The sequence below is a fragment of the Sphingomonas sp. GW821-FHT10F11 genome, assembly GCF_058809095.1.
The window spans coordinates 282,922-337,606 of sequence record NZ_JBXASH010000004.1 but is presented as its reverse complement, the minus strand read 5'-3'; the positions used below and the strand labels follow the sequence as shown (position 1 = coordinate 337,606).

General features: G+C 65.2%; 59 protein-coding genes and 1 riboswitch (2 of these 60 running past the window's edge). Of the genes, 34 read left to right on the top strand and 25 right to left on the bottom strand.

The window, feature by feature from the left end; translation table 11 throughout:
- Window positions 1-568 carry the 3' portion of a hypothetical protein gene (locus tag AC1RT8_RS14885; protein WP_493076433.1) on the top strand. 215 nt of this gene lie to the left of the window's left edge, so only the last 568 of its 783 coding nucleotides appear in the window; the start codon falls outside the window, past its left edge; it ends in the stop codon at window positions 566-568.
- Window positions 569-584: 16 nt separating this feature from the next.
- Here the strand turns inward: AC1RT8_RS14885 and AC1RT8_RS14880 are convergent, their stop codons facing one another.
- Window positions 585-1,199, bottom strand: a complete 615-nt coding sequence (locus AC1RT8_RS14880) for a glutathione binding-like protein (RefSeq protein WP_493076432.1) — start codon at window positions 1,197-1,199, stop codon at window positions 585-587.
- 87 nt (window positions 1,200-1,286) lie between these two features.
- Here AC1RT8_RS14880 and AC1RT8_RS14875 point away from each other — a divergent pair, with 87 nt between their 5' ends.
- The 9 genes from AC1RT8_RS14875 to AC1RT8_RS14835 all read left to right on the top strand — a co-directional run bounded on the left by AC1RT8_RS14875 (window position 1,287) and on the right by AC1RT8_RS14835 (window position 10,372).
- The gene (locus tag AC1RT8_RS14875; RefSeq protein ID WP_493076431.1) at window positions 1,287-1,865 is read left to right on the top strand and encodes a TetR/AcrR family transcriptional regulator; all 579 of its coding nucleotides are present in this window, start codon (window positions 1,287-1,289) and stop codon (window positions 1,863-1,865) included.
- A 29-nt stretch (window positions 1,866-1,894) separates the two neighbouring features.
- Window positions 1,895-2,701 carry a sterol desaturase family protein gene (locus AC1RT8_RS14870; protein ID WP_493076430.1) on the top strand — a complete coding sequence of 269 codons (807 nt, stop codon included), beginning with the start codon at window positions 1,895-1,897 and terminating at the stop codon, window positions 2,699-2,701.
- The gene (locus AC1RT8_RS14865; protein WP_493076429.1) at window positions 2,688-3,062 is read left to right on the top strand and encodes a DUF2141 domain-containing protein; all 375 of its coding nucleotides are present in this window, start codon (window positions 2,688-2,690) and stop codon (window positions 3,060-3,062) included. Before AC1RT8_RS14870 ends, AC1RT8_RS14865 begins: the two co-directional genes overlap by 14 nt.
- A gap of 68 nt (window positions 3,063-3,130) precedes the next feature.
- Window positions 3,131-3,985 carry a MipA/OmpV family protein gene (locus AC1RT8_RS14860; RefSeq protein WP_493076428.1) on the top strand — a complete coding sequence of 285 codons (855 nt, stop codon included), beginning with the start codon at window positions 3,131-3,133 and terminating at the stop codon, window positions 3,983-3,985.
- Window positions 3,986-4,172: 187 nt separating this feature from the next.
- Window positions 4,173-5,150, top strand: a complete 978-nt coding sequence (locus tag AC1RT8_RS14855) for a ferritin-like domain-containing protein (protein WP_493076427.1) — start codon at window positions 4,173-4,175, stop codon at window positions 5,148-5,150.
- 34 nt (window positions 5,151-5,184) lie between these two features.
- On the top strand, window positions 5,185-6,228 hold the full coding sequence (locus AC1RT8_RS14850; RefSeq protein ID WP_493076426.1) for a ferritin-like domain-containing protein: 1,044 nt from the start codon (window positions 5,185-5,187) through the stop codon (window positions 6,226-6,228).
- A gap of 158 nt (window positions 6,229-6,386) precedes the next feature.
- Window positions 6,387-6,495, top strand: a riboswitch (TPP riboswitch).
- A 37-nt stretch (window positions 6,496-6,532) separates the two neighbouring features.
- Complete coding sequence (gene thiC, locus AC1RT8_RS14845; RefSeq protein ID WP_493076425.1) at window positions 6,533-8,479, top strand: phosphomethylpyrimidine synthase ThiC; 1,947 nt, start codon at window positions 6,533-6,535, stop codon at window positions 8,477-8,479.
- Between the two features lie 375 nt (window positions 8,480-8,854).
- Window positions 8,855-9,703 carry a hypothetical protein gene (locus AC1RT8_RS14840; RefSeq protein WP_493076424.1) on the top strand — a complete coding sequence of 283 codons (849 nt, stop codon included), beginning with the start codon at window positions 8,855-8,857 and terminating at the stop codon, window positions 9,701-9,703.
- Window positions 9,704-9,706: 3 nt separating this feature from the next.
- Window positions 9,707-10,372, top strand: a complete 666-nt coding sequence (locus AC1RT8_RS14835) for an alpha-ketoglutarate-dependent dioxygenase AlkB family protein (RefSeq protein ID WP_493076423.1) — start codon at window positions 9,707-9,709, stop codon at window positions 10,370-10,372.
- 30 nt (window positions 10,373-10,402) lie between these two features.
- On the opposite strand, the gene AC1RT8_RS14830 is transcribed toward AC1RT8_RS14835, so the two are convergent.
- Entirely contained in the window at window positions 10,403-11,056 is a 654-nt protein-coding gene (locus AC1RT8_RS14830; protein WP_493076422.1) for a DUF6891 domain-containing protein, read from the bottom strand.
- Between the two features lie 281 nt (window positions 11,057-11,337).
- On the opposite strand from AC1RT8_RS14830, the gene AC1RT8_RS14825 reads away from it, so the two are divergent.
- From AC1RT8_RS14825 to AC1RT8_RS14815, 3 genes are all read left to right on the top strand, one after another.
- Entirely contained in the window at window positions 11,338-12,009 is a 672-nt protein-coding gene (locus AC1RT8_RS14825) for a hypothetical protein (protein ID WP_493076421.1), read from the top strand.
- Between the two features lie 135 nt (window positions 12,010-12,144).
- A complete protein-coding gene (locus AC1RT8_RS14820) occupies window positions 12,145-12,789 on the top strand; it encodes a hypothetical protein (protein ID WP_493076420.1) in 645 nt (214 codons plus the stop codon).
- 231 nt (window positions 12,790-13,020) lie between these two features.
- Window positions 13,021-13,758 (top strand): matrixin family metalloprotease, encoded by a 738-nt coding sequence (locus AC1RT8_RS14815; RefSeq protein ID WP_493076419.1) that lies wholly within the window; start codon window positions 13,021-13,023, stop codon window positions 13,756-13,758.
- A gap of 85 nt (window positions 13,759-13,843) precedes the next feature.
- On the opposite strand, the gene AC1RT8_RS14810 is transcribed toward AC1RT8_RS14815, so the two are convergent.
- The 3 genes from AC1RT8_RS14810 to AC1RT8_RS14800 form a co-directional block, all read right to left on the bottom strand.
- Window positions 13,844-14,230 carry a hypothetical protein gene (locus AC1RT8_RS14810; RefSeq protein WP_493076418.1) on the bottom strand — a complete coding sequence of 129 codons (387 nt, stop codon included), beginning with the start codon at window positions 14,228-14,230 and terminating at the stop codon, window positions 13,844-13,846.
- Between the two features lie 517 nt (window positions 14,231-14,747).
- Entirely contained in the window at window positions 14,748-14,909 is a 162-nt protein-coding gene (locus tag AC1RT8_RS14805; protein ID WP_493076417.1) for a hypothetical protein, read from the bottom strand.
- Between the two features lie 501 nt (window positions 14,910-15,410).
- Window positions 15,411-16,922, bottom strand: coding sequence for an alpha/beta hydrolase (locus AC1RT8_RS14800; RefSeq protein WP_493076416.1), 1,512 nt, complete (start codon window positions 16,920-16,922; stop codon window positions 15,411-15,413).
- Window positions 16,923-17,024: 102 nt separating this feature from the next.
- Between AC1RT8_RS14800 and AC1RT8_RS14795 the strand changes: the two genes are divergently transcribed.
- The 3 genes from AC1RT8_RS14795 to AC1RT8_RS14785 all read left to right on the top strand — a co-directional run bounded on the left by AC1RT8_RS14795 (window position 17,025) and on the right by AC1RT8_RS14785 (window position 19,787).
- Window positions 17,025-17,540, top strand: coding sequence for a MarR family winged helix-turn-helix transcriptional regulator (locus tag AC1RT8_RS14795; protein WP_493076415.1), 516 nt, complete (start codon window positions 17,025-17,027; stop codon window positions 17,538-17,540).
- 150 nt (window positions 17,541-17,690) lie between these two features.
- On the top strand, window positions 17,691-18,146 hold the full coding sequence (locus tag AC1RT8_RS14790) for a D-Ala-D-Ala carboxypeptidase family metallohydrolase (protein ID WP_493076414.1): 456 nt from the start codon (window positions 17,691-17,693) through the stop codon (window positions 18,144-18,146).
- Between the two features lie 144 nt (window positions 18,147-18,290).
- Window positions 18,291-19,787 carry a tyrosinase family protein gene (locus AC1RT8_RS14785; RefSeq protein ID WP_493076413.1) on the top strand — a complete coding sequence of 499 codons (1,497 nt, stop codon included), beginning with the start codon at window positions 18,291-18,293 and terminating at the stop codon, window positions 19,785-19,787.
- Between the two features lie 61 nt (window positions 19,788-19,848).
- Here AC1RT8_RS14785 and AC1RT8_RS14780 read toward each other — a convergent pair whose 3' ends face one another.
- Window positions 19,849-20,433 (bottom strand): outer membrane beta-barrel protein, encoded by a 585-nt coding sequence (locus AC1RT8_RS14780; protein ID WP_493076412.1) that lies wholly within the window; start codon window positions 20,431-20,433, stop codon window positions 19,849-19,851.
- 199 nt (window positions 20,434-20,632) lie between these two features.
- Between AC1RT8_RS14780 and AC1RT8_RS14775 the strand changes: the two genes are divergently transcribed.
- Together AC1RT8_RS14775 and AC1RT8_RS14770 are read left to right on the top strand one after the other, a co-directional pair.
- Window positions 20,633-21,040 (top strand): VOC family protein, encoded by a 408-nt coding sequence (locus tag AC1RT8_RS14775; protein WP_493076411.1) that lies wholly within the window; start codon window positions 20,633-20,635, stop codon window positions 21,038-21,040.
- An 86-nt stretch (window positions 21,041-21,126) separates the two neighbouring features.
- Window positions 21,127-21,549 carry a nuclear transport factor 2 family protein gene (locus AC1RT8_RS14770; protein ID WP_493076410.1) on the top strand — a complete coding sequence of 141 codons (423 nt, stop codon included), beginning with the start codon at window positions 21,127-21,129 and terminating at the stop codon, window positions 21,547-21,549.
- Window positions 21,550-21,555: 6 nt separating this feature from the next.
- Here AC1RT8_RS14770 and AC1RT8_RS14765 read toward each other — a convergent pair whose 3' ends face one another.
- Window positions 21,556-21,984, bottom strand: a complete 429-nt coding sequence (locus AC1RT8_RS14765) for a VOC family protein (protein ID WP_493076409.1) — start codon at window positions 21,982-21,984, stop codon at window positions 21,556-21,558.
- 63 nt (window positions 21,985-22,047) lie between these two features.
- Window positions 22,048-22,740, bottom strand: coding sequence for a glycoside hydrolase family 19 protein (locus AC1RT8_RS14760; protein WP_493076408.1), 693 nt, complete (start codon window positions 22,738-22,740; stop codon window positions 22,048-22,050).
- Window positions 22,741-22,866: 126 nt separating this feature from the next.
- Here AC1RT8_RS14760 and AC1RT8_RS14755 point away from each other — a divergent pair, with 126 nt between their 5' ends.
- On the top strand, window positions 22,867-23,499 hold the full coding sequence (locus AC1RT8_RS14755) for a 2'-5' RNA ligase family protein (RefSeq protein ID WP_493076407.1): 633 nt from the start codon (window positions 22,867-22,869) through the stop codon (window positions 23,497-23,499).
- On the opposite strand, the gene ung is transcribed toward AC1RT8_RS14755, so the two are convergent.
- From ung to AC1RT8_RS14725, 6 genes are all read right to left on the bottom strand, one after another.
- Window positions 23,389-24,090 carry a uracil-DNA glycosylase gene (gene ung, locus AC1RT8_RS14750; RefSeq protein ID WP_493076406.1) on the bottom strand — a complete coding sequence of 234 codons (702 nt, stop codon included), beginning with the start codon at window positions 24,088-24,090 and terminating at the stop codon, window positions 23,389-23,391. The genes AC1RT8_RS14755 and ung overlap by 111 nt on opposite strands.
- A 32-nt stretch (window positions 24,091-24,122) precedes the next feature.
- On the bottom strand, window positions 24,123-24,806 hold the full coding sequence (locus AC1RT8_RS14745) for an endonuclease III domain-containing protein (protein WP_493076405.1): 684 nt from the start codon (window positions 24,804-24,806) through the stop codon (window positions 24,123-24,125).
- 58 nt (window positions 24,807-24,864) lie between these two features.
- Window positions 24,865-25,173 (bottom strand): alkylphosphonate utilization protein, encoded by a 309-nt coding sequence (locus AC1RT8_RS14740; RefSeq protein ID WP_493076404.1) that lies wholly within the window; start codon window positions 25,171-25,173, stop codon window positions 24,865-24,867.
- Window positions 25,174-25,176: 3 nt separating this feature from the next.
- Window positions 25,177-25,305: a hypothetical protein gene (locus tag AC1RT8_RS14735; RefSeq protein ID WP_372856315.1), complete on the bottom strand. Its 129-nt coding sequence runs from the start codon at window positions 25,303-25,305 to the stop codon at window positions 25,177-25,179.
- Between the two features lie 506 nt (window positions 25,306-25,811).
- Entirely contained in the window at window positions 25,812-26,852 is a 1,041-nt protein-coding gene (locus AC1RT8_RS14730) for a GGDEF domain-containing protein (RefSeq protein ID WP_493076403.1), read from the bottom strand.
- A 129-nt stretch (window positions 26,853-26,981) separates the two neighbouring features.
- On the bottom strand, window positions 26,982-28,067 hold the full coding sequence (locus AC1RT8_RS14725) for a phospholipase A (protein ID WP_493076402.1): 1,086 nt from the start codon (window positions 28,065-28,067) through the stop codon (window positions 26,982-26,984).
- Between the two features lie 88 nt (window positions 28,068-28,155).
- Here AC1RT8_RS14725 and hisN point away from each other — a divergent pair, with 88 nt between their 5' ends.
- A complete protein-coding gene (hisN, locus tag AC1RT8_RS14720; RefSeq protein WP_493076401.1) occupies window positions 28,156-28,938 on the top strand; it encodes a histidinol-phosphatase in 783 nt (260 codons plus the stop codon).
- Window positions 28,939-28,947: 9 nt separating this feature from the next.
- Here the strand turns inward: hisN and AC1RT8_RS14715 are convergent, their stop codons facing one another.
- Complete coding sequence (locus tag AC1RT8_RS14715; protein WP_493076400.1) at window positions 28,948-31,125, bottom strand: AsmA family protein; 2,178 nt, start codon at window positions 31,123-31,125, stop codon at window positions 28,948-28,950.
- A gap of 157 nt (window positions 31,126-31,282) precedes the next feature.
- Here AC1RT8_RS14715 and rpmI point away from each other — a divergent pair, with 157 nt between their 5' ends.
- The 7 genes from rpmI to AC1RT8_RS14680 all read left to right on the top strand — a co-directional run bounded on the left by rpmI (window position 31,283) and on the right by AC1RT8_RS14680 (window position 38,478).
- The gene (gene rpmI, locus AC1RT8_RS14710; RefSeq protein ID WP_272623764.1) at window positions 31,283-31,486 is read left to right on the top strand and encodes a 50S ribosomal protein L35; all 204 of its coding nucleotides are present in this window, start codon (window positions 31,283-31,285) and stop codon (window positions 31,484-31,486) included.
- Window positions 31,487-31,503: 17 nt separating this feature from the next.
- Entirely contained in the window at window positions 31,504-31,869 is a 366-nt protein-coding gene (gene rplT, locus AC1RT8_RS14705; protein ID WP_493076399.1) for a 50S ribosomal protein L20, read from the top strand.
- Window positions 31,870-31,941: 72 nt separating this feature from the next.
- Window positions 31,942-32,433, top strand: a complete 492-nt coding sequence (locus AC1RT8_RS14700) for a GNAT family N-acetyltransferase (protein WP_493076398.1) — start codon at window positions 31,942-31,944, stop codon at window positions 32,431-32,433.
- Window positions 32,430-33,512 (top strand): phenylalanine--tRNA ligase subunit alpha, encoded by a 1,083-nt coding sequence (gene pheS / locus AC1RT8_RS14695; protein WP_493076397.1) that lies wholly within the window; start codon window positions 32,430-32,432, stop codon window positions 33,510-33,512. The genes AC1RT8_RS14700 and pheS overlap by 4 nt, the downstream gene beginning before the upstream one ends.
- Window positions 33,509-35,884, top strand: a complete 2,376-nt coding sequence (gene pheT, locus AC1RT8_RS14690; protein ID WP_493076396.1) for a phenylalanine--tRNA ligase subunit beta — start codon at window positions 33,509-33,511, stop codon at window positions 35,882-35,884. Before pheS ends, pheT begins: the two co-directional genes overlap by 4 nt.
- 129 nt (window positions 35,885-36,013) lie before the next feature.
- Entirely contained in the window at window positions 36,014-36,889 is an 876-nt protein-coding gene (locus tag AC1RT8_RS14685) for an aldose 1-epimerase family protein (protein ID WP_493076395.1), read from the top strand.
- A gap of 17 nt (window positions 36,890-36,906) precedes the next feature.
- Window positions 36,907-38,478, top strand: a complete 1,572-nt coding sequence (locus AC1RT8_RS14680; protein ID WP_493076394.1) for a peptide chain release factor 3 — start codon at window positions 36,907-36,909, stop codon at window positions 38,476-38,478.
- A gap of 155 nt (window positions 38,479-38,633) precedes the next feature.
- Here AC1RT8_RS14680 and AC1RT8_RS14675 read toward each other — a convergent pair whose 3' ends face one another.
- Both AC1RT8_RS14675 and AC1RT8_RS14670 read right to left on the bottom strand, forming a co-directional pair.
- Window positions 38,634-39,878, bottom strand: coding sequence for a spinster family MFS transporter (locus AC1RT8_RS14675; protein WP_493076393.1), 1,245 nt, complete (start codon window positions 39,876-39,878; stop codon window positions 38,634-38,636).
- A 92-nt stretch (window positions 39,879-39,970) separates the two neighbouring features.
- Entirely contained in the window at window positions 39,971-42,319 is a 2,349-nt protein-coding gene (locus tag AC1RT8_RS14670; RefSeq protein ID WP_493076392.1) for a TonB-dependent receptor, read from the bottom strand.
- 124 nt (window positions 42,320-42,443) lie between these two features.
- Between AC1RT8_RS14670 and AC1RT8_RS14665 the strand changes: the two genes are divergently transcribed.
- Entirely contained in the window at window positions 42,444-43,103 is a 660-nt protein-coding gene (locus AC1RT8_RS14665) for a TetR/AcrR family transcriptional regulator (RefSeq protein ID WP_493076391.1), read from the top strand.
- Between the two features lie 332 nt (window positions 43,104-43,435).
- Here AC1RT8_RS14665 and AC1RT8_RS14660 read toward each other — a convergent pair whose 3' ends face one another.
- The 5 genes from AC1RT8_RS14660 to rpmF form a co-directional block, all read right to left on the bottom strand.
- Entirely contained in the window at window positions 43,436-43,807 is a 372-nt protein-coding gene (locus tag AC1RT8_RS14660; RefSeq protein WP_493076390.1) for a MerR family transcriptional regulator, read from the bottom strand.
- A 7-nt stretch (window positions 43,808-43,814) separates the two neighbouring features.
- On the bottom strand, window positions 43,815-44,114 hold the full coding sequence (locus AC1RT8_RS14655) for an integration host factor subunit alpha (protein ID WP_493076389.1): 300 nt from the start codon (window positions 44,112-44,114) through the stop codon (window positions 43,815-43,817).
- 112 nt (window positions 44,115-44,226) lie between these two features.
- Window positions 44,227-45,189 (bottom strand): beta-ketoacyl-ACP synthase III, encoded by a 963-nt coding sequence (locus AC1RT8_RS14650; RefSeq protein ID WP_493076388.1) that lies wholly within the window; start codon window positions 45,187-45,189, stop codon window positions 44,227-44,229.
- Complete coding sequence (gene plsX / locus AC1RT8_RS14645; RefSeq protein WP_493076387.1) at window positions 45,186-46,217, bottom strand: phosphate acyltransferase PlsX; 1,032 nt, start codon at window positions 46,215-46,217, stop codon at window positions 45,186-45,188. Before plsX ends, AC1RT8_RS14650 begins: the two co-directional genes overlap by 4 nt.
- 29 nt (window positions 46,218-46,246) lie before the next feature.
- Window positions 46,247-46,426, bottom strand: coding sequence for a 50S ribosomal protein L32 (gene rpmF / locus AC1RT8_RS14640; RefSeq protein WP_493076386.1), 180 nt, complete (start codon window positions 46,424-46,426; stop codon window positions 46,247-46,249).
- A gap of 201 nt (window positions 46,427-46,627) precedes the next feature.
- Here rpmF and AC1RT8_RS14635 point away from each other — a divergent pair, with 201 nt between their 5' ends.
- The gene (locus tag AC1RT8_RS14635; protein ID WP_493076385.1) at window positions 46,628-47,068 is read left to right on the top strand and encodes an MAPEG family protein; all 441 of its coding nucleotides are present in this window, start codon (window positions 46,628-46,630) and stop codon (window positions 47,066-47,068) included.
- Window positions 47,069-47,110: 42 nt separating this feature from the next.
- Here AC1RT8_RS14635 and AC1RT8_RS14630 read toward each other — a convergent pair whose 3' ends face one another.
- Window positions 47,111-47,770 (bottom strand): MBL fold metallo-hydrolase, encoded by a 660-nt coding sequence (locus AC1RT8_RS14630; RefSeq protein ID WP_493076384.1) that lies wholly within the window; start codon window positions 47,768-47,770, stop codon window positions 47,111-47,113.
- A gap of 137 nt (window positions 47,771-47,907) precedes the next feature.
- On the opposite strand from AC1RT8_RS14630, the gene pabB reads away from it, so the two are divergent.
- From pabB to msrA, 4 genes are all read left to right on the top strand, one after another.
- On the top strand, window positions 47,908-49,701 hold the full coding sequence (gene pabB, locus AC1RT8_RS14625) for an aminodeoxychorismate synthase component I (RefSeq protein ID WP_493076383.1): 1,794 nt from the start codon (window positions 47,908-47,910) through the stop codon (window positions 49,699-49,701).
- Window positions 49,702-49,733: 32 nt separating this feature from the next.
- Window positions 49,734-50,933 (top strand): pyridoxal phosphate-dependent aminotransferase, encoded by a 1,200-nt coding sequence (locus AC1RT8_RS14620; RefSeq protein ID WP_493076382.1) that lies wholly within the window; start codon window positions 49,734-49,736, stop codon window positions 50,931-50,933.
- Window positions 50,934-51,027: 94 nt separating this feature from the next.
- Complete coding sequence (locus AC1RT8_RS14615) at window positions 51,028-51,177, top strand: hypothetical protein (RefSeq protein ID WP_493076381.1); 150 nt, start codon at window positions 51,028-51,030, stop codon at window positions 51,175-51,177.
- Between the two features lie 64 nt (window positions 51,178-51,241).
- Window positions 51,242-51,907 carry a peptide-methionine (S)-S-oxide reductase MsrA gene (msrA, locus tag AC1RT8_RS14610; protein ID WP_493076380.1) on the top strand — a complete coding sequence of 222 codons (666 nt, stop codon included), beginning with the start codon at window positions 51,242-51,244 and terminating at the stop codon, window positions 51,905-51,907.
- Here msrA and pdeM read toward each other — a convergent pair.
- Window positions 51,904-52,563 (bottom strand): ligase-associated DNA damage response endonuclease PdeM, encoded by a 660-nt coding sequence (gene pdeM, locus AC1RT8_RS14605; protein WP_493076379.1) that lies wholly within the window; start codon window positions 52,561-52,563, stop codon window positions 51,904-51,906. The two genes, msrA and pdeM, sit on opposite strands and share 4 nt — an antisense overlap.
- Window positions 52,564-52,734: 171 nt before the next feature.
- Between pdeM and AC1RT8_RS14600 the strand changes: the two genes are divergently transcribed.
- Window positions 52,735-54,618, top strand: a complete 1,884-nt coding sequence (locus AC1RT8_RS14600) for a potassium transporter Kup (protein ID WP_493076378.1) — start codon at window positions 52,735-52,737, stop codon at window positions 54,616-54,618.
- A 3-nt stretch (window positions 54,619-54,621) separates the two neighbouring features.
- On the opposite strand, the gene AC1RT8_RS14595 is transcribed toward AC1RT8_RS14600, so the two are convergent.
- A protein-coding gene (locus AC1RT8_RS14595) for a M20/M25/M40 family metallo-hydrolase (RefSeq protein WP_493076377.1) crosses the window boundary here: on the bottom strand, window positions 54,622-54,685 show its 3' end. Its footprint extends 1,322 nt past the window's final position; only the last 64 of its 1,386 coding nucleotides appear in the window; the start codon falls outside the window, past its right edge — the gene reads right to left on this strand; it ends in the stop codon at window positions 54,622-54,624.

Here is a 54,685-nt window from a genome sequence, read left to right as displayed (position 1 = left end):
GCATGGCGACGCCCTGACCGTCACTTATTACGGGTTCGAGGGCACGAAACCCTATGCGATCTATGCCGCCGACTATGCGGACGGCAAGGTTGCCGCCGAACGCATCCCCGCCGTCAGGGAGCCGCTTTCGGCCCAGGGCGAGCGCATGGCCGCAGCGCTCGAAGTCGCGCGGGATTTGGAACTCAAGGGCTGCGTCGACCGGCCCTACAACAGCGTGGTCCTGCCGCCCCAGTCGGACGGCACCATCCCGGTATATCTTCTCACGCCGATGGTCACGCAGGACGCCTATCCGTTCGGCGGCCATCACGAGGTGGATATCGGGCTGGACGGAAAGGTCGCCGCCATGCGCGATTTCACCAATAGCTGCCTCGTCGTGGCGCAGCCCAAGGATGCGGTCATGGGCTTCGTCACGCACCTGCTCGATCCGCATCCGACCGAGATCCATGTCTATCTGTCGCTATGGATGGGCAAGCCCATCGCGGTCGGGACCGGAAAGGACGTCGCCTGGATGGTGGAAGGGACGAAAGTCTCGCCCCTCAGCCCGAAGGACGGCGCCAAAAAGCGCTGACGCCGTCCCGCCCCGCTCAGGCTGCCTGAAGCAGCGGCATCTCCGCCCCCATTGCCCGCGCGATCGAAGGGCGCTTGCGCATCGTTGTTCGCCAGCCGAGCAGCACCGGCCAGTCGGCGATCGGCACCCCGGCATGTTCGCACCAGTTGAGCACGCTCAGCAGATAGGCATCGGCCACGCTGAAGCTGTCGAGCAGATAATCGGCGCCGTCGAGATGAGTCGACAGCAGGTCCAGCCGCTTTGTCGCCAGCTCGCGTGCCCAGGCCTTGGCGCCTTCGGGTGGCGCCTTGCTCATCAGCGGCGTGAACACCGATTTGTGCAGCTCGGTCGAGATGAAATTGAGCCAGCGCATCATCTGATAGCGCTCCTCGGTATAGGGCGCCGGCGCCAGCACGCCTTCCGCCGCAAGATCGGCGATATAGGTCAGCACCGCCGGCCCCTCGGTCAGCGCAAGGCCGCCCATCGTCTCCATCGCCGGGACATAGCCCATCGGGCTGATCGCGGTGAACGGGCGCCCGTCGGGCAGGCGTCCGCCCGGCGGGACCTGGACGAACTCGGCATCGAGCTCTGCCTCCTCGATCGCGATCCGCGTTGCGAGCGAGCAGGCGAAGGGAATGAAATAGAGCTTCATGGGGACCTCCCTGGGCCTTGGTTGATTTCCGTACCGTTTCGCATAATATATGCCCAAGTCAACGATTCATTGCGAAACGGTACAGATTTGTCACAACGCCCCCGCGGCCGCCCGCGCAGCTTCGATGCCAATGTCGCGCTCAAGGCGGCGTCGGAGCGCTTCCGCACGCACGGCTTTGCCGGTACCTCGCTCGACGAGCTGGCCGAAGCGACCGGCCTCGCTCGCCCCAGCCTCTATGCGGCGTTCGGAGACAAGCGTGCGTTGTATCTCGCCGCGCTCGCCCGGCTGACCGACCGGGCCGAGCGCAGCTTCGCCTCGCTCGGCAGCCTGGGTCTGCCCTTGCGCGAGATGGTCGAGCGGATGCTGATCGGCGCGCTCGACGGCTATATGTCGGGCGAGAAGGGGCCGTCGGGCTGCCTCTTGATCGGCACCGCCACCGCTGAAGCCGCCGCCGACCCGGAGGTCCGCGCCGCGCTCGGCAGGTTCCTCGCCATGGAGGATCGCTGCATCGAGGAACTGCTCATCGCCGCGGGCAGCGCGCGTCCAGAGCCCTCGACGGCGATCGTCGCCTCGGTGCTCCACTCGCTGAGCGTCCGCGCCCGAGCCGGCGAATCGCGCGAGTCGATGGAACGCATCGCGCGGGATTGCGCCGCGATGGTGGTCTAGCCGGGGCATTGCCGTGTAAGGCGGTGGCGATGACCGCCCTGCTCGCCATCCTGCTCTCCGCCGTCGCGATGACTCTGATCGTCGGTATCCGCTACCTGATCGTCAGCGGCGCCTTCGCCGTGGCGACCCGGGCGAAGCATCCCGGCCTCTATGCCGGGCTCGATCCGCAGATCCGGCGCGAGATCTGGTGGAGCCTCGCCTCCGCCGCGATCTACGGCGTTCCCGCCGGCATCATCGCCTGGGGGTGGCAGAATCGCGGCTGGACGCTGATCTACAGCGACATCCACGTCTTCCCGCTCTGGTACCTGCCCGTCTCGGTGCTGCTCTATCTGATCGCGCACGACGGCTGGTTCTACTGGACTCATCGCTGGATGCACCTGCCGCGCCCGTTCCGCATTGCGCACGCCGTCCATCACGCCAGCCGCCCGCCCACCGCCTGGGCGGCGATGGCGTTCCACCCGATCGAGGCGATCACCGGCGCTGTGGCAATTCCGCTACTGGTGTTCGTGATTCCGATCCATCCGTACGCGCTCGGAGTGGTGCTCACCGTCATGACCGTTATGGGGGTTACCAACCATATGGGGTGGGAGGTTTTCCCTGCGTTCATGTGGCGGGGGCGAATGGGGGGCTGGCTCATCACCGCGAGCCATCATCAGCGGCACCATGAGCAATATGGGGGGAATTATGGGCTTTATTTCCGATTCTGGGATCGCCTCTGCGGTACCGATCGCGGCATCGGGGATTTTGTCCGCGATCATGAACGCGCGCGTCGTAAAGCGGCCGGGCTTGGCGATCGTCGCGATGGCGCTGCTGCCGGGGGCGATGCCGGTCTCTGACCTGTCGCTCGACGTGGCGAAGCTGCGCTCGACGCGCGGCCTGATCCGCGTCTGCCTCACCGCCGATCCGTCGAACTTCCCCAAATGCACCGACGACAAGCGCGCGGTGACCCGGTCGGTGTCGGCGACCCGCCACGACATCAGCTTCGACGGCCTGCCGCGCGGCGATTATGCCATCGCGGTGATCCATGACGAGAACGGGAACGGCAAGCTCGATACCTTTGCCGGCATTCCGAAAGAGGGCTTCGGCTTCTCGCGCAACCCGATCATCACCTTCGGCCCGCCCAGCTTCAAGGCGGCGCGTTTCACCGTCTCGGGTGATGCGGATGCGCAACAGGTGAAAATGCTTTATCTGCTCTAGGCGGTGACGATGGACCCAAAGCGACAATGGACGCGTTGCGATGCGAAACCCGTTCCTGGAGTAGCCATGTGATCACGGAAAACCGTACCGCTCTTCTCGCCGCGACCTTGCTGTGCTGCACCGCCACCGCCGCCTTCGCCCAGGAAGCCCCCCCGCCGGACGCGCCTGACAAGGATCGCAACAGCCTCACCATCGGCGGCGGCGCGGCTTATATGCCCAGCTATGAAGGCTCCAACGATTATATCCTCGCCCCCGCCGTGGCGGCGCGCGGCAAGATCGGCGGCTTCGCCTTCTCGACCCACAACACCCAGCTTTATGTCGATCTGATCCCGAATCCGTCGGGCCCGTCCTTCGATTTCCAGCTCGGCCCGATCGTCGGGCTCAATTTCAACCGGGTCGCCCGCATCAAGGATCCTCAGGTCCAGGCGCTCGGCACCCGCAAGATCGCGCTCGAGGCGGGCGGCTTCATCGGCATCGGCAAGACCGGCCTGATCACCAGCGACTATGACAATCTCACGATCAAGCTCGCTTATGTCCATGACGTCAGCAAGGTCTATCGCAGCTATGTGATCACCCCTTCGATCGAATATAGCACGCCGCTCAGCCGCACGGCGTTTGTCGGCCTCTCGGCCTCCGCCGATTATGCCGGCGCCGGCTATTCCCGCGCCTATTTCGATGTCGACGCCGCCGGCTCGTTGCGCAGCGGCCTGCCGGTATACACCGGCGGCAAGGGCTGGAAGGATCTGACCTTCGGCACGGTGGTCGGTCATTCCCTCACCGGGGATCTGCTCCACGGCCTCGGCATCTATGCCATGGGTTCCTACACCCGGATGCAGGACAGTTATGCCGCCAGCCCGGTGGTGAGCATCGCCGGCAGCCGCAACCAATGGTTCGGCGCATTGGGGCTGGGCTATACTTTCTGATCCCTTTTTTGAGATGGACCGAAGGATGTGCGACGGATCGGGACGAACGCCTGTTGCTGTCGCCCCCGCACATCGGCTACCCGGATACGGAAACCGGTCGGAATCGACATGCCCGGCATGCAAATGACGGGAAACGGTGGCTGAATCCGTCCTGTCGCATGGGACACCATCTCAAGGAGAGGTCGCTTTGACCGAAGACCAGCAGCTGATCGAGGGTGGCGAATCGGCCCTCCAGCCGGAAACGACGCTGCGTAATGAGCGCCGCGAATTCTTCAGGGCAGCGCTCGGTGCCGCCGCGGCGACCGCCGCGGGCGCCGGCGCGCTGTCGATCGCGACCTCGGCCTCGGCTGCGACGATCGCCGACAACGACATGGGCAATTTCCTGCTCCAGATCGAATATCTGGCGGCGCAATATTACAGCTTCGCCGTTACCGGCACCGGCCTTCCCGCCGCGCTGCTCACCGGGGTCGGCACCGCCGGCGCCGCCACCGGCGCGCGTCAGGTGACCTTCACCGATCCGCTCGTCGCGCAATATGCCAGCGAGATCCAGCAGGACCTGGCAGCGCATGTCGCCTTCCTGCGCGCCACGCTCGGCACGGATGGCGCGACGGCCCAGCCGGCGATCGACCTGGGCTTTGCCGCGGGCAGCGGCTTCAGCAAGGCGGCCGTCGGCGCCGGCATCGCCGCCGCCGGGGCGTTCGATCCTTATGCCAGCGACGAGAATTTCCTGCTCGGCGCCTATATCTTCGAGGACGTCATCGTCACCGCCTTTGCCGGCGCCGCCGCGTCGATCTCCGACAAGACCTTCCTCGGCAAGGTCCTCGGCCTGCTCTCGGCCCATTCGCACCATACCGCGGTGATCCGCTCGCTGCTCTACTCGAAGGGCGTCGCGACGCCGGTGCTCAGGACGAATGCCGACAAGATCTCGGATCAGCTCCGCGACCTGCTCGACGGCACCACCGATCTCGATCAGGGCATCTCGCCCGTCGGGACCGGCGCCACTATCCAGTCGAACGTCGTGCCCAACGGGGCGGACGGCCTCATCGCCGGCCGCTCGACCGGCCAGGTGCTGAACATCTTCTATCTGAACAGCCTGGCCGTCTCGTCGGGCGGCTTCTTCACCGCGGGCCTCAACGGCACGGTGAAGGTCAGCTCGGCGAACTGATCGCGCACCTGCTCCCCAAAGGGAAGATTTCACGATGATCGATACCGATACCCCGATCCTGGCGCCGAACATGACCGGCGCCGACGACGACCGCAGCGTCGGGCAGCGCCGGCGCTTCCTGCTGCTCGCCGGCAGCGCCACCATGGCGATGGGCCTCGCGGCCTGCGGCGGCAGCAGCGACAGCACGCCGACGCCCACCCCCACCTCGACCGCCACGCCCACGCCGTCGCCGACCGCGACGTCCACGGTCGCGCTCGACGTGGATTACCTCAATTTCGCGCTTCAGCTGCAATATCTCGTCGCGCAATATTTCGTCCGCGCCACCACGGGCTCGGGCATCGAGGCGATCCCCGCCTCCAGCACCCTGCCCGGCGGCGGCGCTGCGCTGCTCACCGGCACCGGCACGCAGGGCGCGGTGACGGGCGGCGCTCAGGTGACCTTCACCGATGTCGTGCTCGGCCAATATGCGCGCGAGATCGCGGCGGGCGAACTCGCCCTGCTCGGCTTCCTGCGCTCGGCGATCGGCTCGGCCGCCGTCTCGGCCCAGCCGGCGATCGACATCTCCAACAGTATCACCGGCGGCTTCACCCGGCTGGCGCGCGCCGGCGGTTATATCGGCCCGGCCGATCAGTTCGATCCCTATGCGAGCGAGTTCAATTTCCTGCTCGGCGCGTTCCTGCTGCAGGATGTGATCGTCAGCGCCTATATCGGCGCGACGCCGTCGATCGCGAACCTGGTCTATGTCAACGCGGCGGCCGATGCCCTGGCGACCAAGTCGTTCCACGCGGCGATGATCCGTTCGCAGCTCTATGCCCGCGGCGCCGCCGCACGCACCGCGACCGATCAGCTCAGCAACGCCCGGGATTCGTTCGACGGCGCCAGCGACAATGATCAGGGGGTCACCGGCAACGCCTCGACCGCCAACGTCACGCCGACCAATATCGACGGCATCGTCTTCGGCCGCACGCCGGGGCAGGTGCTCAACGTGCTCTACACCACCTCTTCGGCGGTGACGGGCGGGGGCTTCTACCCCAACGGCGTGATCAGCACCTATTTCAAGACCAGCGCCGCGAGCTGATCGTGCGATAAGACGGTGCCGGCCCGCTCCCCCACCCGGCCTCCCATTCAGTATATTCTGTGGGAGGCCGGGTGGGGGAGCGGGCCGGCACCGTTTCGCGAAGCGCGAACAAGAACGCCGCGCGGCCTTTTCTTTGTGCGCCGACGCGCCTAGACCGGTCCCTTCCCCGGGGGGGCGCTGATGCGCGCCTGAGAGGGGGGCTGCAGCCCCCGACCCGCCGAACCTGATCCGGTTGAGACCGGCGGAGGGAGGGAGTGGTTTTCACCCGGAAACCGTCCTCGCTCCGCATCATTGGAGTGAAGACATGGCCGACATCCCCGCCCGCACCGAAATCGGCGTCACCACTGGCCCGATCCGCGGCTCCAGGAAAATCCATGTCGGTGAATGGCGCGTGGCGATGCGCGAGATCATGCTCGAGCCGTCGAGCGGCGAGGCGCCCTTGCGGGTCTACGACACCTCGGGCCCCTATACCGATCCCAGGGCGATCATCGACATCAACGCCGGCCTGCCGTCGCTCCGCCGCGACTGGATCGTCGGCCGCGGCGACGTCGAAAGCTATGACGCGCGGGAGATCAGGCCCGAGGACAACGGCCTGTCCGGCCCGGATCGCTCAGCCGGCGTGCCCCAATTCCCCAATGTCGTGAAGCGCCCCTTGCGCGCAAAGGCCGGCCACAATGTCAGCCAGATGCACTATGCCCGCAAAGGCATCATCACGCCCGAAATGGAATATGTCGCGATCCGCGAGAATATGGGCCGCGCCGCCGCGAAGGAGAAGCTGATCCGCGACGGCCAGGATTGGGGTGCCTCGATCCCCGATCACGTCACGCCCGAATTCGTCCGGGACGAGGTCGCCCGCGGCCGCGCGATCATCCCCAACAACATCAACCACCCCGAATCCGAGCCGATGGCGATCGGCCGCAACTTCCTCGTCAAGATCAACGCCAATATCGGCAACAGCGCCGTCGCTTCCAACGTCGCGGCGGAAGTCGACAAGATGGTCTGGTCGATCCGCTGGGGCGCGGACACGGTGATGGACCTCTCCACCGGCCGCAACATCCACGACACGCGCGAATGGATCCTGCGCAACGCACCCGTGCCGATCGGCACCGTGCCGATCTACCAGGCGCTGGAAAAGGTCGGCGGCGTCGCCGAGGACCTCACCTGGGACATTTTCCGCGACACGCTCATCGAGCAGGCCGAACAGGGCGTCGACTATTTCACCATCCATGCTGGCGTGCGCCTGGCGTACGTCCCGATGACCGCGAAGCGCGTCACCGGCATCGTCAGCCGCGGCGGCTCGATCATGGCGAAATGGTGCCTCGCGCACCACAAGGAGAGCTTCCTCTACGAGCGCTTCGACGAGATCACCGAGATCATGAAGGCCTATGACATCGCCTATTCGCTCGGCGATGGTCTGCGCCCCGGCAGCATCGCGGATGCCAATGACGAAGCGCAGTTCAGCGAGCTCTACACGCTCGGCGAACTCACCCACCGCGCCTGGAAGCAGGACGTCCAGGTCATGATCGAAGGCCCCGGCCATGTGCCGATGCACAAGATCAAGGAGAATATGGACAAGCAGCTCGAGGTTTGCGGGGAAGCGCCCTTCTACACGCTCGGGCCGCTTACGACGGACATCGCGCCGGGCTACGACCATATCACCAGCGGCATCGGCGCCGCGATGATCGGTTGGTACGGCACGGCGATGCTTTGCTACGTCACGCCCAAGGAGCATCTCGGCCTCCCTGACCGCGACGATGTGAAGGTAGGTGTCGTCACCTACAAGCTCGCCGCCCACGCCGCCGATCTCGCCAAGGGCCACCCGGCCGCGAAGCTCCGCGACGACGCCCTGTCACGCGCCCGCTTCGAATTCCGCTGGCGCGACCAGTTCAACCTGTCGCTCGATCCCGACACGGCGGAGCAATATCACGACCAGACCCTCCCCGCCGAAGGCGCCAAGACCGCGCATTTCTGCTCGATGTGCGGCCCCAAATTCTGCTCGATGAAGATCACCCAGGAAGTCCGCGACTTCGCGGCGAAGCAGAACAGCGGCGTGGATAGCTTCCTGGCTGCCAATCCTCCCCGGAACGGGGAGGGGGACCATGCGCAGCATGGTGAAGGGGGGCTCGCCCCAAGCGCCGACGATGCGGCGCGTGCGCGCTTCGCGAATGGCGACGCGGAGAGGGGCATGAACGAGATGAGCGAAAAGTTTCGTGAGAAGGGTGGGGAGATTTACCTGCCGGCGGCGGAGTAGGGCCTTCTAAAAGGCCTCCCTCGGCTCTGCCGGGGGAGGGGACCATTCGCTCATCGCGAATGGTGGAGGGGGCGTCGCCGTCAGCGGTCGGTCATCACCTTGACGAACGAGGAGCACGATCTTGCCCGGGCGCAGGCGGAAGGCATTACGCCGGAGCGGGTGCTGGAGTTATATGCGACTTATGGGCATGTTGCTGGCTGAGGTTCTTGTCCGCTCGACTCGTGCGGGAAAATTCAGTGCGCTGCCACGGCGATTCGGAGATGCGTGATTTTTTTCGATTGAAGGTTCTAATGTCTTAGAGCCGATAAGAGTTAAAGATCGCGTTCCGCCGTTTTGTCTCTTAGTCACGAGGGCCTTCTACTGAGGGGCGACGCAATGAGCGACTACCAGCTAACTAGGTCTGCAGTTTCGCATTTTGAGGCAATCGCAAGGGCAGCGTCCGGGCAAAAGTTTGTATCACATGCGACAGCTCAATTTGACGATCTTCACGCCAAATACTATTCTAATAGCGATAACCCGGATTATGGTGCCGATATAAAGAAATTTTGCTACCTCTATAAATACTCGGTCGCACACGGATACTATATTTACTCAACCCTTAGAAAATTAAATCCGAAGGTACGCCCGCCGATATTTTCTCGCCCCTTGACTCGGGTGGCTTGCATTGGCGGCGGCCCAGGTACGGAGTTGATCGGAGTGTCGCGATTTATTCGTCACTCGGAGAAGGAGTTCGGGGGAAAGAAGGTTGAAGTAACCATATTTGATAAGGAACCTTCTTGGAAGAGCGCCTGCCAAAAGGTCCTAGATTGCGTTAAAGGGAACATAGATATTTCTTTTAAATTTGTTGTCTTTGATGCGTCGGATCCGACGACCTATAAAGCGTTGGATTTTTCGAAGTTTCATCTTGTCATGTCTAATTTCTTTATGTCCGAAATACGGAAGTCCAAAATAGTTGGGCAATCCGCTTCGTTTTGGAAGCATTTATTTAGCTCGATGGGTGCAGGCAAAATATTCGTCGCTGTAGATTTCGCCGACAATGACGGGCTTGGTTGGAAATACGCAAACGGCATTTTACCTAAGAACTCTATAGAAGTCCTCTCGGATAGTAGTGTTTCAATGTCATGTCCGGACGATAAGGCAAGTATAGCTGCGCTGGCTGTGGAGTTAGATCATAGGCCAAAAAAGAATGCTACGAATTTTGTCCTAGCGATTATCACGGGTTGATTTGTGAAAGATCTATTTTCATCAGAGCAGAGATTTGAACCAATTCCGATGGTGGATGCGGATGTATCAATTCTTCGTGATCTTGATACTCACGCTCCCCACCTGGTAATTTTTGAAAGATTGATATCAGAGACGAAGTGGCAACAAAGAGAGATGAACATTTACGGAAAGAAGATTCTGCAGCCAAGGTTGACCGCTTGGTACGGCGATCCGGATCGCACGTACCTTTATTCAGGCATAAAAAATACTCCACTGCCATGGACAGACCTTCTTAGAGAACTAAAGAGAAGAATAGAAGATTGCACCGAAGCGAGATTTAACAGCGTTCTTTTGAATTTCTATAGAGACAATAGTGACAGCATGGGTTTTCACAGTGACGATGAGAGGGAGTTGGGGCGAGAGCCGGTCATTGCGTCTCTTAGTTTTGGGGATACGAGGAACTTTCTATTTAAGCACAAGCTTAGAAAGGATCTCCAGACGGTCTCTGTTCCGCTGACTGATGGAAGTGTGATGTTGATGAAGGGGGCGACTCAACGATTTTGGAAACATGCAATTAATCGCGAATCCAGACCGTGTGGTCCGAGAGTAAATTTAACTTTTAGAAGGATTTACAATGCGCAGGAGTTGGACGCCTTGGCAAATGAAGAGCGCAAAGCGCGATATCAATGAATACGCAAGTTTGCTAAATAGGGAGACTCTCTAACGCCGCCGCTTCCAATCCAGCGAAACCCCAATCCGCTGACCCCAACTCCCATCCCATTCCGTCCGAAGCCCATGCGCTTCGAGGTGCGTGACGATATCCTTCGCCACCCCCAGCGCAGCCTCCTCACCCTCCTCGCAGGCACCATAGTTCAGATACAGCCCGCCCCCCTCCGCGGCGCGTTCCGTGTCCTGCATATGATAGAAAGCATAGCCGCGCGTCGGCCGGCCGGCTTTCTGCACCGCGTCGATCTCATCCCATATCTCGCTCGAGCCGCAGGTGCCGCAGCAGGTGAAGTGCTGGCGCGAGATGACGCCTCTGGCTTCCAGCGCAACAAAGGCGTCGTCCAGTCTGTCGCAGTCCGTCCGCGCCGGCCAGCCGCGCTGCGCTTCCCTCTGCTCGGCCAGTGCCTCGCGCAGCAGCCGCTGCGCGTTGCGGCGCAGCTCGGCCGGCTCGAACTCCTCTTCGAAGGAGTCGGTCGCATGAGTCAGGATCGCATCCTCGTCGTAGAAGCCGGTCGCGACATCGCGCCGGATGGAATCGCGCAGCCAGTCGACCTTCTCGTTCGGATCGGCTTCGGCAGCCATCGGCGTTTCGGCGGGTGGCGTCTCGGCGTTGCGACGGCCAAGGATACGATCGAACAGGGATTTCATGCGGTCCTTCCCGACAGCCTACTCGATAGCGGTTCTAGCAGCCCGGCAATGGCGCCGAAACCGGCTCGCCACCAAATTTGACTCCGCCATTCCACGCCCCTCATATCGGAACAGGGACGCTGCACTTTTGGCAGCCTTGGGCGCAAAGTTCCGGCAGGCCGGCGGGGAGATTCAGCCGCGGGCAGCGGGATGAAGCGACAAAAGAGGGGAGTGGAATGGGGATCATCGTTCGAGGCCGATGGCTGACCGCCGCATCTTGCGTTTTCGTCATCGGAACGCCCGTGATCGCGCAGGAGGTGCCGACGCCCGTAGCGACCGAGCTTCCTCCGCCCCCGCGCGACCGCACTGCCGTGCTCGCCCCGGATGCGCCGGCTCCGGGTGCGGAGGCCTGCCAGATCCATGTCTGGTCGACCGGCAAGATCAAATCCTATGTGACCGGCTTCGCCGAGGCGATGGGCGGCGGCGTGCTTGGGCCGGCGCTCGACGGCAATCGCGCCAGGCCCGAAACCGTGGAAGGCATGTTGCGGCGGAGCATGGAGGGCAGGCGCCAGGCAGCGCTTCTTGCCCGGCTCGATCTGGCGGCCTTGTTCGCCATGCCGGCTGTGGTGATCGTGCCCAACGCGCAGCCGACCGAGACGAGTCAGTGGAAATCGGCCAAGGGCCGGATGACCGCTGCAACCGGTGCCTGTTACGGCGAGATCATCGTGCGGGACATGTACTTCCTGAAGACGGCTCTTTTTCCGCCGACGCTCCGCGTGAACTTCACCTTTCGCGATTTCCGTGGTGGCCAGGCAACGCCCACCCTCGTGCAGGGGCGCGGCGGGGTTAAGCTCAACTTCTATCCGACCGTGTCGACCACCGACATCACCGTGATCACCCGCGGGTTCGAGGACGCCTATGTCGGCGCCTTCGAGGAGTTCGTGACGGAGCAGAAAACCAAGGGGTTGAAGTGAGAACGGGCCGAAGGGCGCTTGCTCCCGATTGCGCCCAACACCGTCCGAATATGACGTTGCGGGTGTAATAACCATCTGTCATGCTTCCCGAAATCGCGCTTCCTTTCGAAGTGCGGCACGCGGAGGGGGCTCGGCATGTTCTTTATTTCCTGGGGGTCGAAGGGCGCGATCGCCGATGTCGGATCGGCCGGCACCCTGCATTGCAATCGGTGCGATCACGATGCGCCCTTCTCGAAGATGATCGCCTATCGCATTCGGCACATCTACTGGCTGTTCCGCTGGATCACCGACAAGACGCCCTATCTGCTGTGCGGCAATTGCGGTGCGGAGCATCTCGCCGATCATGGGAGCTTCGACGACAAGGAAGTCCGCGCCGCCATTCCGTTCTGGGACCGGCGCGGCTGGACGGTCGGCCTTGGCGCGATCGGCAGCGTCTTCGCGCTCGGCTCGATCGCGGCGGCGGCGGATAGCGCCGCGGACAGCGGCTATGTCCAGGCGCCGCATGTCGGCGACGTCTACGAAACCGATATTGCGAAGCTGCTCAAGAGCCCGGAAGCACCCGAGATGCTGAGCGCGATGCGAGTCACCGGCGTAAAGGGCGGCGCGGTCGAGATGGAAGTGGCGACGACCTATTATACCGATTGGCGCGGGGTGGATCGCGACATCAACAACGGCAAGGCCGCATCCCACGACTATTACGCGCCCGACCGGCTGGTGATCCCGATCGCCGACCTGAAGAAGATGCATGACGAAGGCGTGGTGCACGACATCCGTCGCTGATTCCCCAGGCAACTGACCGACGAAACTCGGGGACACTATATTAATTTCTAGCCGGCGTGGCGCTCTTCGCCCCGGTCCGGCGGCAAACGGGCCGTACCGCCCTATCGCGCCGGTTCCCCAGCCCCGCCAATCGCCCCGGGGCACGCTCCCGGCGGCGTGACGGCGGTCACGGGTACCGCTCCTCCCGCCCGCTAGATTCCGATCGCCATGCAGGTCATCGGGAGACACACCATGAAGAAAGCCGCTCCGTTCGAGTTCGCCGAGACACAGCGCCCGGACCCCGAGGTTCATATTTTCGGCACCGGGCATGTGTGCAAGACCGACCGGCGGGGCCATGCGACCCCCAAGGGGCGGTCGCTCTTCGACCTCCGGGTCGACGCGTCCGGCGGTTTCATTCCTCTCTGGGCGCCCAATGGAATGCTGCGCTATCGCTTCCAGGAGCAATCGATGCGGCAGTTTCGCGATCCGGAGGGAACGAAGGCCGCGATACGAGCGCTGATGGGCGAGGCGCTTGCCGCGTGGGGGGACGCGGCGCCGATCCGTTTCGCGGAGCGGCAGGATGCGTGGGACTTCGAGATCACCGTGCGCAATGCCGACGATTGCGACATCAACGGCTGCGTCCTCGCCAGCGCCTTTTTTCCCGATCACGGGCAGCACGAGCTGGTGCTGTACCCGAAGATGTTCGGGCAGCCCAGGAAGGAGCAGGTCGAAACGCTCGTGCATGAAATCGGCCATATCTTCGGGCTGCGGCACTTCTTCGCGAATGTCAGCGAGCAGGCCTGGCCATCCGAACTCTATGGCGAGGACAATCGGTTCTCGATCATGAACTATGGCGCCGACAGCTATTTGACCGCTGACGACACCGCCGATCTCAAAAAGCTGTACCAGGCCGTCTGGGCCGGGCGGCTGACCGATATCAACGGGACGCCGATTCGGCAGATGAAGCCGTTCAGCTCGGATCGGCCCTGATTGCGCCGGGGCGCGGGAGGCTGCTGGTCGGAAGCAATCGGTCGTGAAAAGGCCGGGCCCGCATCTCCGCCCCGCCCGGCCGGGATCAGCCCGGCGCGCCCTCGCTCATGCCGAACGACCGCGCCTGCCGCACGCCGCGCAGGCCATGGCCCGGCAGGCGCGTCGCCGGCCCGGCGTCATTGGCGGCCGGCGCCATGAACACGCTCTCCAGCGCGGCGCGGTTGATCCCGTCGGGCGCCGAGCTGCACGGGAATTTCGTCCGCAGCCCCTGCACGGTGGCGGCCTGGGCCAGCGCCCGGTCCTTCAGCCGCTGGGCGACCGATTTGCGCACCGGCAACCCGGCGACGATCTTGATCCAGCTGTTCCAGCTGATCCCCAGCCGCTGCATCACCTCGGCCTGCGATCCGACCAGGGGCTCCAGATCCTCCACCAGCTCTCGGTTGACGATGCACATTTCCGGTCGTCGCTGCATGATCTGCTTCCTCGAAGAGCATTGTCGGCCCGGCGCAGGGCGAACTCCATCGCCGTCCAGCAAGCGGCCGCGCCGCCGCATCGCTGGAAGACACGATGCCTTTGTCGAGGAGCACGAGTCTCCTCTGGCAAACCTCTCCGAACATACCGCAATGACCGCGGCTTATCTACAAACTATCGCTGGAGCTATTCCGAAGACATTCCAGACAAGTCCGCCCCATCGCGACGAACTGATCGGAATATACTATAGGATGTATCTATTCTTTGGCGACGCGTTGTTGTAATTTTATGTATCTTGTTTGTTCGAGTCTCGACACGCCGCTGGAGCGTGCCGAGGCCCCCTGGTTGATATCAGATCGCCCACGGCGTTTCTCATCAAAGGAGCGCGACTTTAGCGTTGGGCGCTTCAAATTCATGCACAAACACCGGAATCGCGCAGGATTCCGGCGCAGTGGAGCGTCGGGTTGCGAGAAAGCGATTCAAACGGGGCGACGATTCGTCTCGCCGTCTCGATTCAATCATGCACCGAATCCGCGCATGCCGTCGGCATGGCCCGTCCCTCGCACTACCAGCCCGGCCTTGCGCGTCGGGCACGTCTCGCCTGCGGTCTCGGCATGGACAATGCCGCCCTTGCCGACTTCCTCACGGTCAGCCCAGCGACGCTCTATCGCTGGCTCCACCGCTATCCGGATTTCGCCGCCGCGGTGGCGGCGGGCCGGGCCAGGGCGGCCGCGTCCGTCCAGACATCCTCCTATCGCCGCGCGACCGGCTACGAATATCAGGCCGAGCGTATCTTCAGGTTGCGCGGCCGCGAGCCTGTCGTCGCGCGTTACACCCGCCGCGTGCTCGCCGATCCCAGGGTCGCGCTGCGCTGGCTGCGCAGTCGCCGTCCTGATGAATGGCGTATTCCCGCGGCGCCCTCACGAGAAACGGCGAGTGCGACCAGAAAAGATGAAGATAAATGGATCGATTCTCATAACCCTTTGCCGATTCCGAAGATTGGTTATGCCAGGTTCTTTATCGAACGACATGGGATCGACGCGTTTCTCGAAACCCTGTTCGCCGTCGCGGCGCGCGAGATCGTCCTTCCCGGAAGCGGCGATGCAAAAAAAGCACCCGACATGGCATGGCAAAAAGCGGTTTCGACTATCGCCGATGTCCTGGAATTACTTGGTTTGACTTCAGCCGCCCTGCCGTCCGGCGGGTGCGGGGAAGTCGGGCCTGGCGAAGCTGACCGGGTCGAGCGCGATATCCGTCGGCAGCCCGTCGGTCCGCCCGCTGCGCAGGAAGTCGTAGACCCCGGCCGCAACCTCGGGCCGGCTGCGCAGCAGCGCGAAGGTCCCGTTATGCTGCGCCCGGTGGAGCAGGATCGCCCGGGCATTCGGGAAATAGGGCAGCATCGCCAGCATATTGTCGATCGGGGTCGAGGTGTCCCAGTCGCCCTGCACGAACAGGATTGGCGTCGGGTCGGGCACTGGCGATCGGAACGCATCACCGGCATCGGGCGTCGCCCATTCCCCCGCGGTCGCCAGATAGGAGGCGAAGTTCCAGCTGCCGAGCAGCGGCAGCGCCGGGTCGCTCCACAACAGGCTCTGCCGCGCCGCCGACATGCCCAGCCCGATATTGATCAACGGGTTGATCAGCGCGCGCTTCTCGGCCTTGCGCCAGTCGATCTCGTCGCGCGCCCAGTCGTCATAATGGCCGTGCCAGGCCGACAATATGAAGCGCGGAAAGGTCGCGGCATCGGCCGAATAGGTGATCAGCGCGAGCTGGTAATCCTCGAGCCCCATCACGATCCGCCGCGTCGCGCCGGCGGCGTCCTTCACGGTGACGGTCACCGGTCCTTTGGCGAAGCGGTCGCGCGTCGCCCGGATCGCCTCGATCAGCCCGCCCTTCGGCAGATACGGCTTCAGCCCCGGGTCGCGGTCGGCCTCGACCGCGATGCGCTGGAACGCCGCGAACACCGTCGACGGCATGTCATAACCATAGTCGAGCGGCTCGATCGAGGACATCACCGCCCGGGCGACGAGCCCCGGATGTGCCTTCATCACGGCAAAGGCCCATTGCGACCCGAAGCTCGCCGCTACCAGGCTGATCCGGTCATAGCCGAGTGCCCTGCGCAGGTCGTCGACATCCGCCGCGGCCTGGACGATGGTATAGCCCGACAGGTCCTTGCCGGGATTGGCTGCCGCCGCACGCCGCGCCAGGTCGCGCACGACGTCCACATCGTCGGCGATGGTCATCGGCCGGTCGAGCGGCAGCGGCCTCGTCTCCAGCTCCATCAGGTCGCCGCGCAGAGTGTAGCCGCGCTGCTCGATCACCACGAGGTCGGCGACCTCGGCATAGGCCTGCCACACCTTGACTCGCCGCCGCGCCGCCTCGTCATGGTCGAGGATGATGTCGAGCATGGTTACGCCCGGCCCGCCGGCGAGCAGCACGATCGGCGGCGCGCCGGTCGGATGCGCGGCCTTCACCCGCGCAAAGCCCACGCCGATCAACCGGCTCCCCGGCTTGTCGCGATTCTCGGGCACGAACAGGGTGCCGATCTCATAGGCCATGGTCGATCCGTCGGTCGCGGTGGCCGTCCCGGTCTCGACCTGGGTATCGCCCGCGTGGCGGACCGGCTCGGCCGTGACGCCCGGGGAGGCAAGCGCCAGGGCAAGCATCAGGCCGAAACGGCGCGCGATCTTCATGGCTTGGTATCTCCCGGACTCGGCATGAGGCCTTTCATAAGGATCGATCATTATAGCTTTATGTCAAGATACTTGATATCGAGATGAATTAAGGGGGCGCACATGGCGGCATCGGTGGGTGAGGGCACGGCACAGGCCGGCGATGTGGTGGATCAGCTGCTGCTGGACTGGCGGCGCGAGCGGCCGGATCTCGATGCGGCGCCGATGGCCGTGGTCGGGCGGATCCTCCATCTCGCCAGCCGGCTCGAGGCGCGGGCGAACGAGGCACTCAGGACGGCCGGGCTCAGCTATACCGATCTCGACGTGCTGGCGACCTTGCGGCGTTCCGGATCACCCTATCGCCTCACGCCGACGGTGCTGCGCCGCTCGGTCCTGCTCACCTCGGGCGCGATGACCGCCTGTCTCGATCGCCTCGAAGCGCGCGGCCTGCTGACCCGCGCGCCCGAGCCCGGCGACCGGCGCGCGCTGGCGGCGATGCTCACCGATCGCGGCTATGCGCTCGCCGATACCGCGATCGGCCTGCGCTTTGCCGAGGCGGGCGAGGCAGTGGCCGGCCTCGGCCCGCGCGAACGCGACCAGCTCGCGGACCTGCTCCGCAAGCTTGGCCTCGGTCTCTAGGCTGCGCGCGGCTCGATTCAACTAGCGCCATATCTGCTGCATCACCCGGAAGGGATGGCGCGGGAACGGTGTAAAAGCGCGGGCGCGAATAGCGCGGAACTCGAGGCTATCCGGACAGACGATCCCATCACGGATCTGGAGGAAAGCAAGATGGCACGTACAAAACTGACCGATCATTTCTTCCTCGACGAGTTTCTCGTGTCGGACACCGCCGAGAAGTTCGGCATCGCCAACACGCCGACCAAGGAGCATCTCGCCAATATCGAGAAGCTCCTCGCCCCCGGTCTCGAAAAGGCGCGCGCGCTCCTCGATGGCCGGGCGATCGTCATCACCTCGGCCTATCGCAATCCGAAGATCAACAAGATCGTCGGCGGCACGCCCACCTCGGCGCATCCCAAGGGCTTTGCCGCCGATATCCGGGTGGCCGGCCTCACCCATTTCCAGGTCGCGCGCACGCTGGCGGCGAGCAAGCTGAAATTCGATCAGCTCATCCTCGAGATCAGCCGCAACATCGTCCATCTCTCTTTCGATCCGCGGTTGCGCGGCCAGGTGAAGACCCAGGCCGGGGGACCGGGCACCCAGATCGTCGACGGCCTTCCCGACTAGCCTTTCGCAAAGGCGCCAGATCGGGGGTGGTTCCGCTATCGGGTCGGGCGAATTCTGCAGCAAGAAGGCGCGGCGCGAAGCCCGGGACGGCGCATCGAGTCGTCCCGCTCTCGCGAAGCACGCCAGTGTCGAGGGGGCAGGATCATGGACAACAGCAGCGCGAACGGGCCGGTGCAGAACCCGACCTATATGGCCGATATCCGCCAGTTCTTCACGGATATCGACATCGCCCATATGGGGCCGAAGGGGATCGACCTTTCCACCTATGACGGGGTGAAGGCCAACGCGCCGACCATCTATATCCATACCCGCCAGCCCGATGGCGACATGCCGCCCGACCCCCTGCCGAAATGGACGGCGGACATGTCGCAGACCTTCCTCAACTGGATCATGAACGGCTATCCGATGGGCTCGGCCGTCGCCGCCGAGGCGCTGATGCTGAAGGCCGCGGCGCCCGCGGCCGGCCGTCTGCGCAAGAATGTCAGCACCTTGAGCCCGGACGAGGTGACCGCGCTCACCAATGCCTTCAAGGGCCTGCTGGCGAAGGACCCGGCCGATCCCGGCGGCTATTGCGCGCTCGCCAGCATCCACGGCCTGCCCGCCCCGACCTATTGCCTTCACCACGAACCGCGCTTCAACCCGTGGCACCGCGAATATCTGCGCGTGTTCGAGGATGCGCTGCGCTCGGTCCCCGGCTGCGCCGACGTCACCTTGCCCTATTGGGACATGTCGATGCCGGTACCGGCGCTGTTCAAGCAGCCGCCGTTCGATTCCTATGTGGTGCCCGTCAATCTCGGCGCGCGCTACGGCACCAACTACCAGACCTCGCGCTATGACGATGCGAAGATCGCGACCTTGCTGAAGCGCTATGATTTCGCCGGCAACACCGCGACATCGTTGCAGCAATCGACGTTCGGCCATTACGGCGTGGACGGCTATCAGGACACGTCGATCGCCGCGCATGACGGCGGGCATCTCGCGATCGGCCCGACCATGGCGGACCAGAACATCGCCTCGTTCGATCCGATCTTCTGGTTCTTCCACTGCAACCTCGATCGCATGTGGTGGAAATGGCAGACCCTGGTGAGCGGAACGACCCTGGCCGGGTTCAAGTCGACGATGAGCACGTCCGACCAATATTGGCTGTCGGCTCCGTTCAGCGCGCTGCCCCCGTCGCCGCCGCTGACCGCGACTGCCGACCAGACGATCGCGCAGACCGATATCGGCTATGACACGCTGGACGTCGCGGGGGCCGCCGCTGCGCCCCTGTTCGAGAACAAGGTCGGCAGCCTCGATGCGCTGCGCAGCTTCACGATCAAGAGCTCGGCGCCGGTGTCGGTGCGGGTCAAGGACATCAACCGGCTCAACATCCCCGGCTCGTTCCAGGTCGATCTGCTCGCCGATGGCGAACCGATCGCGACGCGCGCCTTCTTCCAGCCGGCGACGCCGAACGACTGCGCCAATTGCCGCGATCACGGGCTGATCAACGTCAATTTCCGCGTCGATCAGGACGAGATTCTCGATCGCAAGCTCACCGTCGAGATCCATGTCCCCTCGCAGGAGGAGGCCGGTACCGCCTTCCCGCTGTCCCAGGCGGGCAACCCGACGATCAATGCGCGCCTGCTGCTCCAGGACGAATAGAGTGTATGAAAAAGGGGCGCCGTTTCCGGACGCCCCTTCATTTCTGCGATGCGCCTGAAGATCAGAAGCGCAGGCCGACGCCCGCGGCGACATGGCGACGCTGCAGGTTGACGCCGAAATATTTGCCGTAATCGCCGTAATTGCCCTCGACGAAGCCATAGAGATGCTTGCCGAAATTGATGTCCGCGCCGATCGCGCCCTGGACGCCGCCCTTGCTGTCCGATCCGGTGCCGATGCTGGAATCGACGCTGAACTTGATGTTCGCATAGCCGGCCTTGGCATAGATCAGGACGGTCGGCGCCACGACGACGCCGATACGGCCGCCAACGCCGAGATTGCCGTCTTCCTTGAGGCAATCCGGGCCGTCGCACAGCTTGACGCTCGAGAATTCATAGGTCGCATACGGACCGACCACGACCTTGTTGCCGACCTTGAGGTCGAACCCGATCTCGCCGCCATAGGACACCGCGCTGCCGATCTTGTAGATTTCGCCGTCGCCGCTCACGGTCGGCGTCTCATAGCCGAGGCGCGCTTCGACACGCACGCCGTCGAAACCCTGCTCGGTCGCCGGCTCGGCATCCTGCGCGGCGGCCATGCTGGGCACGCAAGCGAGAAGAGCGGCGCAAAGCGCCAAAGTGATTTTCATGAATTTCCCCCAGTAGTTACGGGCGCCATGCGCCCAGGACTTTCCCGATCCCATCCCTTCCACGAGATCGGGGTGCGCCCCGGTAGGAGCGGGGCGAAGCCCGGTCCAGCAAAATATTTTAGCTCCGGATTGGAGGTGATTCCGAAGCCGGGCTCGACCAGCATAGGCGTCGCGGCTTGCCTGCGCTAAGCGGCATCTCATGCGCCAGTCCCTCGCCCATATCGCCCTTGTCGTCCGTGACTATGACGAGGCGCTCGCCTTTTATGTCGGCACACTCGGCTTCACCCTGGTCGAGGACAGCTACCAGCCCGCGCAGGACAAGCGCTGGGTCGTCGTCGCGCCGCCCGGTTCTGGCCCGTGTGCCACCTCGATCCTCCTCGCCCGCGCCGCCACGCCCGAACAGGCGGCCTTTGTCGGCGATCAGGCGGGTGGCCGCGTCTTCCTGTTCCTCGCCACCGACGATGTCGCGCGCGATCACGCCGCCATGGTCGACAAGGGCGTGGTGTTCGTGCGCGAGCCCAAGGTCGAACCCTATGGCACCGTCGCGGTGTTCCGGGATCTCTACGGCAATCTGTGGGATCTCATCCAGTTCGCCGCCCGGCCCTGACCCGCGGGGAATCCCGCCAAATCCGTTCAGTTTCCGCACCGGCCCGCCGCGATCCTGTCTAGTCCCGCCCGGACGGGGGATTTCCGATGAGCGACGCGCCCAGCACTGCCGACCGCCTGCTCTATGCCTATGAGCAATGGCACGAGACCAAGGGTGAGAGCGCCCATCTCTTCCTCGAATTGCTCGCCGACGACGTGCGCCTGCGCTCGGTCCTCAACCCACCCGAGCTTCATCCGCTGGCCGATGCCCGTATCGGGATCGACCGGGCACGCGACTATCTGACCTCCCTGACCATCGCCATGGAACTGATCGACCATCCGACGCATCAACTCATCGTCGATGGCGACACGATCGTCTGGGTCGGCAGTTGTCGCTGGCGCGATCGCAGGACGGGGCGCGAGATCGCAACGCCAAAGGTCGACATCTGGCATTTCAGGGACGGCAAATGCGTCAGCCTGATGGAGATGTACGACACGCTCGGCTTCGCCCGCCTCAACGGGCTGGTGTGATCGGGGTCAGATCCATCCGGGCGCGTGGACAAGCTCAAGTTTCATCCCGTCGGGATCCTCGAAGAACACCGCATAATAATCGCCCGAATATTCGGGATAATGCGCTGGCGCATCGAGTATCCTGATCCCGCGCTCCACCAGCAGATCGTGCAGCCGGTCGACATCCTCGCGGCTCGCCGCCCGCCAGGCGAGATGATGCAATCCCGGCGCGTAGCGCTCATGTATATGGGAGGCGAGCAAGGGGTCGCATGCCCTCAGCCCCAGGGAGGAACCGCGCTCGTCGGGTCCGCGATCCCATTCGCAGCCCTCGGGCTCGTCCTTGACGCAGCGATAGCCCAGATATTCCAGCACCGGACCGTACACCGCCTTCGACGCGGCGAGATCGCGCACGTTCAGGTCGATATGGTGAAATCCGCCTCGGTGGCTCTCGGCCATGTCTCCCTCTCCCCGGGTCGTACGCGATGAACCATGGGCGGGCCGCATGGGAATCCGCCGCGACTAAAGCAGGACCTTCTTCGCCCGGGCGAGGTGGATTTTCGCGTCATCCAGCCCATTGCTCCCGCCATTGACCAGCTTGCGGACCTTCACCAGGTCATCGGCATCGGCGGCCGTGTTGATCTTGCGCGATGTCCAGAAAAGGCAGGCGAGCCGCACCGACATGCCCGGATCGGCGGCCAGCTCGGGCATGGTCAGCAACGGTATGCCCGTTTCCCCTTCGCGCGCGGTATAGTTGTTCCGCCCGGTGAGCTGGATCAGCCCGCGCCCTCGGAAGGCCCATCCATCGCCGCTCGCGGGCGGGCCGTTGCCCATGCGGTTGCTGTACACCTTCAATGCCAGTGCCTCGGGATTGTTGACATAGCCCTTGGTCGATTTCTCGGTCGGAAAGGTTGTCGGCCACACCGCCATCAACCCGGCGGCAGTGTAGCTCAGATTCTCGACGAGATATTTATACCCCTGAGTCTCGGTCGCGGTCTGGGCGAGGAAATGCGCCAGCCGCAGCTCGGTGACGAGGCCGGTGCCCGTGAAATTGGCGGCGCACCCCGTGCCGATCGCCAGCCCTATGTCGCCCAGCTCGCGCCGCGCCATATAGCTGAACAGAGCCGCATAGCTGTTCTTGCCCAGCCCGCCATCGACCGGCTTGTGATAATATCCGGCATCGGCCAGCCGTTGCTGCAGTCGCTTGACGTCCATCCCCAACCCCCGTCGTTTTGGCATCGTCGCCCTTTGGCGCGCGAAGTCAATTCGCCCGAGACCGCGATTCGACAAAGGCGCCAGGTAGGAACATAATAGGAACATATCTCCAGCGAGTCGCGTGATATGTTCTTCAAACGCTCCGATCGCCTGCTCTTCCTCCTGCGGCCGCCGGCGCCAGTGGCGCGGCATATCGACCAGGAACGTCGGCTTCTCGATCTCGGGAAACCGGTCCCGACCGAATATCTCCATATCACTTTGTGCAAGGTGGATTTCCCGAGCCTGCCGGACTGGGCTGTCCCCCTGATGCGGGCGATCGGCGAGTCGATCGCGGCCCCTTGTTTTCGGATCGTGGTCGATCGCATGACGGGCAGCCCAAAGTCGGTCCTGTTGCGTCCCAGCGAGCGGATCGAGGCGCTGTTCGATCTCCAGGCAAGACTGGCCACGGCGATGGCGCGCGTCGATCGGCTGCGTGGGCACGCCCGTCGATTCAGCCCGCATATCACCCTGGTCTATCGAAAGGGTGATCCATTTGATTGGGAGATCGAACCGATCAGCTGGCGGGCGGAGGAGCTGTTGCTGGTGCACAGCAAGGTAGGTTTGACCGAGCATGTCGTGCTCGATCGTTGGTCGCTGGCTTCCCTATCGTCAGGTCAGGGCCGGCAGCGCCCAATCGATCGGTTTCTGTCCATGGCTTTCGAGAAAGGCATTGGCCTTGGAGAAATGGCGGCAGCCGAAAAAGCCGCTATGCGCCGATAGCGGAGAGGGGTGGGCGGCCTTCAGCACCAGGTGCCGCCCGCCGCGATCCACGCTGTCGACGAACGCGGCCTTTTTCTGGGCGTAGCTGCCCCACAGCTTGAACACGACGGGCTCCGGCTTCGCATTGACCAGGCGGATCACCGCGTCGGTGAACTTCTCCCAACCGCGGTCGCGGTGCGAGGCGGCCATGCCCATCTGTACCGTCAGTACCGAATTGAGCAGCAGCACGCCCTGCTTCGCCCAATGCTCCAGGAAACCATGGCGCGCTGGCTGGATGCCGAGATCGCTCGCCATTTCCTTGTACATGTTGACCAGGCTCGGCGGCGGCCGGACGCCGGGTCGCACCGAGAAGCACAGACCGTGCGCCTGTCCCTCGCCATGATAGGGGTCCTGCCCCAGGATCACGACGCGCACATCCTCCAGCGCGGTCAGGTCGAGCGCGCGGAACCATTCGTTCCCCTTGGGGAAGATGCGCTTCCCCGCAGCCTTCTCCGCAACGAGATAGGATTTGAGCGCCGCCATATAGGGGCTGTCGAACTCGGGCCTGAGCGGTTCGAGCCAGCTCGGATGGAGTTTGACGGCGTCACTCATGGCCCCGGCATGTCCGAACCTGGCGGCGTCTGTCAATTGCCCGCTGAAGGGCAATCGACCGCGAGCGGGCAGGTCGTGCAATCGGGCGCATCGAACCGGCAGAGTCGCTGGCCCAGCCGCTTCATGCCGAAATGCAGCATCAGGAAATCATCCCCGCGCCAGCCCGGCATGGCCGAGGTGACCGCCTCGCTCGCCATGCGCGCATCGGCGCTTGCCGGCACGAAACCCAGGCGGTGGAGCACGCGCAGCACATGGCTGTCGACGATCAGTACGGGGCGTCCGAGCGTGCTGGCATTGAGCGCCGACGCGGCGACCTTGCGCCCGACGCCGGGCAATCGCTCGAGCCAGGCCAGCGCGGCATCGAGTGGAAGGGCAGCGAGAAAGTCCAGGCAGAAGTCAGGCTGCTCTCGACGGATTTGGCGTAACGCCGCGACCAGCCATTCCGCTTTGGCGCGAGCGAAGGTGACGTCGGCTATCGCCGCTTCGACTGCCCATGGTTCGGCCGCGGCGATTTCGCCGGCCGATCCGAAGCGGGCGCCCAGCCGGTGATAGGCGGCAAGCGATACGGCATCGCGCGTGCGGCCGCTGATCAGCGACTTGACGAGCTGCCCGATCGGCTTGCGTCGCGTCGTCAGGTCGATGCCGTGCAGCAAGGGCGCGAGCAGGGCGCGCCATCGCGCAATGTCGCCGGCCAGGAAATCGAAACTCCGCTGCATGGCGGGAATATAGAACAAACTGAGAACAAAGGAAAGATCGCTGTGTGCGGCCACAATGCTAGCGTTTGCGCACGAACTCCGCGCGCAAGACTAGGCCCTTGATGCCCTCGTACCGGCAATCGATCTCCTGACTGTCGCCGGTCAGCCGAATCGACTTGATCAAGGTGCCGCGCTTGAGCGTCTGGCCGGCACCCTTGACGGTCAGGTCCTTGATCAGCGTCACCTGGTCGCCATCGGCGAGCAGATTGCCCACCGAATCGCGGACCTCGACCGTGTCCGCACCATGCGCTTTAGCCTGCGCATCGGCCGCGCTGATCCATTCGCCGCTGGCTTCGTCATAGACGAAGTCGTCGTCGTCACCGGCCATGGGTCAGCTCTTGATCGTGGTCATTTCCACAGCCTTGCCCTTGCTCGAAGGGTTCGACGCGTTCGCCTTGGGGGCCTTTTCCGCCTTGGGCTTGCGGACTTCCTTGTTCGATTTTTTCTGGCTCTTGGCCATGGCGGCGGTTCCTTCGCGGGCGGATGCCCTTGGGAACGCTACACGCTTCGCGCCCGCTACGCCCGCATTATCGCTGCGGGCGGCGGGGCGGGGTCCTCAGCCGATCGCGCCGACGGCGGCGTACTGGCCGAGGATGATGAGGGCGGTCGTCGCGAAGGACGCGAAGCCGATAACGAAGGAGCGAGTCATTGTAGGATCTTTCTGGGGTCTGCGTCCCGGTTCAGACGACCGGGACGACGGGAACGGCTGCGCTGACCATCAGCGCGGTGAACAGCAGCGCACCGAAGAACGAGAGCGCGAGGTTCTGGACATTGTGAAAACGTACCGACATTGTTTCATTCCCTGATCTTGGCGATCCGGACCACCCGGCCGCCGATGCCAGGGTGATTGCAGAGAGCGTGCCAAACTCGCAACACATTGAAATTGCTTGATCTGTACGATCAGGCATCGAGTTAATGGCAAAAATGACGGGAAAGACTTGGGATTTTACGCCATTATTTGGCGCGTTAGTTGTGAGCCGTCTGCACCTGGTTCCGGCCGGCATGCTTCGCGGCATAGAGGAGGCGATCGGCACGGGCGAAGGCAGTGCCCAACACTTCCTCGCACGATGCTTCGGTAAGGCCTGCGGAGAAGGTGACGGCGCCCAGCGGCTCGTCCGATTCGCGCAGCCGGTATCTCTTGGCCGCGACCGAGCCACGGGCTTCCTCGAGCGTTGCCCGGGCGACCTGAAGGCCGACGCCGGTGAACAGCACCGCGAATTCCTCGCCGCCATAGCGCGCGACGAGATGGCCGTCGCATGCCTTGATCAGCGCTTCGCCGATCGCCTTGAGCACGCGGTCGCCCACGGCATGACCGAAGCGGTCGTTGACCATCTTGAAGTGATCGACGTCGCACACCGCGACGCACAGCCGCGCGCCGGTGGCCGCCTGTTCGGCATAGGCTTCCTCGAAGGCGCGCCGGTTGGGCAAGTCGGTCAGCGGGTCGCGCCGCGCATTGTCGCGCGCTTCCTCCAGCTTGGCGCGCAACTCGGTCGCCTCGTGAGTCGCCTCTTCCAGCTTGGTCTCGGCGTTGCGCACGCGGCCGAGCATCACGCCGGTCAGGCGCACCACTTCGTCCACGCCGACCGTATCGCGCGATTCGCGGATCGCATCGGCGCTCGCGGCGAGGTCACGCCCGAAATCCTGCGTCTCGGCCCGGATCGCGTGCATCATGTCGGTAAAGCCGTCGACCTGCATCTGGGTCCGCGCGACCAGGCCGTCGGCCTTCTTCGCGGCATTCTCGGGCGTTGCGACGACAGCCAGGGTCCCGATCTCGCCGCCAAGCGCTTCGATATCGCGGCTCGACAGGCGGATGCCACCATCGGTGAGCGACGCGACCGCTTGGGCCAGTGGGCCCGCCTCGTCGCTGCATACCCGATAGGCAAAGGCGTAATGGCGCGGATCGGGGCTCAGCCGGTGCTCGGCCAGGAAACGGCCGATGCGGTCGAACAGCCGGGCGCTATTGTCCTCCACCATCGCCAACCGTGCCGCGCCTGTACCCGCCCTCACGATGAGTCCGCCTCCCCGAGTCGACGCACCAGCGCATCGAGCTCAATCCACGGCGGCGAGGGATAGAGCGGAACTGCTAATATCCGGTGACCGCAGCATTCAGATAGGCCAGCAATGCTGTAGTTTTACTTAGCGGGTGAAAGCGATGCCGATCCGGGCGTGCGTATCGCGCCGATTATAGTCGGTCAGCGCCTCGCCATAGCCGGTAAAAGCCTGACCGAAGAGGTAGATATGCGGCAAATCGTCCGAAATGGAGGCAAGTGGATACGAAAGATATGCTTCGGCCGCTCCTTTGCCGGTACCCGGATTGCCGCGGCCCGTCACCGAGAGCTTGATGCCGTCTTTCTGCCCGACAGATGCGGTGAGCGCGCTATAACCCCAATAACGGTCGAGATCGGGCGCGGCGCCCTGATGCCCGACATAGAACCACGCCTGGGGCACCACCTGCAGGGTCCAGCCATCGCCCAGGCGGAAATCCTTGGCGGCGCGAACGAAGAGGCGATTGACGTCGATCGAGCCGCCCACGCCCAGCCCGTTCGAATCGTGGCGATAGCCCGCACCCAGCGTCGTCGTCGGGTCGATCGGCACGTCGACATAGACTTCCGGGCTGTAATTGGTCGCGCGGAACGGGCCGGAGGGTTGGCCGAGCGCCCAGAACATCGTGTGGGTATAGGCGAAGTTGAGATTGGGTCCGTCCTCCCGGCCCAGCGCACGGAAGGCGAAGCTGAATTGCAGCTTGGCGCCGGCATCGCCCGTTCCCGCCACGCCGTAAATGGGTTCGTGCGGGCGGAAACGATCCAGGAAGCCGCTCGACGATCCCGACGAGTCGGTGATGACCTGTTCGGCTGCCGCGACCTGGGCCGGGGGCGACGCGGGCGGCGGCGTTTCCGTGGCCTGGGCGGTCTCGACCGGTCGGGCCGGCGCGGCGGCGGCAAGCCGATAATGCAGCTTGGCGAAGGTCCCCGGTTGAACGGTCAGCACTGCGTCGGGCGTGATGATCAGCCGCAACCGCGATCCGTCCCTAGCCACGGTCTCGATCTCGGCCGGGCCTTCGGCGGGCACTGCTGCCGTGCCTTCGTTGAGCAGGAACACCTCGACGCCTTGCCGCGCGGCCTCGGCCGAGGCGACCGGCTCGACCAGGGGGCGGAGCTGTGCGGCAGCGGGGGTGGCGAGGAGCAGCGTCGTCGCGGCGGCGGGGATCGTCAGGATGCGCATCGGCAAAGTGTTGCCAGCCGTTTGTTACGGATGCGAGTCCGAACTGATCGGGCTGGCGCGTGACGGGCCGCCCCGCTAGTCGGTGCCCATGCGAGTCACCGATGCAGAGATCGCCTTCGCCGAAACCCTGGCCGGCCTCGCCGGGGAGGCGATCCGGCCCTATTTCCGCAACAGCCATGGGCTGGAGGCGAAGGAAGACGCCTCGCCCGTCACCCTCGCCGATCGCGCCGCCGAGGCGGCGATGCGCGCGGCGATCGAGGCACGCTTCCCCGACGATGCGATCATCGGCGAGGAATATGGCGTGCGCGAAGGGACCAGCGGTCGCGCCTGGGTGCTCGATCCGATCGACGGCACGCGCGCCTTCATCTCGGGTCGCCCGATCTTCGGCACCCTGATCGCGCTGGTCGCCGATGGCTGGCCGGTGCTCGGCGTGATCGACCAGCCGATCCTGCGCGAGCGCTGGCTCGGGGTGATCGGCCGCCCGACCCTGTTCAACGGCAAGCCCGCCGCGACGCGCAGCTGCCCCGAACTGTCGAAGGCCTTGCTAGCCACTACGTCGCCCGCCCTGTTCGGCGACGATCAGCTCCACGCCTTCGAGCATCTCGATGCCGCGGTGATGAGCACGGTGCTGGGCGGCGACTGCTATAATTATGCCTGCCTCGCCTCGGGCTGGCTCGATATCGTCGTCGAGGACGGGCTGAAGCTGCACGATTTCGCGGCTTTGGTCCCCGTGGTGGAGGGCGCCGGCGGCCGGATGTGCGATTGGGCGGGCGATCCGCTCACTGCCGACAGCATTGGTGAAGTGGTCGCTGCGGGCGATCCCGCCCGGATCGAGGATATCCTGGAAGCGCTCGCCTGCCGGGGGCACTGAACGACCGGGTCAGAAGGCTCCCAGGAATTTCTTGCGCTGCTCCTTGCGCTCGCCCGACGTCTTCTTGCCGTCCTCAGCCTTGGCCGTCGTGCCGTGTCCGACATCGTCACGCGGCTCGCCCTTGGTGGTGCGTTGCGCTCGGGCGGTCGCGCCCGACAGCACCGGTCCGCACGCCGCGCTCTTCGCGTCGCCGACATCGACAAAGGCGAGGATGCCCGCGATCGGGCTCGCCACCAGCGTCAGGCCAAGCCCGGCACCCGCCCTGGTGAGCAATTGCGGGCTGATCACATCGATCGCAGGCTTGGCGAAATAGCCGTTCAGCCCGACCGGCGACTGGCCCGAGATCAGGCTGAACTTCTTGCCGTCGGCCCGCAGGGCCAGGTCGAGCGATTCGTTGCGGAAGCTGAAGCCGCCACGCCCCAGGATCACATTCTTCTTCGTGTCGATCAGGATCGGGTCCGCCGCCGCAATGCCGCGCCGCACGGTAAAGGCGATCAGCCCGCAATTGATCTGCACCGGCTCCTTCAATTCCCCCTCGAACATCTTCTGCACGAAGGTGCCGATATCCAGTTCGGACAGCTGCACGTTGCGCGTCCAGAAGCTGCCGGCCGGAATGATGATCGCGATCCGCCCGCTCGAGGTCGACAGCGATTCATGCACGGTATCGCCGTCGCCGGTCAGCTGGATCCGCGCCTTCACCGTACCGCTCGTGCCGGCTTCGTCGACGCCGTACCCGGCCAGCAGCACGCCCATCGGCGTCGGCGACAGGCGGATGTCGTAATCGGTATGCACCACCGGCTGGCGCGCATTGATCCTGATGTCCGACGACACATGGCCCCGCGCCATGTCGAAGGTCAGCGGCGACAGCGTGATCAGGCTGTTGTCGAGCCCGAGCGTCAGGTCGATGTTCGACACCGGCACGCTGCGCGCCCGCAGCGCACGCACCTTGTACTGAACGGCCGCATCGAAATTGCGCAACGCCTCGACGCGCAGGGTAGCGTTGGGCAGCAGCCGCGGCGCGCCGCCGACCTGCGTGATCACGCCCGCCTTGCCCCGTGCTGCGACCTCGTCCGGATTATAGCCGATGAACGGCGCCACATCGACGATATCCAGCGTTCGGGTCGCCAGAGTCGCGGTGATCTTCAGCCGCGGCTCGAGCATCGCCACGGTCAGCTTGCCGCCGATATCGCTGTCGCCGAAATGGCCCTTCAGCCCCGTGAAGCGATAGTCGTCGCCGACCTTGGTCAGCGCCGAATCGAGCCGATAGGACCGCGTCTCGGGCACCGCCACGCCGATGATGCTGAACAGATCGGCGATGTTGGTGCCCCGCGCGGTGACCTTCAGGTTCGCCCCCTCGATGCGCGTCGGCGCGTCGAGCGTGCCCGAAACATCGATCGCCGTCCGCGCCGCCTTGATGTGCATTTCGAGCTGGTTCTTGCCGTTGGTCACGGTGGCGTTCGGGGTCAGCATCGCGCCATACAGCGTGAAGGGCGTCGTCCGCTCCATGCCCTTGCCGGTGAACTGGATCGTGTTCTCGAACCGCGTGTCGCTTGCCTTGATCGTCTGGAAGGCGAGATCGACCGATAACTGCAGCCTCGGATCGACATAGCGCAAGGTCGTCCCCGAGACGGTCGCCCGCCGGATCAGCGGCATCTCGAAGGGTTTCCCCTTGCCCTCGCTGAACGTCCAGGTGTTGCTCTTGCGGTCCTTGCTCCATTCCAGGTCGATCGCGCCGTCGAGCATGTCGAGCCACCGGATCCGGCGATTGCCGAAGATCAGCGGGAAGGTGGCGATCCGCGTATCGATTCTTTTCGCCTCGAACAGATTCGGTTTCGACGCCCAGGACGGGTTGGAGATCGTCATCCCCTCGGCGACGAAATGAATGTTGATCGGATCGAAATAAAGCTGGAAGTCGCCCGGCACCTTCACCACGCGGTGCGTCATCGCCGCGACGGTCCGCTCGAACGGATGCTTCAGGAAGCGGCCCTTGGTGATGTACAGGATCAGCCAGGCAAGGAAGATCGTGCCGATAATGCCCAGCACCACGTTGCGCGCGATTCGCCATGGCTTCGACAGCCGGCGCCCGGTACTTGGCGTCTCCGTCGCCGATTCGGCGCCGACGGGCTGCTCTTCTGCCGGATCGGCGGCCTTTTCTTGCGGAGGAACGGTTTTAGGCGGAAGATCCATCCCACCCCAACCGTTCGCACACACGGCAAGTTCCAAATGGTTGCATTCCGCGGGGCTTGCCGCTATGCGCCCGCCTTTCCGCGAGTAAGAGGAACTGCCCGGCCGGTATGGGCTGCCGTGGCCGTTCATAGATCGTCGCGAATATGAGGAGACGAAAATGCCCAAACTCAAGACGAAGAGCGGCGTGAAGAAGCGCTTCACGCTCACTGCCACCGGAAAGCTGAAGCACGGCGTCGCCGGCAAGCGCCACCGCCTGATCAGCCACAACGGCAAATATATCCGCCAGAACCGCGGCACCTCGGTCCTGTCCAAGGCAGACACCGCAACCGTGAAGGCCTGGGCGCCTTACGGTCTGAGCTGAACTGGAGGATATAGAGAATGGCACGCGTAAAACGGGGTGTAACCACCCGCGCAAAGCATAACCGGATCCTCGATCAGGCGAAGGGCTATTACGGCCGTCGCAAGAACACGATCCGCATCGCCCGTCAGGCCGTCGAAAAGGCCGGCCAGTACGCCTATCGTGACCGCAAGGTGAAGAAGCGCTCGTTCCGGGCGCTCTGGATCCAGCGCATCAACGCGGCCGTCCGCGTCGAGGGCCTCACCTATGGCACCTTCATGCACGGCCTGAAGCTCGCCGGCGTCGAACTCGACCGGAAGGTCCTGGCCGACATCGCGATGCACGAATGTGCGGCGTTTAGCGCCATCATCGCGCAGGCGAAGGCGGCTCTGCCCCAGGCCGCCTGAGCGACCTGTAGCGACCGAAATTCGGGGCGCGGGTGGTTTTCCACCCGCGCCCTTTTCGTTGGAATCGACTCGATGATCACGCTGCACGCCATGACTGACCGCGACTATGCCTGGCTGCTGGGCGAGCAATCGCGCGCCGACGGCCTGGTCCAGTGCGAGGGCGGCATCGCCCCGCCCGAGGTCAGCGCGATGCTCCGCGGCGTCACGGCGCAGGTCGCGGCGACCACCGACAAGCCGACTGCCTGGCTGATCGCCGAAGGCGACATGGTGGTCGGCATGACCAGCTTCACCAAGCGCGACGAGAACGGCCTTTACGAGATCGGCTACGGCATCGCCCCGGCGCATGAAGGCCGCGGCGTGATGACGCGGGCGCTTGCCGCCCTGCTGCCGATCGTTGCGGCTGATGGACATCCCGGCTTGACCGCCGGGACCAGCGTGGACAATCCGGGCTCGCAGCGCGTGCTCGAAAAAAACGGTTTCGTCCGGACGGGCACGCGCGACGATCCGGAGGACGGCGCGCTCATTCTCTGGGCGATCGACCTTGATATGAAGAGGGCTGCATGACCGATCTCGACCAGATGCGTGACAATCTGCTCGCCGCCGTGGAGGCTTCGGGCGGGCTCGACGCGCTCGATACGGTGCGCGTGGGCGCGCTGGGCAAGCAGGGCACGATCACTGGCCTGCTCAAGACGCTGGGCGGCATGTCGCCCGAGCAGCGCCTCGTCGAAGGCCCGCGCATCCAGGGCCTGCGCGAAGCCGTGACCGCGGCGATCGCCGAGAAGAAGGCAGCGCTCGACCGCGCCGATCTCGACGCGCGCCTCGCCCGCGAGACGCTCGACATGACGCTCCCCGCCGACGGCGTCGGTATGGGCAGCGTTCACCCGGTCAGCCAGGTGATGGACGAGCTGGCGGAGATCTTCGCCGATCTCGGCTTCGCGGTCGCCACCGGCCCGGAGATCGAGGACGACTGGTATAATTTCACCGCGCTCAACATCCCGGAGACTCATCCGGCGCGTGCGATGCACGATACGTTCTATTTTCCCGAAGGCGAGGGCGAGCGGAAGATGCTCCTGCGCACGCACACGTCCCCGGTGCAGATCCGCGCGATGCAGGCGGCGGGCGGCAACAAGCCGATCCGCATCATCGCGCCCGGCCGCACCTATCGCTCGGACAGCGACGCCACCCACACCCCGATGTTCCATCAGGTGGAGGGGCTGGTGATCGACAAGGGCATCACGCTCGGCCATCTCAAATGGACCTTGGAGACCTTCCTCAAGGCGTTCTTCGAGCGCGACGATATCGTCCTGCGCCTGCGCCCCAGCTATTTCCCCTTCACCGAGCCGTCGGCCGAGGTCGATGTCGGCTTCAGCCTGGTCAATGGCAAGCGCGTGATCGGCGGGTCGGATGGCTGGATGGAAGTGCTCGGCAGCGGCATGGTCCACCGCACGGTGATCGAGGCCGGCGGTTACGATCCCGACGAGTGGCAGGGTTTCGCGTTCGGCTGCGGCATCGATCGTCTGGCGATGCTCAAATATGGCATGGACGATCTGCGCGCGTTCTTCGACGGCGATATCCGCTGGTTGAAACATTATGGATTCGCGGCACTCGACGTGCCCACTCTGTCCGGGGGAGTCGGGGCATGAAGTTCACCCTGAGCTGGCTCCAGGAACATCTGGAAACCACCACCGGTCTCGATACGATCGTCGAGGCGCTGACGCGTGTCGGCCTCGAGGTCGAGGGTGTCGAGAATCCGGGCGAGAAGCTTTCCGCCTTCAAGGTGGCGAAGGTGCTGACCGCTGCCCCGCACCCCCAGGCCGACAAGCTCCAGGTGCTGACGGTCGACGCGGGCGAGGGCCCGCTTCAGGTCGTGTGCGGTGCGCCCAACGCCCGCGCCGGGCTGGTCGGCGTGTTCGGCCTGCCGGGTGCGGTCGTGCCGTCGAACGGCATGGTGCTGAAGGTCGCGGCGATTCGCGGCGTCGAATCGAACGGCATGATGTGCTCGACGCGCGAGCTCGAGCTCGGCGAGGATCATGACGGCATCATCGAACTGCCCGCGGACGCGCCGATCGGCACATCTTTTCCGGACTATGCCGGCCTCAACGATCCGGTGATCGACGTCGCCATCACGCCCAACCGCCAGGATTGCATGGGCGTGCGCGGCATCGCGCGCGATCTCGCCGCCGCCGGCCTCGGCACGCTCAAGCCGCTGAAGGTCGATCCGGTGGCGGGCGAGGGCCCCGGCCCGGACGTGCGCACGGACGACACCGATGGCTGCCCGGCCTTTTACGGCCAGTCGGTTGCCGGCGTCACCAATGGCGAAGCGCCGGACTGGATGCGCCGCCGTCTCACCGCGATCGGGCAGAAGCCGATCTCGGCTCTGGTCGACATCACCAATTATGTGATGATCGATCTCGGCCGCCCGCTGCACGTCTATGACCGCGCCAAGCTCTCGGGCGGCCTGGTCGCGCGCCGGGCCAGGGCGGGTGAGACCGTGCTCGCGCTCAACGGCAAGACGTACACGCTCGAAGAGACCATGACGGTCATCGCCGATAACGCCCATGTCCATGACATCGGCGGCATCATGGGCGGCGAGGAATCGGGTGTGTCGGCGGAAACGACTGACGTGCTGATCGAATGCGCCTATTTCGATCCCGACCATATCGCCCGCACCGGCCAGAAGCTCGGGCTCACCAGCGACGCCCGCGCCCGGTTCGAGCGCGGCGTCGATCCCGCGTTCCTCGAAGACGGCCTGGCGATCGCCGCGCGGCTCGTGACGGATATCTGCGGCGGCACGGCCAGCGGCGTGACGCGCGCCGGCACCCCGCCGGTGACGCCTCGGGTCATTGCCTATGACACCAACCGCGCCGAGACGCTGGGTGGCCTCGCCATCGCACCCGACCGGCAAAAGGCGATCCTCCAGAGCCTCGGCTTCGCGGTCGATGCCGGCTGGAATGTAACGGTGCCGAGCTGGCGCCGCGACGTGGACGGCTCGGCCGATCTGGTCGAGGAAGTCATCCGCATCGAAGGCATCGACAAGGTGCCGCCGGTCCCGCTCGATCGCATCCCCGGTGTCGCCACCCCGACGGCTACGCCCGACCAGAAGCTCGAACGCCGTGCCCGCCGCGCCGCCGCCGCGCGCGGCCTCAACGAGGCAGTGACGTGGAGCTTCCTGTCCGAAGCCGAAGCCGCGCCCTTCGGCGGCGGCGCGTGGAGCCTCGCCAACCCGATCAGCGAAGACCTCAAGGTCATGCGTCCGTCGCTCCTCCCCGGCCTGCTCGCCGCGGCCGAGCGCAACCTGAAGCGCGGCGCGCAGAGCGTGCGCCTGTTCGAGATTGGCCGCCGCTATCTCGCTGACAAGGAACGCCCGACGCTCGGCGTCGTCCTGGCCGGCGAAGGCCGCGCACGCGGCTGGCAGCAGGGCAAGGCGGCGCCGTTCGACGCCTTCGATGCCAAGGCGGAGGCGCTCGCGCTGCTCGCCGCGGCCGGCGCTCCGGTCGAGAATCTCCAGGTCATGGGGCCAATAGAGGGAGGGGCGGGCGATGCCTGGCATCCCGGCCAGTCGGGCACCTTGCGTCTCGGCCCGAAAACGGTGCTTGCCGCCTTCGGTATGGTCCACCCGCTCACCGCCCGCGCCTTCGATCTCGACGGCCCGGTCGCTGCGGTGGAACTCTATCTCGATGCGATCCCCGGCAAGCGTTCGGTCGGCTTCATGCGCCCGGCCTATGCGCCCCCGGCGTTGCAGGTCGTGCGCCGCGACTTCGCTTTCCTCGTGCCGGTCGACCTCGGCGCCGATTCGCTGCTCCGTGCGGTGAAGGGCGCGGACAAGGCGGCAATTGCCGGCGTGCGCCTGTTCGACGTCTTCACCGGTGCCGGCGTCGACGAAGGCCAGAAGAGCCTGGCGCTCGAAGTCACGCTCCAGCCCGGCGAGAAGAGCTTCACGGACGAAGAACTGAAGGCAGTCGCCGACAAGGTCGTGGCGGCGGCGGCGAAGCTGGGTGCGAGTCTGCGGGGTTAGCAACCCATCACCGTCACTCCGGGCTTGTCCCGGAGTCCACCGTTCCGCAAACTCAGGCTTGAAGAGTGTGCGGGACGGTGGATGCCGGAACAAGTCCGGCATGACGGTGGTGTGAATCGGGAGATGTAGGTGACCGACCTGATCGAAATCGCTTCCTCGGGCCTCTCCGCCGCGATCAACCCGTTCGGCGCCGAACTCACCCATCTCCGCGACGCCGACGGTCGCGCGTTGATGACCGACGCCGATCCAGCCTTCTGGACCGGCCACGCGCCGATCCTCTTCCCGATCGTCGGCCGCCTGAATGGCGATACGCTCCATATCGACGGCACCGACTATCCCATGAAGCAACACGGCTTCGCCCGCCGCATGCCCTTCACGGTGACGGCGCAGGAACCGGACCGCGCCGTCTTCCGCCTCACCGACAGCGAAGAAACACGTGCCGCCTATCCCTTCGCCTTCGCGCTCGATCTCGCCTTCCACATCCAGGGAGCAACGCTCCAGATCGAGGCGCGGATCGAAAATCGCGGCGCCACCGCCATGCCCGCCAGCTTCGGCTGGCACCCGGCCTTTGCCTGGCCCTTGCCCTTTGGCGCGGTGCGCGAAGACCACCGTATCGAGTTCAACAACGAGGAGCCGGATCCGCTCAAACAGATCGTCCCCGGCGGTCTGATCGGCGCCACGTCGCGCCCGTCGCCGCTCGACGGCCGCACCCTGCATCTGCGCGACGATCTCTTCACGAACGATGCGCTGATCTGGGACCCGGTCCGTTCGAGCCGGGTCACCTATGGCGCGCCGAAGGGTCGGCAGCTCGACATCGCTTTTCCCGACACGACGAAGCTCGGCATCTGGACCAGGCCCGGCGCCCACTTCATCTGCATTGAGCCGTGGCATGGTATCGCCGACCCCGCAGGCTATACCGGCGAGTTCCGTGACAAACCCGGTGTGTTCGAGATCGCACCCGGCGGCAGCTGGACCTGCGCACTGGACGTGACGTTGCGCCCCTGAACCGCTACGGGCGCCCCATGACTGGAATTTCCGACCGCCGCACCTTCGCGATCATCTCCCATCCCGACGCGGGCAAGACGACGCTTACCGAAAAGCTGCTCTATTTCGGCGGCGCGATTCATCTCGCCGGCGAAGTGAAGGCGCGCGGGGCAAACCGGCGCGCCCGGTCCGACTGGATGAAGATCGAGCAGCAGCGCGGCATCTCGGTCACCTCCTCGGTGATGACCTTCGAGAAGGACGGGCTCACCTTCAACCTGCTCGACACGCCGGGCCATGAGGATTTCTCGGAGGACACCTATCGCACGCTGACCGCGGTCGATTCCGCCGTGATGGTGATCGACGCGGCGCGCGGCATCGAGGCGCAGACCCGCAAACTGTTCGAGGTCTGCCGCCTGCGCTCGGTGCCCATCATTACCTTCGTCAACAAGGTCGACCGCGAAGGCCGCGATCCCTTCGAGCTGCTCGACGAGGTGGCGGATATCCTGCAGCTCGACGTCTGCCCGATGAGCTGGCCGGTCGGCATGGGCAGCGATTTCGAGGGGGTGTACGATCTTTACGCCAACACGCTGAGCCAGCCCGAAGGCCCTTCGCGCGACTATATGGGCAAACCGCTGCACTTCACCGGCCTGGATGATCCGGCACTGGCCAAGGTCCTCTCAGAAGACGGCCTGCAAAAGCTGCGCGACGAAGCCGAACTGGCGCAGGGCGGCTATGCGACCTTCGATGCCGAGGCCTATCGCAACGGCGATCTCACCCCGATCTATTTCGGCTCGGCGCTGAAGGATTTCGGCGTGGCCGAGCTGATCGGTGCGCTGGGTAAGCATGCCCCCGGCCCACGTCCGCAGCCGGCCGAACCCGCGCCGATCGCGCCGGACTATGCCGAGGTCACCGGTTTCGTGTTCAAGGTCCAGGCGAACATGGATCCGCAGCACCGCGATCGTATCGCCTTCATGCGGCTCTGCTCGGGCATTTTCAAACGCGGCATGAAGCTGACGCCGACCGGCCATGGCAAGCCGATCGCGATCCATTCGCCGATCCTGTTCTTCGCGCAGAACCGCGAACTCGCCGATGAGGCGTTCCCGGGCGACATCATCGGCATTCCCAACCACGGCACGCTTCGGGTGGGGGACACGCTCAGCGAAAAGGCGACGATCCGCTTCACTGGCCTGCCCAATTTCGCGCCCGAAATCCTGCGCCGCGTCGCCTTGAAGGACCCGACCAAGACCAAGCAGCTGCGCAAGGCGCTCGACGACATGGCGGAAGAGGGGGTGACTCAGGTCTTCTATCCGGAGATCGGCTCCAACTGGGTCATCGGCGTGGTCGGCCAGCTCCAGCTCGAAGTGCTGCTCTCGCGGCTCGATGCCGAGTACAAGGTCGATGCCGGGCTGGAGATGGCCCCGTTCGACACCGCCCGCTGGGTCTCGGCCGAGAATCCCGCCGACCTCAAGGCGTTCATGGACCTCAACCGCTCCTCCATGGCCAAGGACCGTGACGGCAACCCGGTCTATATGGCGAAGACGGCCTGGGACGTGGGTTACGTCGCCGACCGCTACCCCAAGGTGAAATTCGCCGCGACGCGGGAACGCTAATGCTCCCCTCCCTGAAAGGGAGGGGCAGGGGGTGGGTGCGCGCGTCTGCGCGCCCTCAAAAGAATCGTCTCACCAGGAACCGAAGCGTTGGTCGAGGCATCGAGCCTCGTCCGTCGCTGGCCCACCCCTGACCCCCTCCCTTCCAGGAAAGGGTATCAGTCCACCCAATCCTTCCGCAGCGGCTTCGCCGCCAGCCACATCAGCAGCGCCGCCACCAGATACAGCACCAGCCCGATCAGCATCGAGTAGCGCAGCGCCTCGTCCCCAAGCCGCTTCGTCAGCCCGTCGGACAAAGCCCCCAGCGCAAAGCTCCCCGCGCCAAGCCCGATCAGATTGTTGATGAACAGGAAGCTCGCCGATGCCGTCGCCCGCATATGCGGCGGCACGAGATGCTGGACGGCCGTGATCACCGGCGCCAGCCAGACATAGGCAAGCGCCTGCGGCACCAGGAAGAACAGGAACGCCGCCGTCACCGAGGACGACAGGATGCCCGCCGCGAACAGCGGCACCGCGATGATGAAGGCGATCGCCGGCGCGCGCGCATAGGCCGCCCGGTCCTTCGTCCCGAACTTGTCGCCGATCATGCCGCCCAGCAACACCCCTGGCACGCCGCCGAGCAACAGGATCGCGCCGTAGAAATAGGACACGTCCTGCAATTCGAGATGGAAGCTCCGCTTGAGCAGCGAGGGCAGCCAGAAGGCGAGGCCATAGCCCAGCATCGAGCTGGCCGAGGCCCCAAACGCCAGCAGCCAGAAGCTCGGCTTGCGCGCCAGGATCGCGAACACCCGCCGTACCGGCTCAGTCGCGGCGATGGCCCGGTCCCGCACTGGCTCGCGCACGATCAGCCGGAACAGCGGCGCGATCGCCACGCCCGCCAGCCCGACGACGATGAACGCCGCCCGCCAGTCGACTGTCGTCGCGATATAGCCGCCGAGCAGCACGCCCGCCGCCGATCCCAGCGGAATGCCCAAGGAATAGACCGCCAGCGCCCGCGCCCGGCTCTCGGGCGGGAAGGTATCGGCGATCACGGCATAGGAAGGCGCGACGCCCCCGGCCTCGCCCACGCCGACGCCGAGCCGCGCGCCGAACAATTGCGCGAAATTCCCCGCCCAGCCGCACAAGGCGGTGAATCCGCTCCATACGCCCAGGCTGATCGTGATCGTCCAGGTCCGACTGGTCCGGTCTGCGATCCAGGCCAGCGGGATGGCAAGGGTCGAATAGAGCAGCGCGAAGGCCAGCCCGCCCAGCACGCCGAGCTGCGTGTCGGTCAGGCTGAGATCAGCCTTGATCGCCGGCACCAGGATGCTGAAGATCTGCCGGTCGACGAAGTTGAAGGTGTAGACCAGCAGCAGCATCGCCAGCGCCAGCGCGCGATATCCGCGGGAATCGGTGTCGGTCATCGGTATTCCCTAAGCTCGAAACAAAAAGACCGGACGCTCTTCGTTGGAGCGCCCGGTCCCTTCTTTTGCGATAGCCCGATCGGGCGACCGGATCAGAACTTCGCGGTGACGGTAGCGAAAACCTGGCGTGGATTGCCGTAATAGGCGGTGAGGACGCCCTCGCCACCCAGTGTCGCGATATTCTTGCCCGCGCCGGTCAGGTTGAAATTGCCGGTGTCGGGGTTCTGGCTGAGGAAGTTGTAGCCGGAGACGATATAGCGCTTGTCGGTCAGGTTGCGGCCATGGATGCCGATCGACCAGCGATCGCCCGGGGCGCTCCACACGATATTCGCGTCGAGCAGGCTGAAGGCCTTCTGGTCGAGACCGGGCGTGCGCAGTTCGAATTGCTGGCTGTCGCCGCGATAGGACAGGGTCGTACTGAGACTGAGCGATCCGTCGTGCAACGGCGTCGTATAGCCGAGTGTCCCGCTGGCCGTCCAATCGGGGGTGTTCTGGAACCGGCGCTTGTTCGCGACGTCGATCCCGCGCGAATCGATATATTTCAGGAACTTCGCGTCGATATAGCCGAGCGACCAGGAGAAATTGAGGGCGTCTCCGTCGGTCCCGAAATTGCGGGCGGCGATCAGATTGCCCTCGAATTCCAGGCCGCGGATCCGCGCCTTGCCGGCATTGGTGGTGATGCCGGCAAAGGTCTGGACGCCGCCGACGATCACGCCGACCGATCCGGGGATCTGGACGTCGGTATAGTTCGCCTGAAATATCGCCAGCGCCGTGGTCAGGCGACGATCGAACAGCGACGCCTTGTATCCGACCTCGTAGCTCTCGACGGTCTCGGGATCGAAGGAGAGGAAATTATAGATATCGGCCTGGTCGCCGCCGGCGCCGGTGATGCCGTTGCCGTTGAGATCGGGGGCCGCCGTGCCGACGCCGCGCGGATCGAAGCCGCCGCCCTTGAACCCTTTGGAATAGCTCGCATACAGCGTGTGATTGGGGGCGGGCTTGAAGGTCACCGACGCGCGCGGGGTGAATTTGGCGAAGCTGGCCGATCCGCGGAAATCGGTCTGCCGCACGATCGGCGCGGTGGTGCCGCCGAAAAAGGGTGAGGAGCCGAGATAGACGTTGCGCTGGATCTGCGACCGGCGGTCGTCCCAGGTATAGCGCCCGCCCGCCGAGATGCTGAACATCTCGTTGAATTTGTAGGTGAAGTCCCCGAAGATCGCGACGGTATCGGTGCGCACATTGCCGAAGGTCAGCGCCGTCACCGTGCCGGGCAGGCGCACGTCGAACACCGTGCGCGCCTCGGCGTCGAGATAATAGCCGCCGATCAGGCCGTTAAAGCCTCCGCTCTCGACGAGGAGTTGGATTTCCTGCGAGAATTGCTTGTTGTTGTAGAAAGCGGGCACGTCGACATCGACGGCCGGGAGGGCGTCGAAATCGATCGGGGAGGAACTGTCGTCCTTGCGATAGGCGGTGATGCTGCGGAAGGTCAGCCAGTCGGCCGGCTTCACCTCGCCGAACAGCGAGACGCCCCAGGCCGTCACATCCTGTTTGGGGCTTACCAGCCCGCCCCGGCTGTCATAAGGATCGGTCAGAACCGGTGCTCCGGAAACCAGCCCGGCGATCAGGCGATGGCCGCCGCGCGCGTTGCTCTTGTCCTTGGTATAGTCGCCCGTCAGCCGGAAAAAGGCTTCGCTGCTCGGTTCGATCTGCAGCGTCGCGCGGCCGGCCCAGATGTCCTTGTTGTAGTTTTCCTGGCCGGTGGTCAGGTTCTTGCCGAAGCCGTCGCGGCTCAATCGCGCCACCGCGCCGCCGACCTTGATCGTACCGTCGCCGATCGGCACGCTGCCGCTGATCACGCCGTCCGCCTGGTTATAGCTGCCATAGGTTGCGCGGAGGTTCAGCGTCGGGTCGTCGCCCAGCCGGCGCGTCACATATTTCACCGCGCCGCCGATCGTGTTCCGGCCATAGAGCGTGCCCTGCGGACCACGCAGGACTTCGATCCGTTCCACGTCATAGATATCGAGTACCGCGGCCTGTGGACGGTTCAGATACACGTCATCCAGATAAAGGCCTACGCCCGCTTCGAACCCGGCAACCGGATCCTGCTGGCCGACGCCGCGGATGAAGGCGCTCAAGGTCGAGTTCGTGCCGCGCGATACCTCCAACGTGACATTCGGCGCGCTGTTCGCGATGTCGGTGACGTCGATCGCACCGGCCAGGTCCAGCGCTTTGCCGGAAAAGGCCGTGATCGCGATGGGCACGTCGATCAGTCGTTCGTCGCGCCGCCGTGCCGTCACGACAACATCGGGTTGCTCGGTAGCCGCCTCGTCCACAGTCTGTTGCGCGGCCGGCGCGTCCTGGGCCAGGGCCGGCACGGCCGTCAGTGCGGCGATCGCGGCACCGGCGTTGAGCAGCGTGCGCATGGAATAAAGGCGTGTCATGAAGATTTCCCCTCCTGCGGCGCCGCTTGCATGCGCCCGGTCTCATACCGGGTTGTGCGCCAGTCGAAGGCGCTATACTGAAACATGAACCAGGTTTCAACTTGGGAATGGGAGGGAGCCGTAAATGGCGGGTGAGCGTGTCCAACCGGCAACAATTACCGGGCTTTCGAAAGGCGATACGGCGTTGGCCGCGAGCGAGGGCAAGGCGCCGCGCACCGAGCGCGGCCGCAAGACCTTGCGCTCGATCCTCGATGCGGCGGCGACCGAGTTCGGCGAGAAGGGGTTCCATGAGGCATCGGTCAGCGGGATCACGCGCCGCGCCGGCGTCGCGCTGGGCAGCTTCTACACCTATTTCGATTCGAAGGACGCGGTGTTCCGCGCGCTGGTGCGCGACATGTCGGATCAGGTGCGCGACTTCGTCGCCCCCGCGATCCGCGCCGCGCCCGATCAGATCGCCGCCGAGCGCGCCGGCCTGCGCGAGTTCATCGCTTTCGTGCGCGGCCACAAGGAGATTTACCGGATCATCGACGAATCCGAATTCGTCGATCCGGAAAGCTTCCGCCTCCACTATGCGGTCACTGCGGAACGAATCGCCGCCCGCCTCAAGGCGGCGGCGGCGCGAGGCGAGGTCCGGCCCGACGTATCGGAGGTCCATGCCTGGGCGATCATGGGCATGAACGTGTTCCTCGGCCTGCGCTACGGCGTGTGGGAGGACGATGCCTCGCCCGATCAGGTCGCCGATACGATCGCCGACATGCTCGCCCGGGGCATCGGCACGCGCTGATCGTCTGGCAACCGGGCGCAACTGCCGGTTGGCGCCTCTCGATTCAACGCCGCGGCGGATCAGGGCAGCGTGGCGCGCTCGGGATTCCAGCCGGACGCCCGATCCGCTTTTTCTCATTGTCAGGTTTGTTGGATGGTTTTCCGCGCAATTCTTGCCGGAAAAACGGTCTTTTTCCGCTGCTCGGCGCCCGTTTTTCCGCTGTTATGCGATAACAGGGAAAACGCGCTCAACTCGTTGAGAAACAACGCCGAATCCGGGGCGAAAATCCAACATAACAGCGGAAAGAAAAAATGCCGGCGTGATTGCGAGTCGTGTTGGTCCAAACGGACCCGTCAGGCGCGGCTCGAATCGTCCGCCAGCGCCTCGGCGAGCGAATCGCGCACCGTGCGGATCGCGCCGAGGTCAGCCCCGCCGGCGGCCCGGGGCACCGTCTGGCTCATCGGCACGCGCTTGCGTTCGTCCGACAGCAGCTTCTGCACGCCGCGGATCGTATAGCCCTCCTGGTTGAGCAGGCTGTTGATCCGCGCCACCAGCGCGACATCCTCGGGCCGGTAATAGCGGCGCTTGCCGGCGCGCTGCAGCGGCCGAAGCTGGGGAAAGCGCGTTTCCCAATAGCGCAATATATGTTGGGGCAGCCCGGTCTCGCGGGAAAGCTCGCCGATCGTCCGGAATGCGCCAGCCGCCTTGTCGGGCATGCCGGCCATGATCGGGTCAGCCCGCGCTGACGATGCGGTCGCGCATCATTTGACTGGCGCGGAAGGTGAGCACGCGGCGCGGTGCGATCGGCACCTCGACGCCTGTCTTCGGATTGCGCCCGACGCGCTCGCCCTTGTCGCGTAGCACGAAGGTCCCGAAGCCGGAGATCTTGACGTTCTCGCCCTTGGACAGCGCCTCGCACATATGATCGAGAACTTGCTCGACCAGCTTTGACGAATCCGCGCGGGACAGCCCCACCTGATGGTGCAGCGCCTCGGCCAGATCAGCCCTTGTCAACGTCCCCACAGGTGCCATCCGCTACCCTCCCCCGAGTGGTAAGAACTGAACCTAACACAATGATGGAGCGGACTGAAAGACATTTGTTACACTGTGAGAACGGCGCAAGAACGTTGCCCGATCCTATAGGCTATAGCCGGACGACCGCCGCGCCCCAGGTGAAGCCGCCGCCCATCGCTTCGAGCACGATCAGTTGGCCCGGCTTGATCCGTCCGTCCCGCACCGCAGTGTCGAGCGCGAGCGGCACGGACGCCGCCGATGTGTTGGCGTGCTGGTCGACCGTGACGACAACCTGTGCGGGGTCGAGCCCGAGCTTGCGCGCGGTCGCATCGAGGATCCGGGCATTGGCCTGGTGCGGCACGACCCAGTCGACATCGTCCGAGCCGAGCCCGGCGGCGGCCAGCGTCTCGGTCATCACCGCGGCCAGATTGACCACGGCGTGGCGGAACACCTCGCGCCCCTTCATCCGCACCTTGCCGACGGTGCCGGTGGTGGAGGGGCCGCCATCGACATAGAGCAGCTCGTTGTGGCGCCCGTCGGCATGCAGCCGAGTCGCCAGGATGCCGCGCTCGCCCTTGCCCTCTTCGCCTTCGAGCACGATCGCGCCCGCGCCGTCGCCGAAGAGCACGCAGGTGGTGCGATCCTCCCAGTCGAGGATCCGGCTGAAGGTCTCGGCGCCGATCACCAGCGCGCGGCGGTGCGCGCCGGCGCGGATCATGCTGTCGGCGACCTGCAGCGCGTAGAGGAAGCCGGAACAGACCGCCGCGACGTCGAACGCCACGCAGTCGTTGATGCCCAGCATCGCCTGCACCTTGGTCGCGGTCGCCGGGAAGGTCTGGTCGGGCGTTGCCGTCGCCAGCACGATCAGGTCGATGTCCTGCGCCATGCGGCCCGCGGCGGCCAATGCCGCCTTGCAGGCATCTGCCGCCAGCGTGCCCGTCGTCTCGTCGGGGCCGGCGATATGGCGGAAACGGATGCCGGTGCGCTCGACGATCCACTCGTCGGACGTGTCGACGGTTTCGGCCAGCTCGGCGTTCGATACGCGGTGGACCGGCAACGCGGAGCCGGTGCCGGTGATGATCGATCGAATCACGCTGCCTTTGCCTCGAAATTCCCCAGGTCTTCGCTGATGCGCCGGGTCAGGTCGTCGCGCACCATCTTGGCGGCCGCGGCGATCGCGGTCGCGACGCCCAGCTCGTTGGCGCCGCCATGGCTCTTCACGACGATGCCGTTCAGGCCCAGGAAGACCGCGCCATTATGGTTGTTCGGGTCGAGATGATGGCGCAGCAGCTCGGTCGCCGGCCGGGAGATCAGGAAGCCGATCTTGGAGCGGGTCGAGCTGCGGAAGGCACGCTTGAGCAGGTCGGCGACGAAACGGGCGGTGCCCTCCGCCGTCTTCAGCGCGATGTTGCCGGAGAAACCGTCGCACACGATCACGTCGACATCGCCGCGCGACAGCCGGTCGCCCTCGATGAAGCCGGTAAAGGTCATCGGCAAATGGGTCGCGGCCCGGATCGCCTGGGCTGCGTCGCGGATTTCCTCGGTGCCCTTCTGGTCTTCGCTGCCGATATTGAGCAGCGCGACGCGGGGGCTGGCGAGGTCGAGATTGGTGCGGGCATAGGCGGCGCCCATGACGGCGAACTGGACGAGGTTGCGCGCGTCGCATTCGGTGTTGGCGCCAAGGTCGAGCACGACCACGTCATTCTCGCCGAGCGTCGGCAGCATCGCGGCGAGCGCGGGGCGATCGATCCCGGGCAGCATGCGCAGCGACAGCTTGGCCATCGCCATCAGCGCGCCGGTATTGCCGGAGGACACGGCGGCACCGGCGCGGCCTTGCTTAACCATGTCGATCGCGACGCCCATCGACGTCGTCTTGGCGCGGCGAATCGCCTGGCTCGGCTTGTCGCTCGATCCGACGACCTCGGGGGCGTGGACGATCTCGCTATGCGCGGTCAGGTTGGGATGGGTCTTCAGACCCTCGCGAATCTGCGCCTCGTCCCCGACCAGGATGAAGCGCATTTCCTCGAAGCGGCGGCGCGCGCGCGCGACGCCGGCCAGCATGACGGCCAATCCTTCGTCGCCGCCCATCGCATCGACGGCGATCCGGGAGCTATTCGACACGCGGCTGGCCCCCCGTTGGACTGTGTGGCTCAGCCTTCGGCCGAGACGATCTCACGACCGTTATAATGGCCGCACGATCCGCACAGATTATGCGGGCGCTTCAGTTCGCCGCAGTTCGGGCACTCCTGGAAGGAGTCGATGCTCAGCGAGTCGTGGCTGCGGCGCATGCCGCGCTTGGACGGCGAAGTCTTTCTCTTGGGGACGGCCATTTCGGCGAAACCTTGTCTTATCTGGGTCAATAGCGCGGTACGCCCGGACGGACGCCAGCGCAACCGACGCTTCCGTCAGCCGCGGTAGGCACCAGCGGCCGGACGCATCGCGAAGCGTGCGCCTATAGCGATTCGGGCGAACGTTGCAAGCACGGCGAAGGACTGGCACGCTCATGCGCATCATAAAGGGGGAGAGACACGATGAATCCGATCATGCTGCCGATCACGCTCACGACCGCGGGGGCGACCGCGCTGATCGCCCTGTGGCTTGCGCTTCGCACCGGCGGCGTTCGGCAAAAGGCCAAGGTCAGCATCGGCGACGGCGGCGACGCGGCGCTGCTCTGCCGCATGCGCGCCCAGGCGAACTTCACGGAATACGCCCCCTTCATCCTGATCCTGATCGCGCTGATCGAATTCACCGCCGGCACCTCGACCTGGCTCTGGGTGGCGAGCGTCGCCTTCCTCGTCGCGCGCATCCTGCATCCGCTCGGCATGGACGGCATGAAATATGGCCGCCCGATCGGCACCGGTATCACCTTCCTCCTGCTGATCGGCCTCGGCCTCTACACGATCAGCCTGCCGCTGCTCGCCAAGGCCGATTCGAAGCCCAAGGTGATCGAGACCGTCCCGGCGGCTGGGTGATCCTTCCTTCTCCACCCCTCTCTTCAGGGGAGGGGCTGATCATCAGGCCGCCATCGCCCGGTCGCTCACGAACATATTGTGCTGCCGCTCATGCGCGAAGTTGCTCGGCGGTCCGTGGCCCGGAATGAACGCGGTATCGCCGCCGAGCGGCCAGAGCTTCTCGACGATCGAGCGCAACAGGTCCTGATGGTTGCCGAGCGGGAAGTCGGTGCGGCCGACCGATCCCTGGAACAGCACGTCGCCGACCAGCGCCAGCTTCGACGGCGCATGGTGGAAAATCACATGCCCCGGCGTGTGCCCGGGCGTGTGATAGACGTCGAGCGTCAGGTCGCCGACCGTCACCGTGTCGCCCTCGACCAGCCAGCGGTCGGGCTCGAACACCACGCCGCGGATGCCGTAATTCCTCCCGTCCTCGTCGAGCCGCGCGAGCCAGAAGCGATCCGCTTCGTGCGGCCCTTCGATCGGCACGCCATAGTCGTCGGCCAGCGGCTTGGCCTCGCCGCAATGGTCGATATGGCCGTGGGTCAGGATGATCTTCTCGATCGTCACATTGTGCTGGGTCGCGGCGGCGCGCAGCTTGGGCAGGTCGCCGCCCGGATCGACGAACGCGCCGCGCATCGTCGCGGTGCACCAGATCAGCGAGCAGTTCTGCTGGAGCGGCGTTACGGGCACGATCGCCGCGCGAAGGGGAGGGAGAGTCATGGCGCCGAGGTAAGCCCGCCCGCGTCCGCGGGCAAGCCTAGCCCGCCCGCGTCCGCGGGCAAGCCTAGGTCGGCCGCGTCTGCGGGCAAGCGCGGGCTTGCCGTGCGCCGTTCGCGGTTGCATTTGGCGGCCACTTGATGCTCACCCGTGAAACCGCCCCCTTCGTTCTGCTGGACGATGCCCGAGAGGAAGCCGCCCCCGCGCGCCTCTATCGCCAGCCGGTGCGCGTGGTGGCGGCGCGAACCATCGCCGAGGTCATGCCGGCGCTCGACTCGCTCCGCGCCGCGCGCGATGCCGGGCTCCATGCGGCTGGCTTCCTGTCCTACGATGCCGGAGCGGCATTCGAACCGGTGCTGGGCGATCCACCGGCGAACGATACACCGCTGCTCTGGTTCGGCCTGTTCGACAGCTATGAGGAGATCGCGCCGAGCGACGTCCCCGTGCTGCTGCCCGATCCCGTCGGCGCCTGGATCGCCCCGCCCGATCCGGCGATCGACCAGGCGGCCTATGACGGCCAGTTCGCCCGCGTGCTCGATCTGATCGCGGCGGGCGACGTCTATCAGATCAACCTCAGCTACCGCGCGACAGTCCGCCATGCCGGCGATCCGCTCGCGCTCTACGCGCAGCTTCGGGCCCGTGCGCGCGCCGGGTTCGGCGCGCTGATCGATACGGGCGAGGATCTGTTGCTGTCGCTGTCGCCCGAGCTCTTCTTCGCACTCGACGATCGCCGGCTGACCTGCCGCCCGATGAAGGGCACGGTGCGCCGCGGCGCGACCCCGGCCGAGGACCGCGCGCTCGCCGCGTCGCTCAGCGCCGATCCCAAGCAGCGCGCCGAGAATCTGATGATCGTCGATCTGATGCGCAATGATCTCTCGCGGATCGCGCGGCCGGGCAGTGTCGCCGTGCCGGCCCTGTTCACGGTCGAGACCTATCCGACCGTCCACACCATGGTCTCGACCGTCACCGCCGATCTCGCCGAGGATCGCGACGCGGTCGACGTGCTCGCCGCGCTCTTCCCCTGCGGGTCGGTCACGGGGGCCCCCAAGATCCGCGCGATGCAGGCGATCGCCGAGGTCGAGCGGGCCGGTCCGCCGCGCGGCGTCTATACCGGTGCGATCGGACGGCTGGACGCGGGCGGCGATGCGATGTTCAACGTCGCCATCCGGACTCTGGCGATCCGCCGCGGCGACGCGCATGGTTCGTCCGAAGGGTTGTTCGGGGTGGGCGGCGGCATCGTCGCCGATTCGACAGCACATGAGGAATGGGACGAATGCCTTGCCAAGGGTGATTTCCTGACCAGCGGCATCACCTTCGACCTGATCGAGACCATGGCGTTCGATCCCGAGACGGGCATGCCGCTGCTCGAGCGCCATCTCGCGCGGATGAAGGCGAGCGCCGAGTTGTTCGGCTTCCCGTTCGATCGCCACGCGGTACGCAACGAACTCCAGGCGGCGACCTTCCGCTTGCGCAGGTCCCGCCGCGTCCGGCTGGTGCTGGCGAAGAGTGGGGCGATCGCGATCGAGGTCTCGCCCCTGCCGGCCCCGCCCGCCGGGCCGGTCGTGGTCGCGCCGGTGCCGCTGCCGGTCGATCCGTCCGACTTCCGCCTGCGCCACAAGACCAGTGATCGCGCATTCTACGGCGCGCCGCCGGCCGGCTGCTTCGACACAGTCTTCCTCGATCCCCATGGCTATTTGACCGAGGGCGGCTTCACCTCGCTCTTCGTCGAGCGCGACGGCATGCTCGTCACTCCGCCGCTTTCGCGCGGGTTGTTGCCCGGCGTACTGCGCGCCGAGTTGATCGCCAGCGGGCGTGCGATCGAGGGCGATCTGACCGTCGCCGACCTCGCCGGTCGCTTTTTTATCGGAAATGCGCTTCGGGGGCTGATTCCCGCCATTGTTGCGGTTGCGAACGGAACCGACCCGGGTCTATAGCCGCGCCGCTCCCAGACAAAGGCGCCCATTTCATGCAACCATCCGCCGCGCTCGCTCGAATCAAGCCCTCGCCCACGCTCGCGATCACCTCGCGCGTGCAGGAGCTGCAGCGTGCCGGTGTCGATGTGATCGGCCTGGGCGCCGGCGAGCCGGACTTCGACACGCCCGACTTCATCAAGGAAGCCGGTATCCAGGCGATCCGCGACGGCAAGACCAAATACACCAATGTCGACGGCACGCCCGAGCTGAAGGCGGCGGTGATCACCAAGTTCCAGCGCGACAACGGGCTGACCTACACGCCGGACCAGATCACCATCAACGCGGGCGGCAAGCACACCTTGTTCAACGCGATGGTCGCGACGGTCGATGCCGGCGACGAAGTGATCGTGCCCGCGCCCTATTGGGTGAGCTATCCCGACGTCGTGCTGTTCGCCGGTGGTACCCCGGTGTTCGTCGCGGCGGGCCCGGCGCAGAACTACAAGCTCCTGCCCGAGCAGCTCGAGGCGGCGATCACGCCGAAGACGAAGTGGGTGATCCTCAACTCGCCGTCCAACCCGACCGGCGCCGCTTATTCGGCCGCCGAGCTGAAGGCGCTGGGCGCGGTGCTTGAGCGGCATCCGCATGTCTGGATCTTCGCCGACGATATGTACGAGCATATCATCTATGACGGTTTCGAATTCGCCACGATCGCGCAGGTCTGCCCGTCGCTTTACGAGCGCACCTTGACCGCGAACGGCTGCTCCAAGGCCTATGCGATGACCGGCTGGCGGATCGGCTTTGCCGGCGGCGCGCCCTGGCTGGTCAAGGCGATGGCCAAGCTCCAGTCGCAATCGACCTCGAACCCCTGCTCGATCGCCCAGGCCGCCTCGGTCGCGGCGCTGACCGGCGACCAGTCGTTCCTCAAGGATCATGCCGCGCTGTTCCAGTCGCGCCGCGATCTGGTCGTGTCGATGCTCAACCAGGCGAACGGCATCACCTGCCCGCGGCCCGAGGGTGCCTTTTATGTCTATCCGGAATTCTCGGCGCTGATCGGCAAAACGACGCCCAAGGGCGTGGTCATCGACACCGACGAGGCGATGGTCGCCTATCTGCTCGACGAAGCGAAGGTCGCGGCGGTGCAGGGTGCGGCGTTCGGCCTCTCGCCGGCGATGCGGATCAGCTACGCGACCTCGGAAGAGCTGCTCCGCGAGGCATGTGAACGCATCCAGACTGCCTGCGCGGCCGTACGATAGGAACAGCCAGCTTGCGTTAATCCGGGTGAAGCAAAAAGCTGGCTCCGTAACGAATCGGCCCCGGCCGCCCGGCTCCCGGACAAAACGAAAGTAGATGGCGATGCGCGCTATTCTGAAGGACGGTTTCTTCTGGCGGTTCGCGGGCGGCTTCGTCATCGGCGCGATCGGCCTGTTCCTCCTCCAGCCCGCTCAGGCAAAGGGGCTGGTGAGCAATCTGGCGACGGCGATTCACGCGCTTCCCTGACCGTCCACTTCCGGTTCAGCCGGGAGTTCCTACATTCGCCCCGATGCCCATCGAAAGGCGATCCATGTTCAAGACCCTGTTTGCTGTTACCGCCGCAGCCGGCGTGGCCTATGCCGCCCTGTCCGGTGGCGTCGCCAATGCCGAGCGCGCGGTGCCGATTCCGGTCGCGGCCCTGGATGTGCCGAAGACGCCCGGACCGCAGACCGCGGTGCTTGCCGGTGGCTGCTTCTGGGGCATGGAGGCGGTGTTCGAACGGGTGAAGGGCGTGCGCGGCGTGACCTCGGGCTATGCCGGCGGCGCGGCGGACACGGCGACCTATGACCAGGTCAGCACCGAGACGACGCGCCATGCCGAGGCGGTGAAGATCGTGTTCGATCCGGCTCAGGTCAGCTACGCGACCCTGCTCCGCGTCTATTTCTCGATCGCGCACGATCCGACCCAGCTCAACCGCCAGGGTCCGGACAGCGGCCCGAGCTATCGCTCGGCGATCTTTCCGCAGACGCCGCAGCAGCGCGCGGTGGCCGCCGCCTATATCGCGCAGCTCGGCAAGGCCCGCGCCTTCCCGGCGCCGATCGTGACGAAACTGGAAAGCGGCGGCTTCTACCCGGCCGAGGCCTATCACCAGAATTTCTACGACCGGAATCCGCGCCATCCGTATATCGTGCAGTGGGACAAGCCGAAGGTCGCGGCGTTCAAGGCGGGTTTCCCGAGCCTGGCCAAGCCGATCTAGGCCGCGAGCGGGAAGCGCAGCATCCGGTCCTCGACCGGCACCAGCGCCTCAGCCCCGGCACCCACCGCACGGACGATCTCCGGATGATCCGCGTCCAGCCCGCCGGTCAGCGCGCCGAATGCCGGCAGGATCAGCTTGACCGGCGTCGCGACGAAGCAGCGGCGCGAGACCTGGCGTCCACGCACCCGCACCCGCAGCTTGGGATGAAAATGCCCCGACAGTTCGGGCCTCGTCTCGCGGCGGTCGGCCTCGTGGCGCAGTACGAGCCCGTCGACCAGCGCTTCGTCCATCACTTCGCCGCCGCAGCGGTCGATCGTGCGGTCGTGATTGCCGGTGATCCAGATCCAGCGCCGCCCGGTCGTCAGCGCGCGCAGCGTCTCCTGCGCATCGGCGGGCAGACGTTCGCATCCGGCCGAATCATGGAAGCTGTCGCCCAGGCACCAGATCTCGGCCGCCTTGGTCTGCTCCGCCAGCGCGGCCAGCGCGGCCAGGGTCGCGATCGTATCATAAGGGGGCAGCATCTGGCCGCGAATCGCGAACCAGCTCGCCTTCTCGAAATGCAGGTCGGCGACCAGCAACGCGCGCCGCGCAGGCCAGAAAAGCGCCCCTTGCGGCAGCGCGAGCAGATCGTGACCGGCGAACGAAAAGGGAACCATGGTCTTGCTATGCAGCGATCGGCTCCCCAGATCAACGGCTTGCGGCAGTGCAACAAAACCGCTTGCGCTGCCCTACAACAGGCGTAAAGCGCGCCGTCCTTCCCGGCAGGCCAGAGTCTCATGTCACCAGCCCCTGAAACATCGGGGAATCCGCATCGTCCCCATCCGGCGATGCTGGCACTCACCATCGGCGCGATCGGCGTCGTCTTCGGCGATATCGGCACCAGCCCGCTCTACGCGTTTCGCGAGGCGCTGGCCCAGTCGGCGCAGGACGGCATCGACGCGAGCGAAATTCTCGGCGTGCTGAGCCTCGCGCTCTGGACCCTGACGATCGTCGTCACCTTCAAATATGTCCTGTTCCTGATGCGGGCGGACAATCAGGGCGAGGGTGGCGTCCTTGCCCTGACGGCGCTTGCCCGGCGGGCGCTGGGGCGGCGGTCGATGATCGCACTGGTGCTCGGCGCGGCGGGCGCTGCCTTGTTCTATGGCGACGCGATCATCACGCCCGCCCTGTCGGTGCTGTCGGCGGTGGAGGGGCTGCGCACCATTCCGGGCGCCGGGACCTTGGTCGGCGAACATACCATATTGTTCCTGACCATCGGCATCCTGATCGCCCTGTTCATGATCCAGGCGCGGGGCACCGCCCATGTCTCAAGCCTGTTCGGGCCGGTGTGCATCCTGTGGTTCCTGACGATCGGCGGCATGGGGCTGTGGCATATCTGGGACGAGCCCTCGATCCTGCGCGTCGCGTCGCCCTGGTACGGCATCGAATTCCTGATGACTCACGGCGTGACCGGCCTGTTCGTGCTCGGCGCGGTGTTCCTGACGGTCACCGGCGCCGAGGCATTGACGGCCGATATGGGCCATTTCGGCGCCGCGCCGATCCGGATGGGCTGGTTCGTGCTGGTCTTCCCCGCGCTGACGCTCAACTATCTCGGCCAGGGCGCCTTCGCGCTCAACGCGCTGGAGACGGCGTCGTCCCATCACGTCGCTTTCGCCAATCAGGACTGGTTCTTCCTGATGGCGCCCGATGCCTTTCGTCCCTGGCTTGTCCTGCTCGCCACGCTGGCGACGATCATCGCCAGCCAGGCGGTGATCACCGGCGCCTATTCGCTCACCCAGCAGGCGATCCAGCTCGGCCTGTTGCCGCGTCTGCGCATCCGCCAGACTTCGGCTCGGCATTCGGGGCAGATCTATCTGCCCTCGATCAACTGGCTGCTGCTGATCGGCGTGCTCGTGCTGGTGATCCAGTTCCGCACCTCCTCTTCGATGGCGGCGGCGTACGGCATCGCGGTGACCGGCACGATGGTGGTCACCACCTGCCTTGCCTATATCGTCGCCCGGCACCGCTGGAACTGGTCGCGGCCGCTGGCGCTTGCCGTGATCCTGCCCTTCTTCGCGCTCGACACGATCTTCTTCGGCGCGAACATCCTGCGCGTGATCGAGGGCGGCTGGGTGTCGCTGGTCGTCGGCGCGATGATCGCGCTGCTGATCTACACCTGGGTGCGCGGCCGCGGCATCGTCCGCGCGTTCGAGCAGCGTCAGAGCGTCCCGCTCGCCGATCTCGCCGCCGCCCTGTCCCGCCGCCCGCCGGAGCGGGTCGAGGGCACGGCCGTGTTCCTCACCGCCAATCCCGAAAGCGCGCCCGGCGCGCTGCTGCACAACCTCAAGCACAACAAGGTGCTGCACGAGCGCAACCTGATCGTCAGCATCCGCACCGCCGACCGGCCCACCGTGCCGCCCGAGGAACGCGCGCGGACCACGCGGATCGACGACAATTTCTGCGCCGTCGTGCTGACCTATGGCTTCATGGAATCGCCCGACGTGCCGCGCGACCTCGGCCTGGAACAGTCAGGCGCGAAGAAGCTGCTCAACCCGGCCAAGACCAGCTATTTCATCGGCCGCAACACGCTGAAGCCGGTCGCCAACCAGGGCATGCCGCTGTGGCAGGACCGGATCTTCATGTTCCTGCAGCGCAATGCCAGCGATCCGACCGACTTCCTGCGCATCCCGCCCGGCAAGGTGCTCGAACTGGGCGAGCAGGTCACGGTCTGAGGGCTATCCGGCGTACGCCTTGACCAGATCGAAGAGATAGTCCCGGCCCTCATAGAGCGACCTGGTC

Bases quoted from the DNA above. Each gene is read 5' to 3' on its own strand.
- AC1RT8_RS14880 (WP_493076432.1), bottom strand. From the start codon at position 1,199: ATGAAGCTCTATTTCATTCCCTTCGCCTGCTCGCTCGCAACGCGGATC.
- AC1RT8_RS14870 (WP_493076430.1), top strand. From the start codon at position 1,895: ATGACCGCCCTGCTCGCCATCCTGCTCTCCGCCGTCGCGATGACTCTG.
- AC1RT8_RS14865 (WP_493076429.1), top strand. From the start codon at position 2,688: ATGCCGGTCTCTGACCTGTCGCTCGACGTGGCGAAGCTGCGCTCGACG.
- AC1RT8_RS14850 (WP_493076426.1), top strand. From the start codon at position 5,185: ATGATCGATACCGATACCCCGATCCTGGCGCCGAACATGACCGGCGCC.
- thiC (WP_493076425.1), top strand. From the start codon at position 6,533: ATGGCCGACATCCCCGCCCGCACCGAAATCGGCGTCACCACTGGCCCG.
- AC1RT8_RS14840 (WP_493076424.1), top strand. From the start codon at position 8,855: ATGAGCGACTACCAGCTAACTAGGTCTGCAGTTTCGCATTTTGAGGCA.
- AC1RT8_RS14830 (WP_493076422.1), bottom strand. From the start codon at position 11,056: ATGAAATCCCTGTTCGATCGTATCCTTGGCCGTCGCAACGCCGAGACG.
- AC1RT8_RS14820 (WP_493076420.1), top strand. From the start codon at position 12,145: ATGTTCTTTATTTCCTGGGGGTCGAAGGGCGCGATCGCCGATGTCGGA.
- AC1RT8_RS14815 (WP_493076419.1), top strand. From the start codon at position 13,021: ATGAAGAAAGCCGCTCCGTTCGAGTTCGCCGAGACACAGCGCCCGGAC.
- AC1RT8_RS14810 (WP_493076418.1), bottom strand. From the start codon at position 14,230: ATGCAGCGACGACCGGAAATGTGCATCGTCAACCGAGAGCTGGTGGAG.
- AC1RT8_RS14800 (WP_493076416.1), bottom strand. From the start codon at position 16,922: ATGAAGATCGCGCGCCGTTTCGGCCTGATGCTTGCCCTGGCGCTTGCC.
- AC1RT8_RS14795 (WP_493076415.1), top strand. From the start codon at position 17,025: ATGGCGGCATCGGTGGGTGAGGGCACGGCACAGGCCGGCGATGTGGTG.
- AC1RT8_RS14790 (WP_493076414.1), top strand. From the start codon at position 17,691: ATGGCACGTACAAAACTGACCGATCATTTCTTCCTCGACGAGTTTCTC.
- AC1RT8_RS14785 (WP_493076413.1), top strand. From the start codon at position 18,291: ATGGACAACAGCAGCGCGAACGGGCCGGTGCAGAACCCGACCTATATG.
- AC1RT8_RS14780 (WP_493076412.1), bottom strand. From the start codon at position 20,433: ATGAAAATCACTTTGGCGCTTTGCGCCGCTCTTCTCGCTTGCGTGCCC.
- AC1RT8_RS14775 (WP_493076411.1), top strand. From the start codon at position 20,633: ATGCGCCAGTCCCTCGCCCATATCGCCCTTGTCGTCCGTGACTATGAC.
- AC1RT8_RS14770 (WP_493076410.1), top strand. From the start codon at position 21,127: ATGAGCGACGCGCCCAGCACTGCCGACCGCCTGCTCTATGCCTATGAG.
- AC1RT8_RS14765 (WP_493076409.1), bottom strand. From the start codon at position 21,984: ATGGCCGAGAGCCACCGAGGCGGATTTCACCATATCGACCTGAACGTG.
- AC1RT8_RS14760 (WP_493076408.1), bottom strand. From the start codon at position 22,740: ATGGACGTCAAGCGACTGCAGCAACGGCTGGCCGATGCCGGATATTAT.
- AC1RT8_RS14755 (WP_493076407.1), top strand. From the start codon at position 22,867: ATGTTCTTCAAACGCTCCGATCGCCTGCTCTTCCTCCTGCGGCCGCCG.
- ung (WP_493076406.1), bottom strand. From the start codon at position 24,090: ATGAGTGACGCCGTCAAACTCCATCCGAGCTGGCTCGAACCGCTCAGG.
- AC1RT8_RS14745 (WP_493076405.1), bottom strand. From the start codon at position 24,806: ATGCAGCGGAGTTTCGATTTCCTGGCCGGCGACATTGCGCGATGGCGC.
- AC1RT8_RS14740 (WP_493076404.1), bottom strand. From the start codon at position 25,173: ATGGCCGGTGACGACGACGACTTCGTCTATGACGAAGCCAGCGGCGAA.
- AC1RT8_RS14735 (WP_372856315.1), bottom strand. From the start codon at position 25,305: ATGGCCAAGAGCCAGAAAAAATCGAACAAGGAAGTCCGCAAGCCCAAG.
- AC1RT8_RS14725 (WP_493076402.1), bottom strand. From the start codon at position 28,067: ATGCGCATCCTGACGATCCCCGCCGCCGCGACGACGCTGCTCCTCGCC.
- hisN (WP_493076401.1), top strand. From the start codon at position 28,156: ATGCGAGTCACCGATGCAGAGATCGCCTTCGCCGAAACCCTGGCCGGC.
- AC1RT8_RS14715 (WP_493076400.1), bottom strand. From the start codon at position 31,125: ATGGATCTTCCGCCTAAAACCGTTCCTCCGCAAGAAAAGGCCGCCGAT.
- rpmI (WP_272623764.1), top strand. From the start codon at position 31,283: ATGCCCAAACTCAAGACGAAGAGCGGCGTGAAGAAGCGCTTCACGCTC.
- rplT (WP_493076399.1), top strand. From the start codon at position 31,504: ATGGCACGCGTAAAACGGGGTGTAACCACCCGCGCAAAGCATAACCGG.
- AC1RT8_RS14700 (WP_493076398.1), top strand. From the start codon at position 31,942: ATGATCACGCTGCACGCCATGACTGACCGCGACTATGCCTGGCTGCTG.
- pheS (WP_493076397.1), top strand. From the start codon at position 32,430: ATGACCGATCTCGACCAGATGCGTGACAATCTGCTCGCCGCCGTGGAG.
- pheT (WP_493076396.1), top strand. From the start codon at position 33,509: ATGAAGTTCACCCTGAGCTGGCTCCAGGAACATCTGGAAACCACCACC.
- AC1RT8_RS14680 (WP_493076394.1), top strand. From the start codon at position 36,907: ATGACTGGAATTTCCGACCGCCGCACCTTCGCGATCATCTCCCATCCC.
- AC1RT8_RS14675 (WP_493076393.1), bottom strand. From the start codon at position 39,878: ATGACCGACACCGATTCCCGCGGATATCGCGCGCTGGCGCTGGCGATG.
- AC1RT8_RS14670 (WP_493076392.1), bottom strand. From the start codon at position 42,319: ATGACACGCCTTTATTCCATGCGCACGCTGCTCAACGCCGGTGCCGCG.
- AC1RT8_RS14665 (WP_493076391.1), top strand. From the start codon at position 42,444: ATGGCGGGTGAGCGTGTCCAACCGGCAACAATTACCGGGCTTTCGAAA.
- AC1RT8_RS14660 (WP_493076390.1), bottom strand. From the start codon at position 43,807: ATGGCCGGCATGCCCGACAAGGCGGCTGGCGCATTCCGGACGATCGGC.
- AC1RT8_RS14655 (WP_493076389.1), bottom strand. From the start codon at position 44,114: ATGGCACCTGTGGGGACGTTGACAAGGGCTGATCTGGCCGAGGCGCTG.
- rpmF (WP_493076386.1), bottom strand. From the start codon at position 46,426: ATGGCCGTCCCCAAGAGAAAGACTTCGCCGTCCAAGCGCGGCATGCGC.
- AC1RT8_RS14635 (WP_493076385.1), top strand. From the start codon at position 46,628: ATGAATCCGATCATGCTGCCGATCACGCTCACGACCGCGGGGGCGACC.
- AC1RT8_RS14630 (WP_493076384.1), bottom strand. From the start codon at position 47,770: ATGACTCTCCCTCCCCTTCGCGCGGCGATCGTGCCCGTAACGCCGCTC.
- pabB (WP_493076383.1), top strand. From the start codon at position 47,908: ATGCTCACCCGTGAAACCGCCCCCTTCGTTCTGCTGGACGATGCCCGA.
- AC1RT8_RS14620 (WP_493076382.1), top strand. From the start codon at position 49,734: ATGCAACCATCCGCCGCGCTCGCTCGAATCAAGCCCTCGCCCACGCTC.
- AC1RT8_RS14615 (WP_493076381.1), top strand. From the start codon at position 51,028: ATGGCGATGCGCGCTATTCTGAAGGACGGTTTCTTCTGGCGGTTCGCG.
- msrA (WP_493076380.1), top strand. From the start codon at position 51,242: ATGTTCAAGACCCTGTTTGCTGTTACCGCCGCAGCCGGCGTGGCCTAT.
- pdeM (WP_493076379.1), bottom strand. From the start codon at position 52,563: ATGGTTCCCTTTTCGTTCGCCGGTCACGATCTGCTCGCGCTGCCGCAA.
- AC1RT8_RS14600 (WP_493076378.1), top strand. From the start codon at position 52,735: ATGCTGGCACTCACCATCGGCGCGATCGGCGTCGTCTTCGGCGATATC.